55 protein-coding genes (2 of these 55 only partly in view) are annotated in these 56879 nt (G+C 58.1%); 34 read left to right on the top strand and 21 right to left on the bottom strand.

The genetic code is table 11. From position 1 onward, the window contains the following. A protein-coding gene (locus ACP15L_RS12550; protein WP_425083505.1) for an adenylate/guanylate cyclase domain-containing protein crosses the window boundary here: on the top strand, window positions 1-383 show its end. The gene continues 1495 nt to the left of window position 1, outside the view; only the last 383 of its 1878 coding nucleotides appear in the window; its start codon lies beyond the left edge, outside the window; its stop codon occupies window positions 381-383. A 178-nt stretch (window positions 384-561) separates the two neighbouring features. Here the strand turns inward: ACP15L_RS12550 and ACP15L_RS12545 are convergent, their stop codons facing one another. Both ACP15L_RS12545 and glyA read right to left on the bottom strand, forming a co-directional pair. Then, complete coding sequence (locus ACP15L_RS12545; RefSeq protein WP_425084410.1) at window positions 562-1047, bottom strand: RidA family protein; 486 nt, start codon at window positions 1045-1047, stop codon at window positions 562-564. A gap of 423 nt (window positions 1048-1470) precedes the next feature. Beyond that, the gene (glyA, locus tag ACP15L_RS12540) at window positions 1471-2781 is read right to left on the bottom strand and encodes a serine hydroxymethyltransferase (protein WP_425084409.1); all 1311 of its coding nucleotides are present in this window, start codon (window positions 2779-2781) and stop codon (window positions 1471-1473) included. Window positions 2782-2881: 100 nt separating this feature from the next. Between glyA and ACP15L_RS12535 the strand changes: the two genes are divergently transcribed. Further along, window positions 2882-3769: a LysR family transcriptional regulator gene (locus tag ACP15L_RS12535; protein WP_425084408.1), complete on the top strand. Its 888-nt coding sequence runs from the start codon at window positions 2882-2884 to the stop codon at window positions 3767-3769. Between the two features lie 216 nt (window positions 3770-3985). Here the strand turns inward: ACP15L_RS12535 and ACP15L_RS12530 are convergent, their stop codons facing one another. Continuing rightward, window positions 3986-4171 (bottom strand): hypothetical protein, encoded by a 186-nt coding sequence (locus tag ACP15L_RS12530; RefSeq protein ID WP_425084407.1) that lies wholly within the window; start codon window positions 4169-4171, stop codon window positions 3986-3988. Window positions 4172-4415: 244 nt separating this feature from the next. Next, entirely contained in the window at window positions 4416-4997 is a 582-nt protein-coding gene (locus ACP15L_RS12525; protein WP_425084406.1) for a TetR/AcrR family transcriptional regulator, read from the bottom strand. Between the two features lie 86 nt (window positions 4998-5083). Here ACP15L_RS12525 and ACP15L_RS12520 point away from each other — a divergent pair, with 86 nt between their 5' ends. Continuing rightward, the gene (locus tag ACP15L_RS12520; protein ID WP_425084405.1) at window positions 5084-5557 is read left to right on the top strand and encodes a cupin domain-containing protein; all 474 of its coding nucleotides are present in this window, start codon (window positions 5084-5086) and stop codon (window positions 5555-5557) included. Window positions 5558-5816: 259 nt separating this feature from the next. Here the strand turns inward: ACP15L_RS12520 and ACP15L_RS12515 are convergent, their stop codons facing one another. Next, the gene (locus tag ACP15L_RS12515) at window positions 5817-6458 is read right to left on the bottom strand and encodes a TetR/AcrR family transcriptional regulator (protein ID WP_425084404.1); all 642 of its coding nucleotides are present in this window, start codon (window positions 6456-6458) and stop codon (window positions 5817-5819) included. Window positions 6459-6545: 87 nt separating this feature from the next. On the opposite strand from ACP15L_RS12515, the gene ACP15L_RS12510 reads away from it, so the two are divergent. The 5 genes from ACP15L_RS12510 (at window position 6546) to ACP15L_RS12490 (ending at window position 13039) form a co-directional block, all read left to right on the top strand. Continuing rightward, window positions 6546-7706 (top strand): efflux RND transporter periplasmic adaptor subunit, encoded by a 1161-nt coding sequence (locus tag ACP15L_RS12510; RefSeq protein ID WP_425084403.1) that lies wholly within the window; start codon window positions 6546-6548, stop codon window positions 7704-7706. A 12-nt stretch (window positions 7707-7718) separates the two neighbouring features. After that, on the top strand, window positions 7719-10862 hold the full coding sequence (locus ACP15L_RS12505) for an efflux RND transporter permease subunit (RefSeq protein ID WP_425084402.1): 3144 nt from the start codon (window positions 7719-7721) through the stop codon (window positions 10860-10862). 357 nt (window positions 10863-11219) lie between these two features. After that, entirely contained in the window at window positions 11220-12164 is a 945-nt protein-coding gene (locus ACP15L_RS12500) for an aldo/keto reductase (RefSeq protein WP_425084401.1), read from the top strand. A 146-nt stretch (window positions 12165-12310) separates the two neighbouring features. After that, the gene (locus tag ACP15L_RS12495) at window positions 12311-12466 is read left to right on the top strand and encodes a DUF5993 family protein (RefSeq protein ID WP_425084400.1); all 156 of its coding nucleotides are present in this window, start codon (window positions 12311-12313) and stop codon (window positions 12464-12466) included. Window positions 12467-12475: 9 nt separating this feature from the next. Continuing rightward, window positions 12476-13039 carry a disulfide bond formation protein B gene (locus ACP15L_RS12490; protein ID WP_425084399.1) on the top strand — a complete coding sequence of 188 codons (564 nt, stop codon included), beginning with the start codon at window positions 12476-12478 and terminating at the stop codon, window positions 13037-13039. Between the two features lie 426 nt (window positions 13040-13465). Here ACP15L_RS12490 and ACP15L_RS12485 read toward each other — a convergent pair whose 3' ends face one another. The 9 genes from ACP15L_RS12485 to ACP15L_RS12445 form a co-directional block, all read right to left on the bottom strand. Further along, a complete protein-coding gene (locus ACP15L_RS12485; protein WP_425084398.1) occupies window positions 13466-16651 on the bottom strand; it encodes an ATP-binding protein in 3186 nt (1061 codons plus the stop codon). 146 nt (window positions 16652-16797) lie between these two features. Further along, entirely contained in the window at window positions 16798-17601 is an 804-nt protein-coding gene (locus ACP15L_RS12480; protein WP_425084397.1) for a hypothetical protein, read from the bottom strand. 117 nt (window positions 17602-17718) lie between these two features. Continuing rightward, window positions 17719-18612: an RDD family protein gene (locus tag ACP15L_RS12475; protein ID WP_425084396.1), complete on the bottom strand. Its 894-nt coding sequence runs from the start codon at window positions 18610-18612 to the stop codon at window positions 17719-17721. After that, window positions 18609-19604: a stage II sporulation protein M gene (locus ACP15L_RS12470; protein WP_425084395.1), complete on the bottom strand. Its 996-nt coding sequence runs from the start codon at window positions 19602-19604 to the stop codon at window positions 18609-18611. Before ACP15L_RS12470 ends, ACP15L_RS12475 begins: the two co-directional genes overlap by 4 nt. Further along, window positions 19604-20860, bottom strand: coding sequence for a DUF58 domain-containing protein (locus ACP15L_RS12465; RefSeq protein WP_425084394.1), 1257 nt, complete (start codon window positions 20858-20860; stop codon window positions 19604-19606). The genes ACP15L_RS12470 and ACP15L_RS12465 overlap by 1 nt, the downstream gene beginning before the upstream one ends. Window positions 20861-20883: 23 nt before the next feature. Continuing rightward, the gene (locus ACP15L_RS12460; RefSeq protein ID WP_425084393.1) at window positions 20884-21840 is read right to left on the bottom strand and encodes an AAA family ATPase; all 957 of its coding nucleotides are present in this window, start codon (window positions 21838-21840) and stop codon (window positions 20884-20886) included. Next, a complete protein-coding gene (locus ACP15L_RS12455; protein WP_425084392.1) occupies window positions 21830-23140 on the bottom strand; it encodes a hypothetical protein in 1311 nt (436 codons plus the stop codon). Before ACP15L_RS12455 ends, ACP15L_RS12460 begins: the two co-directional genes overlap by 11 nt. Beyond that, window positions 23137-23835, bottom strand: coding sequence for a DUF4129 domain-containing protein (locus ACP15L_RS12450; RefSeq protein WP_425084391.1), 699 nt, complete (start codon window positions 23833-23835; stop codon window positions 23137-23139). Before ACP15L_RS12450 ends, ACP15L_RS12455 begins: the two co-directional genes overlap by 4 nt. A gap of 146 nt (window positions 23836-23981) precedes the next feature. Continuing rightward, window positions 23982-24869: a MurR/RpiR family transcriptional regulator gene (locus tag ACP15L_RS12445; protein ID WP_170379200.1), complete on the bottom strand. Its 888-nt coding sequence runs from the start codon at window positions 24867-24869 to the stop codon at window positions 23982-23984. Between the two features lie 137 nt (window positions 24870-25006). Between ACP15L_RS12445 and ACP15L_RS12440 the strand changes: the two genes are divergently transcribed. Genes ACP15L_RS12440 through ACP15L_RS12415 form a run of 6 tightly spaced genes read left to right on the top strand, consistent with a single transcriptional unit; the run spans window position 25007 to window position 30453 of the window. Beyond that, entirely contained in the window at window positions 25007-26089 is a 1083-nt protein-coding gene (locus tag ACP15L_RS12440) for an alcohol dehydrogenase family protein (RefSeq protein WP_425084390.1), read from the top strand. Beyond that, window positions 26086-26664 carry a dimethylsulfonioproprionate lyase family protein gene (locus ACP15L_RS12435; RefSeq protein WP_425084389.1) on the top strand — a complete coding sequence of 193 codons (579 nt, stop codon included), beginning with the start codon at window positions 26086-26088 and terminating at the stop codon, window positions 26662-26664. Before ACP15L_RS12440 ends, ACP15L_RS12435 begins: the two co-directional genes overlap by 4 nt. Then, the gene (locus ACP15L_RS12430) at window positions 26661-27767 is read left to right on the top strand and encodes a mandelate racemase/muconate lactonizing enzyme family protein (protein WP_425084388.1); all 1107 of its coding nucleotides are present in this window, start codon (window positions 26661-26663) and stop codon (window positions 27765-27767) included. The genes ACP15L_RS12435 and ACP15L_RS12430 overlap by 4 nt, the downstream gene beginning before the upstream one ends. Before the next feature lie 23 nt (window positions 27768-27790). Then, on the top strand, window positions 27791-28048 hold the full coding sequence (locus ACP15L_RS12425) for a cupin domain-containing protein (RefSeq protein ID WP_425084417.1): 258 nt from the start codon (window positions 27791-27793) through the stop codon (window positions 28046-28048). Further along, a complete protein-coding gene (locus ACP15L_RS12420) occupies window positions 28045-29154 on the top strand; it encodes a mandelate racemase/muconate lactonizing enzyme family protein (protein WP_425084387.1) in 1110 nt (369 codons plus the stop codon). The genes ACP15L_RS12425 and ACP15L_RS12420 overlap by 4 nt, the downstream gene beginning before the upstream one ends. Before the next feature lie 27 nt (window positions 29155-29181). Next, window positions 29182-30453: an aspartate aminotransferase family protein gene (locus ACP15L_RS12415; RefSeq protein WP_425084386.1), complete on the top strand. Its 1272-nt coding sequence runs from the start codon at window positions 29182-29184 to the stop codon at window positions 30451-30453. Window positions 30454-30682: 229 nt separating this feature from the next. On the opposite strand, the gene hemC is transcribed toward ACP15L_RS12415, so the two are convergent. Next, window positions 30683-31645: a hydroxymethylbilane synthase gene (hemC, locus tag ACP15L_RS12410; RefSeq protein ID WP_425084385.1), complete on the bottom strand. Its 963-nt coding sequence runs from the start codon at window positions 31643-31645 to the stop codon at window positions 30683-30685. A gap of 106 nt (window positions 31646-31751) precedes the next feature. Between hemC and hemE the strand changes: the two genes are divergently transcribed. Further along, window positions 31752-32786, top strand: a complete 1035-nt coding sequence (gene hemE / locus ACP15L_RS12405; RefSeq protein WP_425084384.1) for a uroporphyrinogen decarboxylase — start codon at window positions 31752-31754, stop codon at window positions 32784-32786. A gap of 56 nt (window positions 32787-32842) precedes the next feature. Here hemE and ACP15L_RS12400 read toward each other — a convergent pair whose 3' ends face one another. Continuing rightward, window positions 32843-33952: a CaiB/BaiF CoA transferase family protein gene (locus tag ACP15L_RS12400; RefSeq protein ID WP_425084383.1), complete on the bottom strand. Its 1110-nt coding sequence runs from the start codon at window positions 33950-33952 to the stop codon at window positions 32843-32845. 126 nt (window positions 33953-34078) lie between these two features. Between ACP15L_RS12400 and ACP15L_RS12395 the strand changes: the two genes are divergently transcribed. From ACP15L_RS12395 to uvrC, 7 genes are all read left to right on the top strand, one after another. Beyond that, a complete protein-coding gene (locus tag ACP15L_RS12395) occupies window positions 34079-35008 on the top strand; it encodes an ABC transporter ATP-binding protein (RefSeq protein ID WP_425084382.1) in 930 nt (309 codons plus the stop codon). Further along, window positions 35005-35766 (top strand): ABC transporter permease, encoded by a 762-nt coding sequence (locus ACP15L_RS12390; protein WP_170379180.1) that lies wholly within the window; start codon window positions 35005-35007, stop codon window positions 35764-35766. Before ACP15L_RS12395 ends, ACP15L_RS12390 begins: the two co-directional genes overlap by 4 nt. 104 nt (window positions 35767-35870) lie before the next feature. Continuing rightward, entirely contained in the window at window positions 35871-36668 is a 798-nt protein-coding gene (locus ACP15L_RS12385; protein WP_425084381.1) for a S49 family peptidase, read from the top strand. A gap of 1 nt (window position 36669) precedes the next feature. After that, window positions 36670-36840: a hypothetical protein gene (locus tag ACP15L_RS12380; RefSeq protein ID WP_209252128.1), complete on the top strand. Its 171-nt coding sequence runs from the start codon at window positions 36670-36672 to the stop codon at window positions 36838-36840. Beyond that, window positions 36837-37808: a calcium/sodium antiporter gene (locus ACP15L_RS12375; protein WP_170462564.1), complete on the top strand. Its 972-nt coding sequence runs from the start codon at window positions 36837-36839 to the stop codon at window positions 37806-37808. The genes ACP15L_RS12380 and ACP15L_RS12375 overlap by 4 nt, the downstream gene beginning before the upstream one ends. A 20-nt stretch (window positions 37809-37828) precedes the next feature. Beyond that, complete coding sequence (locus tag ACP15L_RS12370; RefSeq protein WP_425084380.1) at window positions 37829-38608, top strand: SDR family oxidoreductase; 780 nt, start codon at window positions 37829-37831, stop codon at window positions 38606-38608. Window positions 38609-38898: 290 nt separating this feature from the next. Further along, window positions 38899-40773: an excinuclease ABC subunit UvrC gene (uvrC, locus tag ACP15L_RS12365; protein ID WP_425084379.1), complete on the top strand. Its 1875-nt coding sequence runs from the start codon at window positions 38899-38901 to the stop codon at window positions 40771-40773. Here uvrC and ACP15L_RS12360 read toward each other — a convergent pair. Beyond that, window positions 40770-41654: a DMT family transporter gene (locus ACP15L_RS12360; protein WP_170553835.1), complete on the bottom strand. Its 885-nt coding sequence runs from the start codon at window positions 41652-41654 to the stop codon at window positions 40770-40772. The genes uvrC and ACP15L_RS12360 overlap by 4 nt on opposite strands. A 183-nt stretch (window positions 41655-41837) precedes the next feature. Here ACP15L_RS12360 and pgsA point away from each other — a divergent pair, with 183 nt between their 5' ends. Genes pgsA through ACP15L_RS12345 form a run of 3 tightly spaced genes read left to right on the top strand, consistent with a single transcriptional unit; the run spans window position 41838 to window position 43200 of the window. Beyond that, on the top strand, window positions 41838-42506 hold the full coding sequence (gene pgsA, locus ACP15L_RS12355; protein WP_170553832.1) for a CDP-diacylglycerol--glycerol-3-phosphate 3-phosphatidyltransferase: 669 nt from the start codon (window positions 41838-41840) through the stop codon (window positions 42504-42506). Window positions 42507-42509: 3 nt separating this feature from the next. After that, on the top strand, window positions 42510-42755 hold the full coding sequence (gene moaD, locus ACP15L_RS12350; RefSeq protein ID WP_170553829.1) for a molybdopterin converting factor subunit 1: 246 nt from the start codon (window positions 42510-42512) through the stop codon (window positions 42753-42755). Between the two features lies 1 nt (window position 42756). Then, window positions 42757-43200, top strand: coding sequence for a molybdopterin synthase catalytic subunit (locus tag ACP15L_RS12345; RefSeq protein ID WP_170553826.1), 444 nt, complete (start codon window positions 42757-42759; stop codon window positions 43198-43200). 48 nt (window positions 43201-43248) lie between these two features. Here the strand turns inward: ACP15L_RS12345 and ACP15L_RS12340 are convergent, their stop codons facing one another. The 4 genes from ACP15L_RS12340 to ubiA all read right to left on the bottom strand — a co-directional run bounded on the left by ACP15L_RS12340 (window position 43249) and on the right by ubiA (window position 47376). Next, a complete protein-coding gene (locus ACP15L_RS12340) occupies window positions 43249-43779 on the bottom strand; it encodes a hypothetical protein (RefSeq protein WP_425084378.1) in 531 nt (176 codons plus the stop codon). Window positions 43780-44092: 313 nt separating this feature from the next. Further along, window positions 44093-44413: a hypothetical protein gene (locus ACP15L_RS12335; protein ID WP_170379160.1), complete on the bottom strand. Its 321-nt coding sequence runs from the start codon at window positions 44411-44413 to the stop codon at window positions 44093-44095. A 1-nt stretch (window position 44414) separates the two neighbouring features. Continuing rightward, window positions 44415-46349, bottom strand: a complete 1935-nt coding sequence (locus tag ACP15L_RS12330) for an OmpA family protein (RefSeq protein WP_425084377.1) — start codon at window positions 46347-46349, stop codon at window positions 44415-44417. 64 nt (window positions 46350-46413) lie between these two features. Beyond that, complete coding sequence (gene ubiA, locus ACP15L_RS12325; protein ID WP_425084376.1) at window positions 46414-47376, bottom strand: 4-hydroxybenzoate octaprenyltransferase; 963 nt, start codon at window positions 47374-47376, stop codon at window positions 46414-46416. 12 nt (window positions 47377-47388) lie between these two features. Here ubiA and ACP15L_RS12320 point away from each other — a divergent pair, with 12 nt between their 5' ends. The 9 genes from ACP15L_RS12320 to pheT all read left to right on the top strand — a co-directional run. Then, window positions 47389-48114 (top strand): 16S rRNA (uracil(1498)-N(3))-methyltransferase, encoded by a 726-nt coding sequence (locus ACP15L_RS12320; protein ID WP_425084375.1) that lies wholly within the window; start codon window positions 47389-47391, stop codon window positions 48112-48114. Window positions 48115-48580: 466 nt separating this feature from the next. Next, a complete protein-coding gene (locus ACP15L_RS12315) occupies window positions 48581-49897 on the top strand; it encodes a TolC family protein (RefSeq protein WP_425084374.1) in 1317 nt (438 codons plus the stop codon). 7 nt (window positions 49898-49904) lie between these two features. Further along, window positions 49905-50102 carry a hypothetical protein gene (locus ACP15L_RS12310; RefSeq protein WP_425084373.1) on the top strand — a complete coding sequence of 66 codons (198 nt, stop codon included), beginning with the start codon at window positions 49905-49907 and terminating at the stop codon, window positions 50100-50102. Between the two features lie 104 nt (window positions 50103-50206). Beyond that, window positions 50207-50734 carry a hypothetical protein gene (locus ACP15L_RS12305; protein ID WP_170481003.1) on the top strand — a complete coding sequence of 176 codons (528 nt, stop codon included), beginning with the start codon at window positions 50207-50209 and terminating at the stop codon, window positions 50732-50734. A gap of 65 nt (window positions 50735-50799) precedes the next feature. Then, window positions 50800-52170, top strand: coding sequence for a glutamate--cysteine ligase (locus ACP15L_RS12300; protein ID WP_425084372.1), 1371 nt, complete (start codon window positions 50800-50802; stop codon window positions 52168-52170). Window positions 52171-52240: 70 nt separating this feature from the next. Then, the gene (gene pheS, locus ACP15L_RS12295) at window positions 52241-53314 is read left to right on the top strand and encodes a phenylalanine--tRNA ligase subunit alpha (protein WP_425084371.1); all 1074 of its coding nucleotides are present in this window, start codon (window positions 52241-52243) and stop codon (window positions 53312-53314) included. A gap of 82 nt (window positions 53315-53396) precedes the next feature. After that, a complete protein-coding gene (locus tag ACP15L_RS12290) occupies window positions 53397-53825 on the top strand; it encodes a hypothetical protein (protein ID WP_425084370.1) in 429 nt (142 codons plus the stop codon). 290 nt (window positions 53826-54115) lie between these two features. Then, window positions 54116-54919 carry an alpha/beta hydrolase family esterase gene (locus ACP15L_RS12285; RefSeq protein ID WP_425084369.1) on the top strand — a complete coding sequence of 268 codons (804 nt, stop codon included), beginning with the start codon at window positions 54116-54118 and terminating at the stop codon, window positions 54917-54919. Between the two features lie 78 nt (window positions 54920-54997). Next, window positions 54998-56879: the 5' portion of a phenylalanine--tRNA ligase subunit beta gene (pheT, locus tag ACP15L_RS12280; RefSeq protein ID WP_425084368.1), read on the top strand. The gene runs 515 nt beyond the window's last position; only the first 1882 of its 2397 coding nucleotides appear in the window; the start codon lies at window positions 54998-55000; its stop codon lies off the right edge, out of view.

Here is a 56879-nt window from a genome sequence, read left to right as displayed (position 1 = left end):
CCATCGACCCTCTCGTCTATGGCGGCAAGGCGCCTGAAGCCGTTGAGCGCATGAAACTGGCGATCCGGCTGAACCCACATCACCAAGACTGGTATCTTTGGAATCTGGGTTGGGCTCAGTACTTCACCGAGGAGTATGAAGATGCAAAGGCTTCCGTTGAACAAATGAACGAAATACCCGACGGCTTGAAACGCACCTACGCGCCAATTCTTTTACGCCTTGGTCTTCCCAGTGATGCGCAGACTATTATCGATGAGTTTCTAGCGGCCAATCCCGAATTCACTATCCAAGAGGCGATGAATGCGCCATTCGAGAGTGAGGCGTATCTCAATCGGTGGGTAGAGGATCTGCAAAAATTGGGTGTGCCTGATACCAAAGAATGAACGATTTTTCGAGTTTGCTTTGCGGATGTCGCTACCAGACTCAGACACCCACAACTATCGCGACAAACTTTAATCCTGCGATTTGCGGCTGTGGCTTTGTAGTGTTTTCAGCCCAAAACGGGCCTTGCTCGTCGGGCTTTGCGAATCCCATTTTGCGGACAAAACCGTCGCAGGCCTGTCAGGTAGTGATCATGACTTCGCCCTCAATTTCCATTGCGAAACCGAGCGGTAGTCCAGACACGCCGATAGCAGAACGCGCATGGCGACCGATGTCTGGGCCGAACACCTCAATGATCAAATCGCTGAAGCCATTTACCACAACATGTTGATCCGAGTATCCGGGCGCAGATGTCACCATACCAAAGACGCGGGCCCATCCAACAATTCTTGATAGCTCGCCTATTTCTGCTTTCAGGTTAGCCAGTACCGTTAGTGCCACTTCGCGGGCCTCAACATACGCTTGATCCGTAGTAATTTCGGCTCCGACAACTCCAAAGGGCCCGGCCAGACTACCATCCATTGCGTTTTTTGGGTGACCTGAGAAAAGTGCTCGGTCGCCTCTGATATTAACAAATTCGAAGGGTATGTGCAGGCCATCCGGTAACTTGGTAGGCGCAGGTAATTTCAAGCCCAATTCTTCAAGCCTGCTTTCTGGCGTCGACATAGTAATCCCTCCAACTAATGCATGGGCTGCAAGCTAGGCGGAAAGAAAACCAATGTCATCTTCGGGCTCAAAGCAGTCGTTTGCTGCAATCTGTGTGAGTGTCTGCTAAACTATTTTTCCAACATTCTGTCATATGACACCTTGCGCTGCGCCTCGATTGAAATCGATCGTTGTGTGGTATCTATCGTGGTATACTTTTGATATATTTCAATTTATTTTATATTTAACATAGACCTGAAGGATTTGTTATACTGACTTCGTCTCCGCCACTTCACAAACTGAGATATTTGTACCTCCTAACGCATAAAAGGGTATGGATTAGTGACCACTTCGTCCGCACAGTGGAAGCTAGAGAAAGTTGTCGCGAACAACCGCAATGCGGATGAAGCAGTTTTTTATTCCCCTGCGGCGATTTTTACAGACTTAGCTATGAACGAAGTGCACGCTCGCGAAGTGACGGCGCCAGTCAGCCACTTCGGCGGCGATATCGTCGCCCTTCAATCCGCGCGCAATTAGAGAAGCCAGTCTGTCGGCGTGATCAGACGTCATGCCCCATCTCACCAACTCGGGCGTACCCATGCGCAGACCATTCATGTCACCTTCGATTTCCACCACAGGTAGACCAATACCGCACGCCAAGAACCCAGCTTTGCGCAGGGTCTTGGATGCAGCCTGTCCACCGCCAAAGCTTTCTGCCAGAACAGCGAACTGGTGAGAGGCGGTAAAGCCCTCGCGCCCGGCAAAAACTGGAACACCTTGCGCATCAAGGCATTGGGCCATTGCGCGGGACATTGCGATCATCTCGGCAGCGTAGTCCTGTCCATAGTCGCGCCAATCAAGCATCGTCACAGCGAGAGCAGCTGACTTCGCAGCGTCAAAGTTTGCCGTCATGCCTGGGAATGCAATAGCATCCAGAGCCTTTGCGATCTCCGCATCGTTTGTGACAATCAGCCCCCCAGCGGGACCGCCGAGGCTTTTGTACGTACTCATTGTCATGAAGTGTGCGCCCTCAGCCAAGGGGTTACGCCAGGCACTTCCCGCGATAATCCCGCATTGGTGCGCGGCGTCGAACATCACCTTGGCACCGACTTCATCTGCAATGGCCCGTACTTCTTTGACCGGGTGCTCAAAAAGGTTGAGGCTTCCGCCGATCGTGATCAATTTGGGACGCTCCCTTCGCGCAAGCGCGCGCAGTTGGTCGAGATCGACAGAGTAGCCATCGGCATCGGTTGGTGCATCTATTGTTTGCAAACCAAACAAACCGGCGCATCCTGCGATGTGATGTGTTACGTGCCCACCGATCGATGCCGGCGGTGCAATGATCGTATCGCCTGCTTGGCAGGTGGCCATGAAGCCATAGAGGTTCGCAATCGCGCCAGAAGGCACGCGGATTTCTGCGAACTTTGCGTCGAAAACTTCCGCGCAAAGCTCGGCTGAGATGACCTCGATCTCTTCGATGGCTTCAAGTCCCATCTCATATTTTTCGCCCGGATATCCAAGCGACGGGCGCGAGCCGATTCCTGAAGACAGCAGTGCCTCAGCTCTCGGGTTCATTACATTGGTTGCAGGATTCAGGTTGAAGCATTCGTGCTCGTGGATCTCCCGGTTTCGGGTGGCTAAATGCTCAATCCGATCCAGCAGAGCCTTGGATGAGGTGCGAGACGTTTCGGTTGCGATCTTCTGGACTAGTGCTTCGCTGTCGGCCGGCACCCAGTTTCTCATGTCTATGGTCATCGCAATTTCCTCCTTGGCTGCACACAGATTGGACAGATCGGAATGACAACGCAAACCAGTTTTGCTATTTCTGGGCTTAGAAAAACTAAGGCTGAGATCTATGGCTGTCGCTCCACGTCGCCCTAAAGGGCCGCCCCTCAATGCTCTGCGTGCCTTCGAAGCTGCGGCGAGGCTAGAAAGTTTCGTTTCCGCGGCCGAGGAGTTGGGCGTCACGGCCGGCGCGGTCTCACAACATATAAAAGCTTTGGAAGGCTGGGCCGGAACTACCTTGTTTGAAAGAGGTGCTCACGGTGTTTCGCTATCCTCCTCTGGTCGCAAGCTAGCAGGAGAGTTCACGCATGCCTTTGATCTTCTCGCGGCGGCGACGCAGAGTTTACGAAAACTAGCACCCAACCCCGAGATTCATATTGCCGCTTTGCCCTCAATTGCGCAGCTATGGTTGCCAGCGCGATTGGGCAAGCTGCGCGAGAAGCGTCCCGACCTGAATGTCTCGGTGACAGCGATGGAGAGGCCTCCCAGCCTGTCGAGAGAACTATTTGATCTGTCGGTTTTCTTTTCCGTCCCGGCTGAAACACCGGATCAGATCGTGCTTGCGGAAGACGAAATCCTCCCAGTTTGTTCACCAAAGATAGCAGATGGTCTTGATCTAGAGACCGCGCAGTTGCTGCATGACCAGACGTGGCAAGAAGACTGGTCCATTTGGTCAGAGGCGACGGGTGTTTCAGTTGGTGATCCCCAAAGGGGGCCGAGATATTCGCTATACGCCCTTGCCGTAGAAGAAGCGAAGTCCGGTGCGGGTGTGCTTATGGGACATAGCTGCCTGGTTGAGCAGGCGCTTCAGTCTGGGCAACTCAAGAAAGTTTCATCGGAAAGTATCGGAACGGGTCGGGTGTTGGCCCTCGAGCTTCCACATAGATCGAGACGCCATCCTGCGATTGATAAGGTCGTTAGTCTACTTCGAGAGGAAGGACCGCACTTCAACGGATAAGAACTGCTGAGATGGCGAGTCTTTCTGCTTTAGGCGCGGCGCAGTCAATCGCTCTACTTGGCGTGAACGGCCGCAACGCAGACAGTGAAGTTTTGAATGCGGCAGGGCGAAAGGCCTTTGCTGTGGGCTTTCAGTTTGCTCGGGTTTACGTTTCTGAGGTTTCGCTAGCTTCGCATGGATTGGCGTTAGTCTCTGTTTACCGACTTTACCGATCACCTATTGGGGTAACCCTGCCTTTAACCACCCTTCACGCCAGTTGTTTGCGGAGGCTGGAACAGTGAAGATTGGTATCTGGGTTTCCTTTGAAGCGGCAGTCAAGCCCGGGCGCAAAATCTGCAGGTCTTTAACCGCGTTGCGAGCGGCTTCTTCATCAGTCAGGTGCCCCAGAGAAGCGATCAGCATGAGATGACTCATGACGAAGCTGGATCGGACCGACAAAGCATCCCGACAAGCACCGGCCGCTTCCTCATATCGCTCAAGCTGAAAGAGTGCGCTTGCCTGAGCAAGGTAGGCGGCGTGGCTGCTCAGGGCTCAGTATTGCGGTTCCCATCAGAAAGCATGGCTGGCTGGTAGCAGCCCAAAGCGGACGTAAACTAGTGTCTATTTATCAGCAGTTTTAAGATAAAGAGGGCATCTGAATTCTGCTTTAGTTTGTTGGCAAGTACCGATCCAACAGAGCGTCGACCAACCCCTCTTGCAGTTTGTTGCCGGTAGCTTCATCTACACGCAAGATGTCTTCGAGATTAACAAGTTGTTCTATCCCCGTCGTCATGGACAATCGCTTGGCCAGATCGTCAATTTCCTTAGGCTCCATCAATGTGTGAACTGGTGCAAGAGCTTCGGCAAAAGCCGCCACTCTTCTGGCACCACGCATTTTTACGGTTCCATCCTCAAGGGATGCCTTGAGTGATTCAGCCAGAAACTGCCGGAAATGCGCCTCATGAATCCGAGAAAAATCCAGATAGTATCGCGCGACGACATGTATACGGCTCCTAACGTCATCAAGTCCCTTCAAGAGTTCTGACGTCGGAATGACGTCAAGATCGAGCGTCGCATCCAAAGCCAAGACACTCGGTTCTGAGAAGTAACGATACACCGTCGCACGGCTGGTTTTGGCGCGTTCAGCGACTTTAGCCAGCGTAACTTCTTTGCCTTCCGACATCAGGTCACGTGCAGCCGAAAGAAGTGCTGTTCGCGTTCGGTTGATTTGATTTGTACGAGGCGCCAATTACAAACCTTTTGTGGTACACTTGTCTCATAAATAGATATATGTATCATAAGCGCAGTTTGTTTCAAGTAAAGGGAGTCGCAGCTATGACTGAACCTCGCCCGCGTATTTATCATCTTCTTGGGAACCTTTTGACCTTTCACGCCTTTCCCAGTGAGACCGGAGATCGTTGCACAATCGTCGAAATAAAGACGGCGCCGGGTGCCGGTGCGCCGCCCAACCATCATGCTGGCGAAGATGAGAGCTTTTACGTGCTCGATGGTGAATTCGAGTTTTTTGTGAACGGTGAGACAGTCGACGCAAAAGGTGGTGATTTCGTCAAAGTTCCAGACGGCGCAGTGCACGCCTTTACATGTACCGGGGAACGGCCGGGTCGGTTACTGTGTATTAACGCCCCCGGCGCCATGCATGACTCGTTCTTTACTGAAGCCGGTGACGCAATGCCCGACGGAACGACAGACATTCCGGCGCCTGATGGACCGCTAGACATTCCGGCGATCATGGCAGTGGCAGATCGAGTGGGAATGACGATCCTGGCGCCTGCGGACGTTCCCAGCTAACAACGTGCGTGCACAACTCTGGGCCACGGAACGGCTGTTTTGCGTTCAAGATTCTGCTGCAAACCCTACCTGGTGGGACTAGCTCAATCCGAAGCCAACACTCACGAAGAGGTCTTGCAATTCTGAATCGAGGAGAGTCGTTGAGCTTTTTACAAGTGTCCTTTGCTTGAACCGAAGCAGTCGAATAAGCTTTGGCGGCTAACTGCTTTAGTTTTCCCGCCATCAAAGTTCAGTCGCGTTTGATTTGGCTTGAGATCGCTCAACTCAACATTCTTTCCGAAACGTCCTCAAGAAGGTTATGAAGATCGAAATCTTCGCCTTTCTCGGCAAGCCCTTTGTCATGCAGAATGAAGGATAGCCCGTGCACGAAACTCCACAACAAAAAACCACGGCGGCGAACTTCGTCTGTGATTCCCGGTTCACCGAGACATTTTGCTACCTCAGTCAAAAGAATCCCGAAACTTTGCTGGCCTCCTTCCTCCAGCCGCGGATCCGCGATGCGGTCTGTGAAGCCGCCAAATTTTAATCTGAAGATACCGGGCTCATTTAACGCGAAGGCAATGTACTCCATCCCTATGGCAGTAATGCGCTCGGGAGATCCTTCAGGAACGCCTTCCAGCGCAGCAAGCATTTTATCTCGATGCCGATCCATTCCCTCGAGGACAGTGGCAACCAGCATTTCTGTCTTGTCTTTGAAGTGCTTGTAAGGTGCGGCGGTTGAAACGCCCGCGCGTCTGCAGGCCTCGGATACGGAAAAACTGTCCGGACCTTTTTCTTCGACCAACTGTCGGGTTGCTTCAATCAGTGCAGCGCGGAGATCACCGTGATGATAGGCTTTCTTGCTGACGGAACGGCCAGCCGATTGTCTGCTTGTCGGAAGATTTTTTTCTATGCTGCTCATGATCCAACATGTGCCAGATCACGTATCTCTTGTCAAAGTGAGAACTTCTAACATATGTTAGAGACACTAACTTGATGAGGTCCCCAAATGCCGAATCCTGCAAATTCATCTACTGAAGCGACCAAACCGAGCCTATTTGAACGTGTGTTACGCGGCACTGTGCGTCTGGGAGTAACCGTCAGTTTTATAGCCGTTGCAGCGGCCGCTGTTCACTTCGGCGCATCCGAGCTCACCCGTAGAGCGGAGGCGGTGCCCGCACCGGATGCCGCCGCTGTGACGCCTGTATCCGTGACGCCGATAACGTCCGAGAGCGCGTACACAGTCGACCGTGTGTTCATCGGGCAGGTCGAACCTCAGCGTTCGGCAGATATCTCTTTCGAACTGAACGGGACGCTGGATCAAATTCTGGTGGATGAGGGTGACGAGGTTGCCAAGGGTCAACTTCTTGCGACACTGGACATCGCACTGCTGGAGGTCGAACGCGACCGTCTGACAGCATCACGCGATGCTATTGCAGCCCAGCTTGCATTTGCAAGAAAGACGGTTGAGCGAAACGCGAAACTCATCGAACAAGGCTTTACCAGTCAAGCCCGTTTGGACGAAGCCGTTTCTCAGCAAGATGAATTGTTATCCAGAATTGGTGAGCTGGATGCGGCCTTGCGCGATGTGACCGTTCGGATTGAGAAATCCAGCATCGAGGCCCCATTTGCCGGTCAAATAACCGCGCGACACGTGGACGGCGGCGAAACTCTGCGCTCGGGCGAGCTGGTTCTGGGAATGGTCGAGGTCGTGTCGCCGCAGGTTCGGATCGGCATTCCTCTCGATGTTGATCCGGCGCTGCTAACTGATGTTGAGATCGAAATAGCAGGTCAAAGTTACCGGGCTGAGCTTGCAACCTTGCGGCCCGATATTGACCCGGTGACCAGAACCCGCACCGCGCTGTTCGATCTGAAGAACGCTCCCGATGTTGCTTTCGGACAAACCGCACGTGTGCATGTACTCGATCCTGTCCAAAGTGCCGGAACGTGGGTGCCCACAACATCACTGAAGGAAGGAACGCGCGGGCAATGGACACTGCTCGTAGCCGACGCGCAAAAGACTGTGCGCCTGGCGACGGTCGAAGTACTGCATGCCGAAGATGACCGCGTATTTGTGCGTGGCGCGTTTCCGGAAGGCACCGTCCTGATCGATCAGGGGCCGCAGCGGGTCAGCGTTGGTCAGCGCGTCGCCTTCAACACTGGCGAGTAACGGAGCGATCTGATGGAAACCCTTACCTTTCGCCATCCCCGGCTGGTTGCCCTGATCATTTTGGTGCTTGTATCTGCAGGCCTGTCTTCGTTCCTATCGCTTGGGCGACAGGAAGACCCCACGATCACCAATCTCTTCGCAACTGTAACCACGCAGTTTCCGGGCGCAGACCCAGAACGGGTTGAAGCACTAGTGACCGCAGAAATCGAAGAAGAGCTGCGAAAGATCGCCGAGGTGGATGAGATCAGTTCAGTCTCCCGATCGGGCGTGTCTGTCGTTTCGGTGGAATTGCTGGAAACGCTAGACGAAGCCACCATTGAGCAGGTTTGGGCCGAGGCTCGGGATGCCGTCGAAGATGCGCGCCAGAACTTCCCGGCAGGAGTTTTGCCGCCAGAGTTTGATGCCGAGGGTATTGCTGCCTATTCCGCGGTCATCGCAGTTGCGGCCGAGGACCCCGACTTTCCGTTAACCTTGCTGTCTCGTCATGCCGAAGCACTGGGTGACAGATTGCGCGCGATACCTGCGACACGAGCCGTCGACTATTTCGGTCAGCCGGAAGAAGAGGTGCTCGTAAGTGTCGATATGGACAAAGCCGCTGCGCTTGGGCTTGGCGCCGCTGAGATTTCCCAGCGGATCGCCGAAGCAGACGGAAAGGTTCAGTCTGGGCGGCTGCAATCCGATGTCGACCTGACCATAGGCGTCAGCGGAGAAATTGAGAGTTTGGATCGCATTCGGAGCATCGTCCTGCGTGAAAACGCAGACGGTGCAGTGGTGCAACTCGGAGATATTGCCAGCGTAGACCGGGGCGCACGCGAACCGCAGTCCTCAATCGCATTTGCAAACGGAAAGCCCTCCGTTTTGGTGGGGATTCTGGCGCAGGACGGCGTGCAGATCGACCGCTGGACAGGCTTTCTACGGGATGAGCTTGAGGCCGGCGCCGCATCAGTGCCTTTGGGCATGCAGGAAATACTGCTGTTTGATCAAAGCCAGTACACGACGGATCGTTTGTCAGAGGTTGGGATCAACATGGCCATTGGTGTGGCTTTAGTCGTGGCAGTCTTGTTTGTTACGTTGGGCGTTCGTGCAGCTGCGATTGTGGCCTTGGTATTGCCGGTTGTCTCATTGGCAACTCTTGCGACTATGAACATGATTGGATTGCCAATTCACCAGATGTCCGTGACTGGCCTGATTGTTGCCATCGGTCTGCTCGTTGACGCAGCCATCGTGATGACGGATGAAATTCGTCGTCGTTTGCAGGATGGGATGGAGAGACTTTCAGCCGTGCGAGATGCTGTTCGCCGGTTGGCTGCGCCTCTGCTGGCGTCGACTGTAACAACGGCGCTCGCCTTCACGCCGATGATCTTGCTGCCTGGCCCCGCCGGCGACTTTGTTGGTGCTATCGCTATCGCCGTGGTGCTTATGCTTGTCTGGTCACTAGTTGTCGCTTTGACGGTGACCCCCGCGATTGCGGGCTGGGTACTGTCCGACCGCCCCGACGCAGGAATGCTGAGCCGCGGTATCAGCATCCCGCCGCTTGCCCGAATGTTCGAGGCCTCAATTCGATTGTCAGTCACTAATCCGGTGCGATCCATCGCGTTGGCACTGGTCTTGCCCGTGCTTGGCTTTGCGGCCTTTCCAACGCTGACCGCGCAATTCTTCCCGGGCGTCGACCGCAACCAATTCTATATCGAGGTCGACATGCCGGGTGGAACATCAATTGCCACCACCGAAGCAACCGCCCGCCAGATCGATGAGATGCTGCTGGCAGATGATGGGGTCAAAAGTGTCTACTGGACAGTCGGAGAATCCGGCCCTGCATTCTACTACAACATCGTTGGCAACCGTTCACGCGAGCCCGGGTTTGCACAGGCCATGATCACGACCGACACGGCCGACGACGCAGCCCGCCTTGTCGGAGCCCTGCAGGGTCGTTTGGATACCGACTTTCCTGACGCGCAGATCATCATTCGTAGTCTCGTGCAGGGCCCTCCGGTCGACGCACCAGTTGAAGTAAAAATTCAGGGGCAGGACATCACGGTTTTGCGCGATCTGGGCGACGAGGTGCGTTCAGTTATGGCCAATCTCGACCTGGTGACGCAGGCGCGCGCCAGCGTGAACGGCGGCAATCCTCAAATCCGGTTCGAGATTGATGAGGTCAAAGCCCGTCTGCTGGGACTGGACGTGGCCGATATAGCTGGTCAGTTGGACACGGCACTTGTTGGCGTCACCGGTGGATCACTGATCGAAGGGACTGAACAGTTGCCGGTGCGAGTTCGTCTTGGTGACGAGGTGCGATCAGACCTAAGCGCCATTGTCAGTATGCCCATCCTGCTGCCCAATGCTGCCACCATATCCGCCGCTAGTGTTTTCCCTGCTGTGCCGTTATCGGAACTCGCCAATCCGGTGATCGAACCTGCGGAGAGCGTTATAACCCGAACGGATGGCGTGCGCGAAAACACTATTCAAGCGTTTATCGTCCCCGGTGTTTTACCCGAAGAGGCGTTGCAGGACGTACTAGAGGCGCTTGATGCGTCCGGATTTGTGTTACCACAAGGCTATTCGATGTCCTTGGGCGGTGACAGTGATGCCCGATCCAACACCGTGGGCAATCTACTTGCCTCTGTCGGTTTGATTGTCACACTCTCCATCGCGACCATCGTTCTGACCTTTAACTCTTTCCGACTGACGCTCGTGACCTTGGTCGTGTGCGTATTGTCTGCAGGCCTTTCCATGCTGTCGCTGGCCGTTATGCAATTCCCGTTCGGAATAACGGCGATAATCGGGGTCATCGGCTCAATCGGGGTTTCGATCAACGCGGCGATCATAATTCTGACTGGGTTGCAACAAGACGTTGACGCAAGCCAAGGCGACCGAGCAGCTATGGCGCGTGTTGTGACCGGTTCAAGTCGGCATATCATCTCGACAACGGTCACGACCTTTGGTGGGTTCCTACCCCTGATCATAGGCGGAGGAGCGTTTTGGCCACCATTCGCCGTAGCCATCGCCGGAGGGGTACTGTTGTCGACTGTCGTATCCTTCTATTTTACACCGCCCGTTTTCGCGTTGGTGTATCGTGGCAAGCTCGACAAACCGCTTGAGGCAAAGAACCAACCTTCCCAGCCTCGAGAAGGAATTGTCGCGCTTGTGGCAGAATGACGATTGAGACTACTTATCGTTGAGAGCCGGTGTGTTTCATGGCCATCGTTTTTCGAAGCAAGGTTCAAGTTCTGTCATGGGTCGCGCGCCGGACTTTGCATAGTCCGGTTTCTGCGTATCGCTACAATTGGGGCATCGCGCAGCATCGGTCAGAGTGGGCTCGGGGCGGTCATTCAGTGAAATCTGCTCAACGTCTACTTTGAGGAGATTTCTGCTATTCGCGACGAAGCCTCCCGGATGTGAGGCTAGAACGATTGCGTAGAGGTCAGTGAGTAGCTTCAGCGACAAGTCTGACTTGTTTTCAAGAAGCTACTCGCGCAACATCTATGAACGTCCGGAACCAATTGGGAGGTTGGCATGGCGGAGCTACGCGAAATTGGTAAGACAGGGATACGGGTTCCTCGCGTCGGGTTTGGATCGACAGGGTTGGGAAGTATTCCGGAAATCTATGGGTATGAAGTTGAGGAAGACCGCGCGATTGATACAATTCGGGCAATTCTGTCGCAGCCAAATGCATTCCTGGACACATCCCGTTGCTATGCCATGGGGCGAAGTGAAGAGCGCATAGGTAAAGTCATTCGTGAGCTTGGCGGTTGGCCGGAAGGGCGGGTGCTTTCCACCAAAGTCGACCGGGATATGGAAACCGGTGCCTTTGATGCTTCTCAGGCACGTAGGTCATTCGAGGAAAGCCTTTCGGCCCTAAGCGTCGACAGCGTCGATATACTCCACGTCCATGATGTCGAATATGCAAATGACCTATCTGAGGTCAAAGGACAAGGTGGCGCGATTGAAGAGTTGTTCCGTATCAAAGAGGAAGGTCTGGCAAAGGCGGTCGGAATCGCAGCGGGACGTATCGAATTGATGATGCCAATTTTGGAGGGTTGGGATTTTGACGTAGTCCTGACACACAACCGGCATACGCTGGTAAACGACAACGCGGCACCTCTGATAGAACTCGCGAAATCACGAGGCGTTTCGATATTGAACGCAGCACCTTATTCCGGAGGTGCACTTGCCCGAGGAAGCGCGATCCATCGCTTTTATGTCTATTGTCCTGCAGATGATGAAGTACTTGCGCCAATACGTGCTGTAGAAGAGGTATGCGGGCACTACGATGTCCCAGTCGGGGCGGTCGCGTTGCAACACTCTTTGAAAAATGACGACATCACTTCGACGATTTGCGGAGTGACATGGCCTCAGCATGTTCAACAGGCGATGGAATGGGCAGAGTGGTCCATCCCTGATGGTGTTTGGGAGGCCCTCGCTGATCTAGGGATATCTTCGGAGGATCCAGAGGCTTAGGGTTAAATCTCAGAGGGCGCAGTATCGCAAACAAGATGGAAGACCATTTGAGACTTGATAAGGTGCTTAGAACCGAGTTTCGAAAAGGAAACGGTGCCCTCAATACCTGCTAGTCTAGGCAAGACCAAAAAGTCAAAGGGATCAATATGATTGCACTACTATTTGCGTTGTTCACATGCGCTTTGGGGCTCGCTTATTATAAACTCGTCCGACTTTCATACGCTCTCTTCGTAGTCACGCTTTTGGCCAGCGTTTATTGGCTAAAATTTCATGCAACAACGCCGCTTTCAATCCAACTGTGAGATCGTTCCATGTCACCTGAATTTGCCCGAAATATGAACGCGCTTGGTGCCCTGGCTGTCTGCCTCGTGTTGGTTCTTGCATTCTATTTTCAGCTTGTGCTCTACGAACTACCCTGTCCGTTATGTCTATTGCAGCGTGTCGGTTTCGTGGCCGTGGGGTTTGGGCTCGGGCTAAATCTCTTGTGGGGCACGCGTGCAAGGAACTACGGAATCGTCCTTGTGGCAGCAATATTTGGTATCAGCGTTTCGATCCGCCAAATCCTACTGCACATAGTGCCCGGCACCGGGCACTATGGGTCTCCGGTTCTTGGTCTGCATTTTTACACTTGGGCCGGCATAGCCTTTGGATTGATCATACTCGGGACTGCGGTGATGCTTGTCTTTGAAAAGCAATATGATCTAGCCGCGGACGTTAGGGCATCGGAACGGTTCGGTGGAAGCAAGTTGGCCAAAACCGCGTTCATTTTGATCTTAGTTTTGGCAACTGCCAACGCAAGCTCAGCCCTACTGGAGTGTGGACCGGGTATTTGCGACGATCCGCCAACAGATTACAAGTTTTTAGACAAGCTTTAGAAAGCAGGTGAAACTTAGGTCGAGGAGAGAGCTTATGCGTAGTTTTCTGGTATTTCGCCGCCCAAAATCAAAGAAGAAATTCAGAGGCGATCTCTCGCTTTATTCTGATCGCAAGCAATTACAAAGAACGAATTGAAGACTAGTAGCCAACTAAATGGTCACGGTTAAGGCAGGTGACCGCTTTGGCCTCAAAGTAGTCATTTGCTGCAATCCACGTGCGTCTCTGCTATAGTGTTTAACCAAGGTTCAGTAACATGACACCCTGTGCTACGCCTTGGTCGATATCGAACTTAGTGTGGCATGTATGATGGTGCCTTTTCTCAATAAATAGAAATTTATTAAATACTTAACTGGAATTTGCAGGCTTGGTGATACTGCCTTCGTCTCCGCCATTACCTCAAATTCTGGCGCCTTTCGAATAGATTGCTACGCCAACTCGGCCAGAGCGGTGTCGATACGGGACAGCATCGGAGATTGGCCCGCAGTCTCAACGATGACGCGGGCTTTGCTCAGGTGTTGCACGGCCAATTGCTTTTTCTTGCGGGCTTTGTAGAGCAACCCAAGGATCATGTCGCAGCGGGCGATGTAGTGTCCTTTGTCGTCGAATTGAGGGTTGCTGCGGACCTCGTCCAGCATAGCAACCAGTTTCTTTTCGCCAAAGAACAGCACCCAAAGGATTGAGCGGAAGTTCCGGAGAAAGACGCCAGCCGACGCTCCGCCCTCACCGGTCAGGATGGCAAGATACATTTCGCATAGGAACAGACGCGCCCAATCGGCCGACACTTTAGTGCCTTCGTCCGTGCGCTTTTGAACAGCTCGTTCGATCTGCCGTAGCCCGTCTGCAATGCGTCCCTTCAGGGCATAGGCAACCCCAAGCATCGTTGCCGGGCCCATGGTGAACAGGGTCCAGCCGTGTTCATTGCAATTGGCGATATGGGCCTCAATGATCTCGATCGCGCCGGGTGTTTCCGTAGGCACCATGGCGGATACGCGGGCGGCCTCGGCGATGGCGCGTTCGAACTCGACTTTTGAAGCCTTGTGCGCCTCTTCCGCGATGGCCAGCGCCTTTTCGTGGTCATCGGCGACCATGGCGATCAGGGCTTTCATCGCCGTGCCATAGCCCAAAGCCCTTGGGTCGTTGGTCTTTTTGCCCAGTGCTATCATCTTGTCTGCGGTGGCGTGTGCGCGGGCGACCCGTCCGCGCGTCAGTTCGTTCCAACCGATGGTGGCGAGGTAGAAGTTCTGGATATAGGCGTCGTCGATCTTTTCCAGTTCGGCCTCGATCATGCGCGCCTTTGCTTCGAACTCGGCGTTAGAAATCGGGGAGAAATAGATCGACACCGAAAGCTCATTCACCATTGCATAGGCCCGTGAGGCCGGATCGCCAAGGCGTTCGGCCATGGCGGTCAGATCCTGTTGAACCCAGTGGGCTTCGCGGTATTTGCCGTTGCAGACAAGGCAGGACACATAATGGTGCAGGAACAGCGCGTGATGAGAGCTGTCGCCCACCTGTTCAAGGATGGGGCGCACGGACCCGGCAAGGTCAATGATCGTTTTGACCCTGAGAGAGATGTTCGAACACAGCGCAAAGCTGGCCAGAAACTCAGCGAATTCGGACTTTGAGGCGCAGTCTGGATCGCTTTCATAGAGGGCGTAGGCTGCCGTGTAGTAATTATTGGCCTCGTCCAGCGAATAGACGCCCAGAGACTTGTCCCCGGCCATCGCCGTATACCGAAACGCCTTGTCGGTTTGGTCTGTCTGGCTGTAATGGTAGGCCAGCATTTCGGCCACTTCCTGCAGGCGGTTTGCGTTGCGCAGAACCAGACACTCGGCCACTTCAAGATGCAGGCCCGCGCGGCGGGTGGCCACAAGGCTTTGATACACGGCATCGCGCAGTAGGACATGCTTGAACACGTAGTCTGAGGAGTTTTCGTCGCGATACAAGACGTCCTGAGCCTGAAGCCGCTGCAGGGCGTCACCGGTTTCAGCAGGGTCTTTGGCCAGTTGTGAGAGCAGACCCGGATCAAACCGTCGCCCAATGACGGCGGCGGCTTGCAGCAGGTCTCGATCTTCGGTCGACAGACGATCAACGCGGGCGGTCAGCAGGTTCAACATGCTGGCCGGCAGATCGGCCTGCGCCATGTCGATATCCAGATGCGCTTCGGCAGCGTCGACCCGCAGACTGCCTTGTTCCAGCAGATAGGTTAGGATTTCTTCGCCAAACAGCGGATTGCCACCGGCACGTTCGGCCAGTTGCCTGTCCAGCCCCACAGGCAAAGTGGTTACGCCCAGCCGGTTGCGCGCCAGGTTGGCGAAATCCTCGGTCACCAGCGGTTTCAGTGCGATGGTCCGAACCCTGTCGTCGTCGCGCCACGCAGGTGTGTATTCCGGGCGGTGCGTCTGGATCAGCAACAGGTTAGTCAGGTCCGACCGGTTGACAATGCCCTGCAGCAACTCTTCCGAGGCGCTGTCGATCCAGTGGCTGTCTTCGATGAACAGGATCACGGGTTGTTTGGCGCATCGCGCCTTTAGCAGTTCAGGCAGTAATTCACGGGTGCGCAGGCCAATGAGAACGCCGTCAAGCCCGTCCAATGCGTCCGGCGGTGGTGTCAGGCCAAGCAGGTTCATTAGAAGGCCCAGGTTCTGTTGAGAAAAGCACTCCCAAGCCTTCAGGCCGGTTTCGATCTTGTAGGCGATGCGGGTTGGGTTGTCCTGATCCTTGATGCGGAAACCGGTTCGGACAATCTCGATGATTGGTAGGAAGGGAACCTGCTGCCGATCCGCAAAACAATAGCCAGTCAGGACGTCAATCTGACCGCGGGGCAGGCGGTTTAGGAATTCGAACACAAGCCGGGTTTTGCCCAAGCCTGGTTCCGCCACCAGATCCACCACCGAAACGCCGTTGCGCGCCTGAGCCAGCGCATCGGCCAATTGAGTCAGTTCGCTGTCGCGCCCCACATAGGTACTGAGACCACGCGCGACTGAGGCATCAAATCGCGAGGCATCGGCCCGTACGGATTGTAGTTGCCACAATTTCTGAGGGGCAGCGAGACCTTTGAGCTGATGTTCCCCATCAAAGCGCAGCTCAGTCACCCATTCGACAAGGCTGCGGGTCTTGTCGCAGATCAGCGTACCACCCGAGGGTGCCAGGTTTTCGATGCGCGAGGCCATGTTGACCGTGCTTCCCACCGCTGTTGCAGGCCCGTCCGCACCCTGTACGGCGGCCATCAGAACCGTGCCGGAACTGATGCCGACCCGCATCTGAGGGCGCACACCAAAGCGGGCCTCGATCTTTTGGGCGGAAGCATGGAAAGCGTGATGAATGGCGTCGGCGGCGCGGCAGGCCCGTTCGGCCGGGTCCTCTAGCGCGTCAGGGATGCCGAACAGCGCCATGATGCTGTCCCCGGCAAAGTCGCGGACCGTGCCGCCATGCTGAGATACCGCACCCGAGAGGGTGTCGTAGACCAGACGCACAAACTCCAACGCTTGTTCTTCGTCCAGTTTCGAGACGATCGACGTATAGCCAACCATATCCGCAAACAGGACCGAGACCTGGCGCCGCTGCCCCAGATCGCCCTGTTGTTGTGAAGATATGACCCCGCCGTCCTGCATTACCACCGGAGTGATACAGCAGCAAAGCACGCGCCGCCAGCCGTTGCGGACATGTTGGTGTGATTGGCCTGTGAAATGTACGCGAAAATGTCACGCAGAGACGCGCGGATGCCCGCAGCCTTGTGACCAGACTGCGGGGCGTGGACTTACTTGAACACGTCTACCAGATCCGAGACGCTGACGCCTTCTTTGATCTCTTTTAGGCGGGCAAAGATCAGAGCAATGGTGATGCTGAGCCAACCATAGGCAATCGCGTTGAGTGCGGCCTCGAAGAAGGCCCAAGGACCCAAAGATGCCGTTGGATCAGCAATTCCGGAGAACCCGAACGCAGCTGCGAAAATGAATGTGATTACCATGACGACCAGCACAATACATAGACCCATCAGGATCAGCGCGCCGATGATGGGCCAACGGTAGTTCTTGGTCAGAGTCGCGCTGCGTCCCATCGCGCCGAACCCGGCCCTGTCGATCACAATGGCCGGTACGATTACGGAAAACACGGCGTAGATCCAGATACCCGGCACGACCAGAAAAACAAGGCCGATAAAATACAAAATCGTCGTTGCGATCGACAGAACTGCAATGGCGGGCAGGTTGACGACAGCCGCCGAGAAATAGCTGCCAATACGCGCCGCACGCCCCAATTTTGCGTCATAGGCGAACTGTATGATCACAGCCGTGGTGACGGCATATGCGAGCAATGTGATCAGAGCCGACACGATCACGCCAGAATAGAAGGCGGTATTGTCGAAACTCGCGGTGCCAATATCGTCGAAAGACTGCGCCACCGTGTAATTGTTCACAATGACTTCGATCAGCGCAGGAATGAATCCCAGCAGAAGCACAAGGTGGAGCTTTTTGAAAAAGATAGAAAACGTCTCGCCGACAATGGCTCCGACGCCTAGGGGCATGTGAGCCTCGGGGTATTCGGGATTGGCTGTATCTGTCATTTTTTGTTCCAAACCATTCTAATGTTCTGTCTCTGATAGAGCCTTGAGAACGGGTTCATCCTCAAGACGAGTTTCGTTTTTCTGCTTCTCGCTTTGGTAAATCTGCAACAGGCGTGGTTAGCCTTGTTTGTCTGCCTCGGCGTGGAATTTGTCGGCGCGTTTGTCGCCAAACAACTGGCGCTGTTCCAGAAAGGCGCGTTGTGCTTTGTAGAAGGCCTCGAGAAAGGCAAGCTGGTCTTCTGGTCGTACCGCATCGGCATAGCCGATCTTGCGCCGGACCTGCTCGACAATAGCGGCCATGGTTTCCTTTTTCCGTTTGTGTGCCTCGGGCCCGGTCGAGCGTGCTGCGCCGCGTAGAAACCCTTCGAGGGTCTGCAACTCGAACGCGCCGTAATGTTCAAGCTGATGGGTCAGAAACTGGAACCGGGGCTGGGTGGCGGTGGCGGGTTTGATCGCCTTGGACATATCCGGCAGCAGGATCGGCTTAGGAAGGTGGATCACATAGGTGCCTGCGATAATGTCCCCCAGCCGTTGGCTACGTTTGTTGAACACCGGTACCGCTACTACGCCCAGCACCCAGGCGAGCGAGATCAGCGACGGGATCAGAGCCTCGGCATTCAAGGTCAGAACCAGAGTGCCGGGCAGAAAAATCTCGGCCTCTTTCATCAGGTTACGAACGACGAGGGATTGCGTTGTCAGCGCTTGACCATCGGCCGAGACAACCTTGATCTTCATCATGCGCTTACCGATGGTCTGGCCGTTCCACACCAGCTCGGACGCAGCGTAGTAGGGGATGCGGATGACGAAGAACAGCATCGCAGCAACGGCCACCAGCGCCTCGGGCGGGACAACGTCGATGGCCAGCAAAAGCAAGAAGAGGGCTATTGCACCCACCCCGGTGATCAAGATATCAGCGAATTGGGCGGCCATACGCACGCCCACACCCGCAACCCGGAAATAGAGCGGCACACCTTCGGGGGGCAGCAGGCGGTCGAGCTTGGGTTGGGTCATGACCGCTTCCTTCCGCCCATGCAGAACCACAGCAGCCACAGCGCGCCGATCCCCCAGCCGATGGCGATGCGCGTGGTGCGGTCCTGTACCAACTGCCGGCCGAAGCCTTCCAGCAGCGCGGCAACCACCAGCATCATCGCGGCGATCAGTGCAAGTTTGACGGCATCATGCCCGGCGGCCCGCAATGCCGCGCGGCGTGTGAGCTGGCCGGGGAACAGCGCGGCGAGGCCCAGTTTCAACCCGCCCGCGCCTGCGATGCAGATCGCCGACAGCTCGGTCACGCCGTGGATCGACAGCCAGCCAAACAGGTCCCAGCCCAAGCCCCGATCAATGTGTAGTGCGTAAAAAACGCCCAAAATCAAGCCGTTATAGAACAGCAAAAGAACCGTCGGCGCGCAGAGGAATGCCCCTAGCCCAAACACAAAGATCGCGATGCGTGTGTTGTGCGAGAACAGATAGGTGGCAAAAGCCCCCAGCCCGGACCCGTCTTCCTCTCCGTAGATGGCCGAGCGCAGATAGTCCGTACTGGCATCTGGTCCGCGCCCTCCGGCCAGTTCGGTGGGCATGAAGACAAAGAACCATTCGGGATTGTCGAAGTAGAAGAAATACCCGGCGATGGCACCCACCGCCATGCACAGAAACCCCAGAAGGGTGACGCGCCAGGAGGACCGCATCGCTTGTGGCCCACCGCTGGTCAGGAACTTGCGGATGATCCCGCCCAGCCGTTGTTGCGGGGCGTAGACACTCAGATAGGCGCGGCTTGTCAGCGCCTCGAGATATTCCAGCAGCCCACGGTCCAATGAGATTTCGCGCGCGATGGACAGCGATGTTGTTGCCTGCCGATAGAGGTCTGCCAGATCGCGCGCCTCTTGAAAGCTCATGCGGTGCAGGCCCTGACCTTCGGCCTTGTCGACGAGATCGGACAAACGGCGCCAGTCGCCTTCGCGTTCCTGCCGGAACCGGGCCGAGCGGATCAGATCAGCATTAGACATCAGATCATCTCTCGCGCTTTGATTTCCAGATAGGTCGAGATCAGCCGCGCCGTGATCTCGCCCGGTTCGGCGTCAATCACGGTCACCCCGATCTGTTGCAGTCGTTCCAGTACAAGGCGACGTTCACGCAGAAGCTGCCCGGTCGAAACGGTCTCGGCCACGTCGTTCATGTCCTGCGGGGCCGTGTTGACCTGCGCTTCGAGGATCGGATCACGCAGGGTGACGAAAACGATCAGGTGCCGCTTGGCCAGCGCGTTGATGTTCTCGACCATCAACTCTGCCGAGGTGGTGTCGACGAAATCCGAAAACACGATGATCAGGCTGCGTTTCGGGGTGCGCCCGTTCAGCTCGGTCACGGCGAGGGTGTGGTTGGTCTCGACGCTTTCATATTGCAGTTCGGCCGTGCGGCTGCGCAATCGGGTGAACGCTGCGCGGCCCGGTTCGGGGGGCAGAAACATGCGCGGCTTGGCGTCATAGGCATAGAGCCCGACCAGATCCCCTCCGATGGCTGCGGCCCAGGCGGTGGCAAGTGCGGCGGTGATGGCATGGTCGATCTTGGGCAGGCCCGCGATCTCCTCGCGCATCTGATAGCCGTTGTCCAAGGCGATGATGACATGGTGGTTGCGCTCGGCCCGGACCTCTTTGGCGACCAAAGACCGATGCCGCGCCGACCGCTTCCAGTCGATTGAGTTCGCATCCATGCCGGGCACGAAATCCCGTAACTGGTGAAACTCGGTGCCCTCACCGATGGCGCGGTTTTCCTTTACGCCGAACAGGCGTGATTGGACCGTCGTCGAAATTTCACCCGATTGCACCCGACGGATGTTGGGTACGACCGCTATCTCAAGGCCAAAGGCGATTTTCGGGACGAATTCGAACAGTTTGAACCGGGAAGTCCAACTGAGCCATAGGTGCGTGGGCTGCCATGTTCCCCGGCGAATGGCGCGAAACGGAATGCGTACCTGACCGCTGGACAGATCGAACTGGGCCGGTCCTTCGATGCCTTCCGGCCAGTGTACCTGCCCGGTCATGCCCGAGGTTGCTGGGGTGACGGTCAACGCGATCTCATGCTGTTCGCCCACGAAGATATCGCCTGGCGGCTCGACCGAGACCGAACGGCGGCGTGGCCAGGACAGCAGCAGGTCACCTATGGCCAGCGCGCACAGAACCACCCACGGCACCCCGGCCACGGCGCGGGTTGCATCGCCCATCACAACGGCGACCAGCGACAGGCCAAGCGCCACGCAGGCGGCCACCAGCAATATGCGCGAGGGACGGATCAGCGGGGGGCCTCGATCTGGTTGACGATGTTCTCCAACACCTGCTGTGGCCCGCGCCCTTCGATTTCGGCGGCGGGGGACAGAACGATGCGGTGTTGCAGCGCGTGGATGATCAGGGTTTTGACGTCATCAGGAATGGCAAAATCGCGCCCGTTCAAGGCTGCCGTTGCACGGGTCGCCCCAGCGATGGCATCCGCAGCACGGGTCGAGGCGCCAAAGGCGATATCCGTGCTTTCACGTGTCGCACGCACCAGACGCAGGATATAGGCCAGAATGTCGTCATCCAGCACGATCTCATCAATCAACTGCCGGGCCGCTGCCATCGTCGGGGCATCCAGCAGAGGGCGCACTGTTTGCGTTGCGCCTATGGGATCCAGCGGTGCATTGGCGTGCTGACGAAGGATCGACAGTTCCACGTCTTCGGGCGGGAAGCTGAGGTTTGCCTTGAATAGGAAACGGTCCAACTGCGCCTCGGGCAGCGGGTAGGTGCCTTGTTGTTCAATCGGGTTTTGGGTGGCGACAACGATGAACTCGGACCCTAGCGAATGGTCGGTGCCGTCGATGGTCACCATGCGTTCGTTCATCGCCTGCAGCAAGGCGGCCTGGGTCTTGGGCGGTGCGCGGTTGATCTCATCCGCCAGCAGAATCTGGCTGAAGACGGGGCCCTTGGTCAGAACAAACTCGCTGGTCTGGAAATTGTAGATCGAGGTGCCCAGAACATCGCCGGGCATCAGGTCTGGTGTGAACTGAATGCGCCCGAACTCAAGGTTCAGTGCCCCTGCAAAGCTGCGCGCCAGAAGCGTCTTGGCCGTGCCCGGAGGCCCCTCAAGCAGCACGTGACCTCGCGCAAACAGTGCTGTCAGCAGCAGGTCAACCGACTCTTCCTGGCCTTGCACAACTTTGCCGATTTCCGCCCTGAGGCTTTCGGCATGGGAAAACAATTCATCAAGCGTCATCGGCAAGTTGCTCCAGTATCAACTCAAATTGGTCCACATAGGGAATGGCATGTTCCGGGCCCAGATGCGGGGGCAGGGCGCGGATAGATGCGATCAGATCTTCCAGTTTTGCAGTCAGGTCCGGTTTTCGGGTACGAATATAGTTGAGGTACGCGTCCTCAGGCGTGCCGCGCAGGGCGTGCGAGGTACCGAACACCGATGCCGCGCGGGCGCGCAGGCGGGTGTCGATGAAATCCGACAGCAGTGCCCCGTCCTGATCGGTCATCCGCATCAGCCGCGCACGGACCCGATTGGCAGTTCGTTTGCCTGACCCGAGACCCAGCGACAGATCCGCAACCGGCCCGCTGCGCACGCCACCGCGCCAGACCGCGAGGGCCAGTAGAAGACCTGCGCCGATCCACAGGGTCAGGAAGGGCGGTTCGAACAGGCGTTTCAAGTCGTCCCAGGTGCGTTCGCGCGCGACATGCTGTTGCGGGTCGGTCAGCCAGTTGCGGTCGCTATAGTCGATGATGATTCGCTTCTCGCCCGCGATCTCGGGCAGCACCCTTGCCGCTATCCGGGCATTGTCGCCCAGAACCAGCCCATGGTTGTTCATCAAATCCGGGTCGGACAGAACATGGACGTTCTGCTGTTCACCGTCGCCGGGCAGCGGGCAAAGGCCCAGAACCATAGCGCCCCGACGGCCAACTCGCGGCTCGCAGCCTTGCCCGTCAAAGACCTGCGCCGCGTAGAGGCGGGCGGTCAGCGCATCGTCAGAGGCCACGTCAAAATCAGTGAACGGAACTCGGGCCGAGCGGATTGTGCCGACATTCGAACCAACGATCCCATGCAGAACCGCCTCGATCCCTTCTTCGGGGGACAACAGAATAGGGTGCCCCAACCCCGTCAGCCTCAGGCCCGAGCGCCATTTAGGCAAGATCACAAGGCTGGGGGTGGACTGCGCCTTGTCGCGGATCACGTCCAGAGTCTGATCGAACTCATCCGGTTGCAGTAGCAGTTCGTCTTTGGTCTGCGCGCGCGCCCGATCTTTGCCCGGCTGAGTGTCATAGATGGGCTGGATCAAAAGGCCGATGGTGCTGCGGTCCAGCGGCCAGCCTCCGGTAAAGGTTTGCGCGGTGTGGCCTTGATCGCGCAGCCACAGCTCTAGCCCGTCGAACCCAGTCGAGGAGTCGCGCAGCGCATATTGTCGACCGGCCATCACATAAAGGAATATGCCGATGCACAGCGCGCCGATGATGCCAAAGATGATCCAGTCGACCCGGACCCGCTCGGTTGCTGCAATATTGGCCGTATCGCTCATGAACGGACCTCGCGCAGGATGGGGTGGATGCGTGCCAGCAGCGCGTTGAAGTCGGGGTCGCTGATGGAGCGGTGGCCGAAATGCACCCGTTCACTTTCCAGCACCAGCGCGCGCAAGTCGGGGATGTACCAGAGGCTCTGCGGCAGGCTGCGCAGCGCCTCGCGATGGGTCCAGCTGCGCTTGAAAAGAACCTCATTGGCGCTGAGGCAACGGGTCAGGACCAGTTGCGCCAGCCCGACGACGGCCTGGTTGCGATCCTCCTGCCTCAGAATGGCGTCCAGATCTGGCAATTCCTCATCCGGCTCAGGCGCGTCCACTGACGGCTTTCCGTCGCGCTTTGCGTTGCCTGCCCCAGACCGGAAAGAGACCGATGTTCGGCCCACGCTGAGATACAGGATCCACGCCAATAGGGCCAGAACCAACGCCGAGACGATCCCCATCGTCCAGTTGGTATCAAGCGAGACGGTCTGAGACTCTTCGTGAGGTGTGGGTGAGAATTTGGTGTCCAGCGGGGGCGCCGGTTGGGTTGGGTCAAAATACTCCACATCCGTGTCGATCCCGCGATACTGAACGGCATTTAGATAGTCCTCCCCCGAGGGGCTAAGCTCGGCCGGGGAAAGAGCTTTCTCTTGCGCTGTCGCCAATGTGGGAGCGCAGAAAAGAAACGATGTAAACAAGGCCGTCAATAAACGCATTGGGCTATCGTTAGTTCACTCTCGTCATGCATGCAATCGGCAGAATGCGCTTCGCGCATCGATTGACCGAGGCGGGCACGCGACCCGTGTTTGTCGCGCCCATGTGGCGATTTCATGACAGGTTTGTAGAGCGAGGTCGGGTGTGACTATTCGGGCTCTTCCGCATAGAGACCAAGCTCATGCCTGCGCTGGTGGAACCGCGCGACCCGATCGACGATCTCATCACTGGAAACGGCGATCACGAAGGACAAAAGCGTCTCAAGCAAAGCAATGGTTGAGACTGACGAGGGGAAGAATTGCGGCGTGTCCGCAGACAGAACAAACCCGTGCTGCGCGTTCAGGATCACCGGGCTGGCCGGGCTATCCGAGATGCCAACGACCGTCATACCTTGCTGGCGCGCCAGCTTGATCGCCTCGATCACTTCGGTCCGATAGGGGTGGCAGGTAATCGCAATGAGCACGTCCTGTTCATCCGCCCAAGCCAGATCGTCCACCGGGGTCGAGCCGGAACGGGGAATGGCGTGAAACTGCTTCATGCCGGTCGAGGCGAGATAGGTGAAGTTGCGGGCATTTGAGTTGTTCACCCCGACGCCCAGCGTAAAGATCTGGCGGCAGTTCCAGATATCCTCGGCAGCGGCCTGCAGTTGTTTGGCGTCGATCCTGGCAAAGGTCTCTTCGATATTGCGGATCGCTGCGCCGATCATGTCAGCATAGAGCCCTCCCAGCTCACCGGACTTACCGATGTCCTGAAGCCAACGGGCGCGGTCAGGAAATGAGACCGATCCTTGTCGGATCGCCTGCCGGAACGGGGCACGAAAATCCTCATAGCCTTCAAAGCCGACTTGCCGCGCCATGCGGACAAAGGTGTTTGGTTTGACGTTGGCGGCTTCGGCAATTTCGCGCACGGTCGAGACACCGACATCGGTGGGGTTCTCCAACACATAGCGCGCGGCCTTTTGGGCCTCAGGTGTCAGGGCCTCCCATTCCTCGGCCAGACGGTCGAGAACGATTGATGATACATTTGTGTCATTCATTATTGACCGTGGTACACATGTGAAATTAGCCTGTCGAGCAGATTCGCACACTGGGCGCACCAAGATGATCGAAAACGCCGGTATGTGACCCCCGAAACACCTCTGCCGACCTGCGGCGCATTTGAGGAGACTACTGGATGAGTTTGCCTGAAACAATGAAGGCGATGGTGACCATGGGTCACGGCGGGTTGGAGCAGATGGTGCTGCATGAAAACTGGCCCCGCCCGGAGCCCGCTGCTGGTGAGGTGTTGATCAAGGTTGCCGCTTGCGGGCTGAACAACACGGATGTGAACACACGCTCGGGCTGGTACTCCAAGACCGTCACAGATGCGACCACGGGCGGTGCGTTTGAAGAGGTGGGCGAGGATGACCCGACCTGGGGCGGCGCGCCGATTACCTTTCCTCGCATTCAGGGTGCCGATATCTGCGGTGAAATCGTTGCCGTCGGTGCGGGTGTGGATGCTGCGCGGATTGGCCAAAGGGTGATCACCGATGGCTGGCTGCGCGATCCGGATGATCCCAGCAACATGGACAAAACGGGCTACTATGGGTCCGAACGGGATGGCGGTTTTGCTGAATACGCAACGACGCTGGCCGTCAACGCGGTACCGATCACATCGAACCTGTCGGATGCCGAACTGGCGACCTTCTCGTGTTCCTATTCCACCGCCGAGGGCATGTTGACCCGAGCAAATGTCACGGACAAGGACACGGTTCTGGTGCCGGGGGCCTCGGGTGGCGTTGGTGGCGCGCTTGTGCAACTGGCCAAGCGGCGTGGCGCGCGGGTGATCGCGTTGGCGTCCGAGGCGAAACACGCCGATGTTGCCGCTCTGGGTCCAGACATGATCCTTCCGCGCGCGCCGGACAACCTGCGTGCTGCGCTGGGCGATGAGAAGATCACCGTTGTGGCCGACGTGGTCGGCGGTCCCTATTGGGCGAAGCTGATCGACATTCTGGAACGAGGCGGGCGCTATACCTGTTCGGGTGCCATTGCTGGCCCGATGGTCGAGTTTGACCTGCGCACGTTCTACCTGCGCGATCTGACCTTCACAGGTTCTACTGTGATTGACCCGCAGGTCATGCAGAACCTTGTGAAATACATTGAAGCGGGTGAGATCAAACCGGCCCTGGCGGCCACCTATCCGCTTGAGGAGCTTCGGGACGCGCAAGCTGCGTTCATCGCAAAGCAACACACCGGCAATATCGTGGTGATCCCATGACCTTGGATGATGTGCTGCGGGCCGCGCAGTTGGTGCATCAAACGCACCCCGATCTGTCCGCCTTTGGAGAATGGCCATCGGACCTTTCGGCGGTAGAACTTGAACCGAACCATATCCCTGCTGCGGATCAGGTGCGCGAACTGACCCTCTCAGGAAGTGCCGGGACGCAGGCTTTGGTCGAGGCGATCAAGGCGACCGCCTATTTGGCCCAGTGGAAACACACCTACACGGAAGAGGAGGTCGGTGCCGAGTTTCTAAGTCGCTATGGCTACTACGAATTGTTCGGCCCGACCGGCCATTTTCATTCAACCCAGCTGCGCGGTTATGTCGGCTATTGGGGGCCGGGTCTTGCTTATGACTGGCACAGCCATCAGGCGGAGGAGCTTTACCTGACGCTGGCTGGGGGTGCTATGTTCAAGGTCGATGGGGAGGAGGCGTTTGTTGCCGAGGGTCAGACGCGCAGCCATGAAAGCTGGCAAAGTCATGCGATGACCACGACGGATCAGCCGATCCTGACCTTCGTGCTTTGGCGTGGCGAAGGGATGGGCGATCTGCCCAGAATGGACGCAGCATGAAGATTACCCGGATCCGCGTGTTTCAGACCGGGTTGCCCTATGTCGGCGGCACCTATGTCTGGGGCGCGGGGAATGCCATCGAGACGGCCACGGCCTCGGTCGTGGTCATCGACACGGATGCAGGCTTGCAAGGCTGTGGTGAGTTCACACCCTGCGGCGAGAACTACATGGTCGCGCATTCTGAAGGCGTTGTGGCGCTGGCGCGGCTGGTCGCGCCGCACTTGCTGGGAGAAGACCCGCGTCAGGTTGGCCGGATCGAGCAGTTGATGGACCATCTGGTGCAGGGGCATGGCTACGCGAAGGCTCCGTTCGATGCGGCGTGCTGGGATATCCTCGGGCAGGCCTGTGATCAGCCAGTCTGGATGCTACTGGGTGGAAAGCTGACGGATGGCGCGCCTATGTACCGGGTCGCGCCGCAAAAGGCGGTAGATGAGACGGTGGCCGAGATGAATGCCTATCGCGATCAAGGCTACCGGCAATTCCAGATCAAGGTCGGGGGTGACTGGGCCGCCGATATTGACCGTATCCGGAGCACGGTTCCTTTGTTGCAACCGGGTGAAAAGGCGATGGCGGATGCCAATCAGGGCTGGCGGGTCGACAATGCCATCCGGGTGGCGCGCGCGACGCGGGATCTGGATTTCATCCTCGAACAGCCCTGCCGCACCTATGAAGAATGTCAGCAGGTCCGCCGTGTCGCCGAACAGCCGATGAAGCTGGACGAATGCGTGAATGGTATCCAAATGGCGCAACGCATTGTCGCGGATCGTGGGGCCGAGATCTGCTGTCTGAAAATCTCGAACCTCGGCGGGCTCAGCAAGGCGCGGCGGGTGCGGGACTATTTGGTCGAGAACCGCATTCCCGTGGTCAGCGAAGACACATGGGGCGGTGAGATCACAAGCGCGGTCGTGGCGCATTTTGCGGCATCGACTCCGCCCGAGTATCTTCAGAACACGACTGACCTGATGAACTACAACACCCGGTCGACCGGAATTGGCGGCCCGGAGTCGCGGAATGGCAAGCTTTATGCCTCGGATACGCCTGGGTTGGGGGTCGCGCCGGATTTCGAAAGCCTCGGTGCACCGGTAGAGGAGTTCCGCCTGTGAGAGACCAAGCCAAAGCAACTCAGATGATTGACGACGCGCGCGTACGGGTGACTCGGTTTGACTTTGCCCCCGGTGCCGAAACCGGCTGGCACCGCCATGCGATGGACTATGTGATCACCGCCGTCACCGATTGCCACATGCGTTTGGAATTGCCTGATGGAACGGTCAATGAGGTGACAGTGCCTGCCGGAACATCCTACCGCCGGGACCAAGGGCTCGAGCACAATGTGATCAACGCGGGGGACCAACCCATGTCCTTTGTCGAAGTGGAACTGAAATGAAGATCACTCGACTAACGGTCTTTCAGGTCGATCTGCCGCTGGAGCATCCCTACTGGCTGTCTGGTGGGCGGCTGAAGTTTGAAAATCTCGACGCAACGATTGTGAAGGTTGAAACGGATGCGGGTCTGACGGGGTGGGGTGAAGGCACGCCCTGGGGCCACACCTATGTGCCGGCACATGGGCCGGGTATCCGGGCCGGGATCGAAACCATGGCTCCGTTCATTCTGGGTCTTGATCCCCGCAAGGTGCTGGAGGTCGAGCGCGCGATGGACCTCGCATTGCCCGGTCACCTATATGCCAAAAGCCCGATTGATATGGCGTGTTGGGATATCGCCGGGCAGGCGGCGGGGCTGCCGATTGCTGATCTGATGGGCGGAGGTTCCCGCACGCCGCGCCCGATTGCTTCATCCGTCGGGGCAAAAACTCTTGAAGAAACCCGCGAAGTCATCGAACGCTATCGTAGCCGGGGTTACATCGCGCATTCGGTCAAGATCGGTGGCGATGTGGAGAGAGACATCGCCCGCATTCGGGATGTGGAAAGCCTCCGCCGACCGGGTGAGATTGTCCTCTATGACGTTAATCGAGGCTGGACCCGACAACAGGCCCTGAGGGTCATGGGCGCCTGTGAGGACCTAAACGTGATGTTCGAGCAGCCGGGCGAGACGCTGGACGACATCGCGGCGATATCGGCGAAACATGCGTCACCCGTCTCGGTGGACGAGTCGCTTGTCACCTTGCAGGACGCCGCCCGGATTGCGCGGGATGGTCTGGCCGAGATATTCGGGATCAAGCTGAACCGGGTCGGTGGGCTGACCAAGGCCGCGCGGATGCGGGACATCGCGCTGGCCCATGAGATCGACATGTTCGTCATGGCGACCGGAGGGTCCGTGCTGGCCGATACCGAGGCGCTGCATCTGGCCGCCACCATCCCAGATGACAATTGCCACGCCGTCTGGGCCTGTCAGGACATGATCACCGTCGACATCGCAGGCGGGCGCGGCCCGCGCAACGTGGACGGCCATCTGCATCTGCCCGACACGCCCGGCCTTGGTGTGCATCCCGACGAAGACGCTCTGGGCGCCCCAGCGGCCGTTTACAGACTCTGATTTTCTTGACGATGGAGATCGCGTGATATGCTCAAGATCAACACTCAATCCGAATGGATCGACCGCGCCAAGGCGGCTCTGCCGGCGGGTGGCTTCGGCAATTTCGACCCCGGCATCATGATCTCACGCGGCGAAGGCAGCCGCGTCTGGGATGAGGATGGGAACGAATATATCGACTACCTGATCGGCTCCGGCCCGATGCTTTTGGGTCATGGTCACCCCGAAGTGCTTGAGGCCGTTCTGGAGCAACTGCCCAAGGGCATGACATTCTTTGCCAATAACAGCAAAGGTGTCGAACTAGCCGAGGCGATCATCGACGCTGTGCCCTGCTGTGAACAGGTGCGCTTTGTCGCCTCGGGCGGTGAGGCGGATATGTACGCGATCCGTCTAGCGCGCGCTTATACCGGGCGGGACAAGATTCTGAAATTCGAAGGCGGCTATCACGGCATGAGCGCCGAGGCGCAGATGAGCCTCGCCCCCAGTCGCGAGGTGAATTTCCCGCAAGCCGTGCCTGACAGTGCTGGTATTCCTTCAGGCGTCGCCGAACAGATGCTGATCGCGCCTTTCAATGACCTTGAGGCCGTCGAGACCCTACTGAACGAACATGACGATATCGCCGCGATCATGGCCGAGCCTTTGCAGCGTATCATTCCTCCGATGCCGGGATATCTGCAGGGTCTGCGCGCGCTTTGCGACAAATACAATGTGCTGCTGATCTTTGATGAGATCGTCACCGGATTCCGTCTGGCCTATGGCGGGGCGCAGGAACGGTATGCTGTGACGCCCGATATCTGCACGCTGGGTAAAATCACCGGCGGCGGTTTTCCTCTGGCTGCGCTGGGCGCAAGCGCTGAGATCATGAAGCATTTCGACAAATCGCAGGTGGGTGAGGCCGGATGGCTGATGCAGCTGGGCACTCTGTCAGGTAACCCTGTGGCCTCGGTCGCCGGGTTGAAAACGATGGAGATTCTGCGGCGCGAGGGGACATATGAGCAGCTGCGCGCAACAGGCGCGGCCTTGCAGCAGATGCAGGTGGATGAGCTGACCAAAGCGGGCATTCCCCATCAGATCTGCGGCGATGAAACGCTGTTTGACGTCTATTTCACCGAAACACCCTGCCGCGACTACCGCAGCGCGCGGCATGACGACCCCAAACGGAACACGCTCTACAACGATGTCCTTCGGGAGAATGGGATTTTCAAATCTCCGGGCAAACTCTACCCGTCTCTGGCGGTGACCGAGGACGATCTGGAGCAAACGCGCGAAGCGGTGAAACGGGCCGTTGCGGCGCTGGGCTGATCAAAAGGGTGCTGCACAATAGAAAACGGGCCGCTGTCGAAATTGACAGCGGCCCGTTCACCTATTGCAGTCTGGGCGTAGCCTCGCCCCCTCGAATACTTGTCAAAACACCAACAATCTGAAAACTTTCGATACTTTCGAGGCTATCCAGTCTTGCAACCGGTATGGCCTATTAATGCCTGTCTTTTCGGAATGCCACAGTGAACAAGTTCACTTTGGCTAAAATTATTTAGGATTTTTTCCAATCGAAGAAACCGGGGCCTGCCTGACGCAGCAGAGTGTCGGCCATTTCCCGGCCCATCTCGGTGGCGTCTTCAATTGCACCCATAGTGTTTTCCGCAATAGCCTTGGATCCGTCGGGGCGCAGAACTTCGCCCCGCAGCCGCATTTGGCCGTTCTCGATTTCGCAAAGCCCGGCGATCGGGGTCTCGCAAGACCCGTCCAACCCGGCCAGTAGCGCACGCTCCGCTGTCAGACGTCGACCGGTTTCAGCGTGATGAATCGCTTCAAGCAGTTCGGCGGCCCGGCTGTCTGTTTCGCGGCGTTCAATGCCAATCGCGCCTTGTGCGATGGCGGGCAGCATATCGTCGGTCGAAATCGCGGTGGCAGGGACGTCCTCCATCCCCAGTCTACGGATGCCGGCCATGGCCAGAAAGGTGCAATCGGCCACGCCGTCCGCCAGTTTCTTCAGGCGGGTCTGAACGTTGCCGCGAAATTCGACCACATTCAGGTCTGGGCGGCGGTTCAGCAACTGCGCCCGACGCCGAAGGGACGAGGTGCCGACAACGGCGCCTTCAGGCAGGTCGTGGATCGAGGTGAATTGCGGGGAAATGAACGCATCGCGGACATCCTCGCGCGGCAGAAACGTATCCAGCACCAGCCCAGCGGGCTGTTCAACCGGCATATCCTTGGTCGAATGGACGGCTATGTCGATATCGCCGCGCAGCATCGCCTCTTCGATCTCTTTGGTGAAGAGGCCTTTGTTGCCGATCTCTTTCAATGGGCGATCCGCATCGATCATGGCACGATTGTCGCCGGTGGTTTTGATCACCACGATCTCAAAAGCTTCATCGCTTAGCCCAAATGCATTGCGTAGCCTCTGGCGGGTCTCATAAGCTTGCGCTAATGCCAGCGGAGAGCCTCGGGTGCCAATTTTCAGCGGCGATGCGGGGGTGGGCAGAGTCAGTGTCATGGACACCAGCTTTAGTCGCGTCACATTGCCCTGACAATGGGGGCAGTGCTTGACAAATTGCCACTGAGCGCCGACCCGTGGACGAAACGCAAGATTGAGGGCGATGATGGCTGAGACGAAGAAATTGCTGCGGGCACTGGCCGGAGAGGTTCAGGACATTCCGCCGATCTGGATGATGCGTCAGGCCGGGCGGTATCTGCCGGAATATCGCGCAACACGCGCGCAAGCCGGGGATTTCCTGTCGCTGTGCTACAATCCTGAACTGGCGGCCGAGGTCACGTTGCAGCCCATTCGCCGCTATGGGTTTGACGCCGCGATCCTGTTTGCTGACATCCTTCTGGTTCCTCAAGCGCTGGGTGCGGACTTGTGGTTTGTGACAGGCGAAGGCCCGCGCCTTTCGACGATCACGCAGCAATCCGACTTTGACGTGTTGAAGCCGGTTGAGGACATTCATGAGACCCTGTCCCCGGTCTATGAAACTGTGCGTATCCTGTCGAAGGAACTGCCGTCCGAGACCACCTTGATCGGATTCGCAGGTGCGCCGTGGACTGTCGCGACCTATATGATCGCAGGGCGTGGTACGCCTGATCAGGGTCCTGCGCATGCGCTGCGCGAGGAGAATAACGCCCTGTTTGAGGCTCTGTTGGAGCGGATTACACTGGCGACGATCGAGTATCTGTCGGCTCAGATCGACGCCGGGGCCGAGGTGGTCAAGATCTTTGACAGCTGGGCCGGGTCGTTGAAAGGCGACGCCTTCCAGAAATACGCGGTTGAGCCGTGCCGTGTGATCACGCAGGCCATCAAGGTGCGTCATCCCGGTATTCCGGTCATCGGTTTTCCGCGCGAGGCGGGCAAAGGCTATATCGGGTTCGCCAAGGCAACCGGCGTGGATTGTGTGGCGCTGGACAACTCGGTCGCGCCTGACTGGGCGGCGGCGTATGTGCAGGTGGACGGTTGTGTGCAGGGGAACTTGGCCTCGTCCCATATGGTCACGGGCGGTCAGGCGCTGGTGGATGAGACGCGGCGGATTGTTGAGGCGTTCGCCAAAGGACCGCATATCTTCAACCTCGGCCATGGGATTACGCCGGATGCAGATCCTGAGAACGTGCAGTTGATGATCGACACGGTGCGTGGGCGGTAAAAGAAGGGGGCCAGCCCTCTTCTTGGCTTTTGGTCAATTCATCCACCGGGATATTTTTAGCCAGATGAAGGGGCGGATCGGTTCTGGTCGGAGAGTTCGTCCAGAATGTCTTGGGTGTGTTCGCCTCGGGCCGGGCTGTGTTTGGCGCTCCAGTGCATGGTCGAGAAACGGGGCGCTGCGGCGGCTTGCATGGTGCCATCCACGGTTTGCCAAGTTTGGCGGGCGGTGTTCATGGGGTGGTTTTGTGCCTCGACCGGATCAAGGACTGGGGCGACGCAGGCATTGGTTTCGTGAAACAGCGCGGCCCAGTGGTCTCGGGGTTTGCTCAGGAACAGGTCTGTCAGTTTCTTCGTTTGGTCCGGCCAGAGTTTGGAGTTGAATTGCTCCTGCAAGTCGGGGTTTTGTGACAGGCCCAGAATGTTCAGGAATTCGGCATAGAATTTTGGCTCAAGGCACTGGACCGTCACAAAGCCATCATCGGCGCAGCGGTAGGTGCGGCTCCAATGTGGACCGTCAAGCAGGCTTTGGCCGCGCGTTTCTGACAGGTTGCCGGTTTGGCGCATGCTCATCAACAGGTTCATCATATGCGCCGAACCATCGTAGATAGCCGCATCGACGACGGTGCCCTGACCGGTGCGCTGGGCGTTGAGCAAACCGGCAAGGAGGCCTGTGACCAGATACATCGCCCCGCCGCCAATGTCGCCGACGAGGGTTGCAGGGGTTTGTGGGTGTGTTTCAGGTTGCGCCGCGTACCAGAGAGCGCCTGAAAGGGCGATGTAGTTCAGGTCATGCCCGGCGGTTTTGGACAAAGGGCTGTCCTGTCCCCAGCCGGTCATGCGGCCGTAGACCAGTTTGGGGTTCAGCGCATGGCAGATGTCGGGACCCAGTCCCAGTTTCTCCATCACGCCGGGGCGGAAGCCTTCGATCAGCGCGTCGGCGGTGGTGATGAGTTCCTTGGCGGTGCTCAGGTCGGTTGCATCCTTGAGATCAAGCGCAATGGACCGTTTGCCCCGGTCAAGCACCGAGCGTTCCGGCATGCCGGGTGTCACGCCGCCGCCCTTGCGGTGGATGGTGATCACATCCGCGCCGAGATCAGCCAGCAACATGGCGGCGAAAGGGCCGGGGCCCAGGCCTTCGAGCTCGATAATGCGTATTCCGTTCAGCATGGATCTCTCCGGTATGTGCAGCGTTCCCCGGACCCTACAGCAATTCTGCGCAGAGCTCTGTGCGAAATTGGCCTGTTCCACCGGGAGGCGAAACGATAGGGTCTCTGCCAGAACGGGGAAACAGGCATGACCACCATTTTGTCGATTAAGGATTTGCGCAAATCCTATGCGGACGAGTTTGAGGCGCTGAAAGGCGTGTCGCTGGACATTGAGGAAGGTGAAATCCTTGCTCTGCTCGGGCCGAACGGGGCGGGGAAGACGACGCTGATCTCGACCATTTGCGGGATTACCACGCCGACCTCGGGCAGTGTCTCGGTCGGTGGGCACGATATCCAGGCCGAGTTTCGCGCCGCCCGCAAAATGATCGGGCTGGTGCCGCAAGAGATTGCGCTGGAGCCGTTCGAGAAGGTCTATAACACAGTCCGTTTTTCCCGCGGGTTGTTTGGCTATGGCAATGACAGCGCGCGGATCGAAGAGATCCTGCGCAAACTGTCGCTTTGGGACAAACGCAAGAACGCGATCAAGGAACTTTCCGGGGGCATGAAGCGCCGGGTTCTGATCGCCAAGGCCTTAGCCCATGAACCGCGCATTCTGTTTCTGGATGAGCCAACCGCCGGTGTCGATGTCGAGCTGCGCAAGGACATGTGGGAGATTGTCGCCGAGCTGAAGCAGGCGGGCGTCACCATCATTTTGACAACGCATTACATCGAAGAAGCCGAAGCCATCGCTGACCGTGTGGGTGTCATCGACAAAGGTGAGCTGCTGCTGGTGCAGGACAAGAAAACCTTGATGGCGCAGATGGGTAAGAAACAGATTGAGGTCATGCTGACCGAGCCCATCTCGACAATCCCGGACGGTTTGGCCGCGCATAATCTGGTTTTGAACGGAAATGGCGATGCGCTGATCTATACCTATGACACCAATGCGGATCGGACCGGGATCACAACGCTGCTGAATGACGTGGCCCAATCGGGGCTAGTCCTGCGGGATGTGCAGACCCGACAATCCAGTCTGGAAGAGATCTTCGTGAATCTGGTATCGGGAGAGGCCGCATGAACTGGACCGCCATTGCCGCCATCTACCGGTTTGAGATGGCCCGCTTTTTCCGCACTCTGGCTCAGAGCTTTCTGTCGCCGGTCTTGTCGACCTCGCTGTATTTCGTGGTCTTTGGCACGGCCATCGGCAGCCGGATTCAAGAGGTTGAGGGCGTCTCATATGGGGCATTCATCGTGCCCGGGCTGATCATGTTGTCGGTGGTCATGCTGGCGATCTCGAACGCGTCGTTCGGGATCTATTTTCCAAAGTTTCTGGGCACGATCTATGAGTTACTCTCAGCCCCGGTCAATTTCATCGAGATTGTCATAGGTTATGTAGGCGCGGCCGCCACCAAGGCGCTGTTCGTGGGTCTGGTGATCCTTGCGACCGCGACATTCTTCGTCGACATCCGGATCGAGCATCCGCTGGCGATGGCCGCGTTTCTGGTGCTGTCCTGCCTCAGCTTTTCGCTTTTGGGGTTCATAATCGGGATATGGGCCAGCAATTTTGAGCAGATGTCGCTGGTGCCGCAGCTTGTTGTCACGCCGCTGATCTTTCTGGGGGGCACGTTCTATTCGATCTCGATGCTGCCACCGCTGTGGCAGACGATCACTTTGTTCAACCCTGTGGTCTATCTGATTTCAGGCTTCCGCTGGTCGTTTTATGGGCTGGCAGATGTACCGATCGTGTTCAGCCTTTTGGCCATCGTGGCCTTCACCGGACTGTGTCTTGCGATCATCTGGTGGATCTTCAAAACAGGCTGGCGCATCCGCAGCTAGTGCGTTGCATTTTTGCCCATCGGTGTGAGGAAATTGTCTAACGCCGCGTTTTGCATTCGGCGAGTCCCTTGTTTAGCCGATGGGGGCACTCTACATCGGCACCCATGAAACTCAGCCTGCCTTTTATCAAAAAACCGCCCGTTGTGGCCGTCGTTCGCCTGTCCGGTGCCATCGGTATGGCCGGGCGTGGCGCGTTGAATGATACCTCGCTGGCACCTGTGCTGGAAAAGGCCTTTCGCAAAGGCAAGCCTGCGGCCGTCGCGCTCGAGGTCAACTCGCCCGGCGGGTCGCCTGTGCAAAGCTCTCTGATCGGCGCGCGTATCCGGCGGCTGTCGGAAGAGCTTAAGATACCAGTCGTGGCCTTTGTCGAAGACGTTGCGGCCTCGGGCGGGTATTGGCTGGCGGCGGCAGCGGATGAGATCTGGGCCGATGACAGCTCGGTTCTTGGGTCGATCGGTGTGATCTCGGCCGGGTTTGGCGCACATGAGTTTCTGGTGAAACAGGGTTTTGAGCGGCGCGTTCATACGGCCGGGAAATCGAAATCCATGCTCGACCCGTTCCGCCCGGAAAAGGAAGAGGATGTCGCGCGGCTGGAACGCCTTTTGGAAGACATCCACGAGAATTTCATCACCCATGTCAAAACCCGTCGTGGGGACAAGCTGGACGCGGATGCTGATCTGTTCACAGGCGAAATCTGGCTGGCGCGCCGCGCGCAGGAGCTGGGCCTGATCGAAGGCATCGCCCATCTGAAACCCAAGATGCAGGAGCGTTTCGGCGACAAGGTGAAGTTCCGCCGTTACGGCGTGCGTAAACCAATATGGTCACGTTTCGGTACCGCGCTGGCGCAGGACGCCGTAGCGGGGCTAGAGGAGCGGGCGGCCTTCGCGCGTTTCGGTCTGTAACGTGATCATCAAGATCGTCACTCTGTTTCTGGTCGCCATGGGTGTTTTGGCGATGTTCGGCAAGCTGCGCTTTCCGGGGCAAAATCGGTTGAGTTCTGCCAAATGTCCGCGTTGCGGTCGGTTCAGGATCGGCAAAGGCCCCTGCGCCTGTGAAAAAGGAGGCCGGACATGACGGCATGGCTGCTCTCCGGCCTCGGATTGGTGATCTTGCTGCTGGCAGGTGATGCGCTGGTGCGCGGTGCGGTCAACCTAAGCCTGCGGCTGGGCGTGCCCGCCCTGATCGTCAGCCTGACGATCGTTGCCTTTGGCACTTCGGCACCAGAGTTGCTGATTGCGATCAGCGCGGTGAAGGAGAACGCACCGGGCATCGCATTGGGTAACGTCGTCGGCTCCAACACCGCGAATATCCTTTTGGTTCTGGGCTTGCCTGCCTTGTTGGCAACGCTGCACACCAGCGAATGCGATAGCCGCAAGAACTACGTCTTCATGCTGTTGGCGAGCGTTCTTTTCATCGGCCTGGCCTTCTGCGGCGTGTTCAATCTGATCAGCGGTGCCATTCTGCTGGCCGCCCTTGGGCTGGTGTTGTGGAACGCGTTTCGCGAAGCCAAGGCGCATCGCAAAGCCTGCGCTGATGCAGCCGGGGCATGCGCCGACGACGAAGAACTGGACGGTCTGGAAGAGGCCGATCCGAACATGCCTTATTGGAAGATCTCAATCTACGTGGTCCTTGGCCTGATCGGTCTACCCATGGGCGCGCATCTATTGGTCGAAAACGCCACCGAAATCGCCCTGATGTACGGGATCACCGAAACGGTGATCGGTTTGACACTTGTGGCTGTCGGAACGTCTCTGCCCGAATTGGCGACGACCGTTATGGCGGCGCTTCGGCGTCAGGCGGATGTGGCGCTTGGCAACGTGATCGGCTCGAACATGTTCAACCTGCTGGCCATCGTCGGCATTGCCACGTGGTTCGGCAACATCCCGGTCGACCCGGAATTTCTTGAATTCGACCTGTGGGTCATGCTGGGCGCATCGCTTCTGCTGATCCCGTTTGTGTTCTTCAAACAGGATATTTCCCGGATTTGGGGTCTGGTGTTGACTTTCCTTTATGCGCTTTATGTCACCACATTGCTGATGTGATCTGACGGAAAGAGGTATCCATGTCCCGAGCGCTAGTAACCGGAGCCGGCATCCGCTTGGGCCGAGCCATGGCACTTTATATGGCAGGGCGCGGGTATGATGTCGCCGTACACTATGCGACCTCGGAACAGCCCGCGGCTGAGACGGTTGCAGAAGTTCAGGCGCTGGGCCGCAAAGCTGTGGCGCTACAGGCCGATCTTCTAGATGAGGCGCAGGTGGCCGCCCTGCTGCCTCGCGCGGCTGAGGCTCTGGGCGGGCCGATCACTTGTCTGGTCAATAACGCGTCGGTCTTTGAGTATGACAATATCCACACGGCCACGCGCAAAAGCTGGGACCGGCACCTCGACAGCAACCTGCGCGCGCCCTTTGTTCTGACTCAGGCCATGGCCGAACAGGGCTTGCAACCTGAGACGGATGCGCAGGGAGAGCCGCAGGCCTCCGGCTTGATCGTCAACATGGTTGATATGCGGGTGCGGAAACTGACGCCTGAATTCATGAGCTACACCATCGCCAAGATGGGCCTATGGGCGCTGACGCGCACGGCTGCCCAAGCGCTGACACCCGCAATCCGCGTCAACGCCATTGGTCCCGGACCGACCATGCAGGGACATCGTCAGAGCGAACAGCACTTCAAAACCCAGCGCGCCAACACAGTGCTGGAGCGGGGCTCGAACCCGTCAGATATCACCGCAGCATTGGGCTATTTTCTGGACGCGCATGCTGTCACTGGGCAGCTTTTGTGCGTGGATGGTGGGCAGCATTTGGGATGGCAAACGCCGGATGTGCTGGGCGTAGAATAAGTAAATCCGCTGCAAGTTTTGCACCGCTCTCATTGGCGTTACTTAGCCGTTACAAAAACGTCTTATTTTTCATACACTTGCTAAGCGTGTAAAAAAATATCGATAAAAAACAATCACTTAAGTATATGCCTGTTTTTTGTGCAAATTGACGAATAAGCAAGGAAACAAGGAAGATTCTACGCTCACGGAAACTTATCTTCATACTTATCCACAGAAACCGTGGATTTGTTTTCTCTTGAACTGAAGCGCCCAAGATTGCAGCCATAGACAGAGAATCATATCTCAGGCCCATGACAACCCAGGACGAATCGACACCCGAGCTTCAGCCCACCGGTTATGCCTGCATCCAGCGCTATGTGAAAACGCTGGACAGCTCGCCCGGTGTGTATCGGATGTTGGATGCGGACAGTCGGGTTTTGTATGTGGGCAAGGCGCGGAACCTTAAAGCGCGGGTGTCGAACTACACGCGCCCGGGGCATTCGGGACGGATCGAGAAAATGATCGCCTCGACCGCCTCGATGATGTTCCTGACCACAAGGACCGAGACCGAGGCGCTGCTGCTGGAGCAGAACCTGATCAAGCAGCTCAAGCCCAAGTACAACGTGCTGCTGCGCGACGATAAGAGTTTCCCGAACATTCTGGTCGCCAAGGATCATGCTTATCCTCAGATCAAAAAGCATCGCGGTGCCAAGAAAGAGAAGGGCGCGTATTTCGGCCCATTTGCCAGCGCAGGTGCAGTGAACCGGACGCTGAACCAGCTGCAAAAAGCATTCCTTCTGCGCAATTGCTCGGATTCCATGTTCGACAGCCGCACGCGCCCCTGTCTTCTCTATCAGATCAAGCGGTGTTCGGGACCATGTGTCGGTTTGATTTCCGAGGGTGACTACCGCGAAAGCGTCAAGGATGCCGAACGCTTCCTCTCGGGCCGGTCCACCAAGGTGCAGGAGGAGTTGGCCGAACAGATGATGGCCGCCTCGGAGGCGATGGAGTTCGAACGTGCCGCCGGCCTGCGGGATCGTATTCGTGCGCTGACGCAGGTTCAAACCAGTCAAGGCATTAACCCGCGCGGCGTGACCGAGGCGGATGTGATTGGCCTTTATATGGATAGCGGGCAGGCCTGTGTGCAGGTGTTCTTCATCCGCGCGAACCAGAACTGGGGGAACAAGGATTTCTACCCTCGCGTCGGTGCGGATGTGTCCCCGGCTGAGGTGATGGAGGCGTTCCTCGGCCAGTTCTACGACAACAAGGAACCACCGCGTCAACTGATCCTGTCGGACGGGATCGAAAACGCTGACCTGATGGAACAAGCGCTGACTGAGAAAGCCGGACGCAAGGTGGAAATCCTCGTGCCCCAGCGCGGTGAGAAACAGGAACTGGTCGCCGGGGCCCTGCGCAACGCGCGTGAATCTCTGGCCCGTCGCATGTCTGAAAGTGCGACGCAGGCCAAGCTGCTGCGTGGTGTGGCTGAGGCATTTGATCTCGACAATCCGCCGGGTCGGATCGAGGTCTACGACAACTCTCACATTCAGGGCGCCAATGCAGTCGGCGGCATGATCGTCGCTGGCCCCGAGGGCTTCATGAAAAACGCCTATCGCAAGTTCAACATTCGCGGTGATGATCTGACGCCCGGCGATGACTTCGGGATGATGAAAGAGGTGCTGACCCGCCGCTTCACCCGCCTGCAAAAGGAAGACCCGGATCGTGAAAAGGGCATGTGGCCCGATCTCCTGCTGATCGACGGCGGGGCCGGGCAGGTGAGTGCCGTGCATGAGATCATGGTCGAGCATGGCGTCGAAGACATCCCAATGGTCGGCGTCGCCAAGGGCGTTGATCGGGATCACGGCAAAGAGGAATTCCACCGGATCGGTCAGCGTGCTTTTGCCCTGAAGCGTAACGACCCCGTGCTGTATTTCATCCAGCGCTTGAGGGATGAGGCGCACCGATTTGCCATCGGTACCCACCGCGCGAAACGGACCAAGGCCGTGGGCGCGACGCCACTGGATGAAATCCCCGGTGTAGGGGCCGCTCGCAAACGTGCTCTGCTCACTCATTTCGGAAGTGCCAAGGCGGTCAGCCGGGCCAATCTTGCGGATCTGAAAGCGGTCGAGGGGATCTCGGCCGGGTTGGCGCAGAAGGTCTATGATTTCTTCCACGACAAGGGCTAGGCCTTTCGGCCGCGCCACAGGATATACAGCCCCGAGGCCACGATCAGTGCGCTGCCGATCCACATAGTCTGATCCAGTGTTTCGCCAAACATCACCACGCCCAGCCCGACGCCAAACAGCAGGCGGGAATAGCGGAACGGCGTAACGGCCGAGACCTCACCCGTTCGCATGGCTTTCATGAGCGAGGCATAGGCGGCCGTGCCCATCAGGATCGCTCCGCCAACGTGCAGGCTGGCGTTCAGGTCCAGCGGAGCCATCGGCACCCCTTCCCAGAACTGATAGGCCAGACCGGCGACGATGATGCAGAGGAAGCCGTAGAAGCCCAAGACCTCGGTCCCCAGTGTCGCGGGGGCGGCGCGGCTGGCCAGATCACGCCCGGCGAAGCCAAGCATACCCAGAACAGCCAGGATCGACAGGGCCGAGAAGCTGTCTCCGGTCGGTTGAATGATGACCACGACGCCAATCAGACCAACCAGAATCGCGCTCCACCGTCGCCAGCCGACAGTTTCGCCGAAAAACAACGCGGCACCTGCCACCACGACCAGAGGGGTCGCCTGCAGGATCACGGTCGCCGCAGACAGAGGTGTAAGCGTGATCGCCAGCACGTAGAACATCCGTCCTAGAATCTCGAACAGAACGCGCACTTTCATGGGCCGTGACAGCACATCCCGATGCAACAAGCTGGCGCCACGCAGCAGGGCGACAGCGGCAAAGATGATCGCGCCACCGGCACCGAACAGGATCAGGATCTGCCAGATCGGCAAATGCGCCGAGGCGCCTTTCAACAGCGCATCCTCGAGCGCGAAAAGTGCCATGCCCGCGATCATCCATGCGCTTCCGATGAGGTTTGATCGGGGGTCGGTTCGAATATGTGCGGTCATGGTCTTCCGTCGCTGCTGGGCCGTGCGCCAATCTGACCGCAAAGCCGCCGCGGGCCAAGCTGTATCTGGCCGAGAGTTCCTGGTTGCGACCCTTTGACTTTTTCCCCCACAACCCTCTGTGAACGGGTCAGTTTTTCATTTGTCTGTCTTTTCTGTCCTTGGGCGGCGATGTAGTGTCGGTTCATGAAGTGGAACTTGCCCAATATCCTGACCTTGCTCCGCCTGCTGGCCGCGCCCGGTCTGGCTGTGATGTTTTTGTATTTCACCCGTCCCTATGCGGACTGGTTTGCCCTGATCCTGTTCATGTCCGCCGCGATCACCGACTGGTTCGATGGCTATCTGGCGCGGGCTTGGAAGCAGGAAACCAAGATGGGCGCGATGCTGGATCCGATTGCCGACAAAGCCATGGTGGTGATCGCGCTGATGATCCTTGTTGGCTATTCGACCGAGCATTGGACCCCGTGGCTAGTGCTGCCGGCCACCGTGATCCTGTTTCGCGAAGTATTCGTCTCAGGCCTGCGTGAATATCTGGGTGATGTTGCCGGAACGCTCAAGGTGACGAAGCTGGCCAAGTGGAAGACCACGGCCCAGATGTTTGCCATCGCCATACTGTTCTCGCAGGGGATTTTTGAGCACAACTTCGTCATGGCGACCTTCGGCATGGATCCCACGATTATAGATCAGGTCTTGACCGGAGAGGCTGAGGATATCAACAACATCCGCTGGCACCTTGAGGGGACGTTCTGGTCAGGACGCATTGGCCTGTGGCTGCTGTGGATTGCCGCCACGCTGACATTGATCAGCGGCTATGACTACCTACGTAAAGCCATGCCGCATCTGAAGGAGAGCTAACCGATGGACGTGCTGTATTTCGCCTGGGTTCGCGAACGCATCGGCCTGCCGAAAGAAAAGGTCGAAACACAAGCTGCGACCGTGTCCGATCTGGTAGCCGAACTCAGCGCACGCGAGGATCGCTATGCCGCGGCCTTTGCTGATCTTTCAGCGCTTCGGGTGGCCTTGGATCAGGAGCTGTCCGATTTTGACGCCCCTCTGGACGGTGTGCGTGAGGTTGCGTTCTTCCCGCCGATGACGGGCGGCTGAGATGCGGATCGCGGTTCAGGAAGAGGCGTTTGATCTGGGGACCGAAGCCAACGCTTTTGCAGCGGGCGACGACGCCAACGGGGCGATCGTGACCTTTACGGGTGTCGTGCGCGATCTGGCCTCGGGCGATCTGGATGTGATGGAGATCGAACATTACCCCGGCATGACCGAACGCGCGCTGACCAAGATCGCGGAAGAGGCCAAGCAGCGTTGGTCTTTGGGCAATGTTCTGGTAATCCACCGCCACGGCAGGCTGGCTCCGGGCGACCGGATCATGATGGTCGCGACAGCCGCACCGCATCGCAAGGATGCGTTCGAAGCGGCAGAATTTCTGATGGACTACCTGAAATCCCGTGCACCGTTCTGGAAGAAAGAGATCACCAAGTCAGGTGCCGAATGGGTGGCCGCCAAGGACGAAGACGAAGACGCGCTGACGCGGTGGTAGAGGTCGGCTCCGGCACCCGTTTCCAAGTGCCGGGCCAAACGGGATAGCTTAGCTATTCTGTTCCGTATTGCAGGTCCGCGCCGCCTCGATCGCTTTCAAGGTACCATCAAGACTTACGGTAAACCCGCTCTCTTTTTCCGGGAAGACTGTCATGTCGTACTTTTTCATGACGTCCTCAACGAATTGCGGGTTGTTGGCCAGAATGTAGCCTCCTGTATACCCTTCCGCGAGATGCTTGGTCTTCTTGTAGGCTTTGGCTTCGTAGACATTGCCGTCCAGTGACAGGATGATGTTTTCCTTCTTGCCTTTCAGGCCAATGTCATTCTGAGTGAAGACACCCAGGTATCCCATTTCCTGATCCTTGGTCAGGCCCATTTGTACGACGTTGTTATTTTCGTCGACACGCTCAATGAGGCATGAGCCGCGGGTATCATCCACATAGATGGTCCAACCGGATTCCTCGCCCCATTTCGAAAACGTGTCATTCTCGGAAGGGATCACATCGCTCGAGGCGAAGGCGGCAGTTGTGCCAAATGCGGCAAGGGTAGCGGCGGTTTTCAAAGTAACTTGGAAATTCATGATAGACTCCAGTTTTACAGAAAAAGGACAATTCTGTGTGCAGGCAAAAACACACTCATTCATTATGTTGAATTTGTTGAAAAACTAAAGAAACCGGAGTCAGATCGGCTAAAACCCGCCGACCCAAGCCGCGCAGGCGCATTGGGTTTAGCCCGGGATGCGAAGACTCTGCCGCGCTTTCAGCAGTCTTGGGACGTTCGTGTTGCCGGATGACTCAGGAAAAATCCGAAACGCCATCACTAACTCCCACGGCGGCGAATGCTCCCGTTTGGTCGTCTGAACGGAGCGCGAGAAAAAGACTCAGGGGGTCGTATTAGTCCGCGTTGTTGATGCGTCCGCGCATTTCTTCGGCCTCTTGCCGGGCGGCGCGGAGGCCGTCCATGGCAGCGGCCAGTTCTGCCTCGGTTTGGGTCAGCTGGTTGGTCAGCTCGGCCTCGCGCTGTTGCAGATAGGTGATGGCCTGATCGCGGGTTTCCTCGGCCTCGTGCAGTTCCTGGCTCATACGGTCCAGATCGGCGACGTCACTTTGGCGCACGCGGGACAGGCGATGGGCCAGCCAATTAGCAAACCATCCCATGCAGAAAGCCGCGAACAGGATGACGGCGGTGGCTATGATGAATTCTACTCTGTTCAAATTACTGGTCCTCTGCTTCCGCATCCGGCGCGGTCGTCTCGGTCTGGTCTTCTGATGCGGACGTCTCGGTCTCGTCTTCCGCCCCGGTCTCAAGCGCCTCGAGGCCGGTTTCCGAGGCCTCGGTGGGTTCCGGCCGGATCAGGCGGAACTCAATCCGGCGGTTTTCTTCGCGGCCCTCTTCGGTGTCATTGTCGGCGATTGGCTGTGTTTCGCCATAGCCGACGGCTGTATAGCTTGAAGTCGGAATGCGCCGTCCTCGCAGCTCGTTCAGGATTGACTGCGCCCGCGCCTGGCTGAGCTGCTGGTTCATCTCTTCACGGCCCTGACTGTCGGTATGGCCCTGAATTTCCATCCGGATCGGGCCGCAATCACGCAAGATATCGGCGATCTGATTGACCGTATCGCGCGACTCCGCAGCGATGGTGGCCGAGCCCGGCTCGAACGCGATTTTGCTGGCCGCCTGAATTTCAGCGATACCTTCTTCACAGAGTTCAGGATCGGGCAGGGCGTCTTCGGGTTCGGGCGGGGCGACATAGGTGATCGACAGGGTGAAGTTCTGCGCATCACCCAGCTTGTCCGACAGCAGACCCGCGATCCGGGCCTTGGCCTCTTCATCGTGGCTGATGCCGTTCAGGTCAACCAGCTCAGGCGTTACGGTCAGTGCGCCGTTATGCAGTTGTGACAGGGCCTCAAGCCCGGCCAGAACGCGCACGGGCCAATCCATAGGAAGGTCCGAGGTGATGCGGGTCGCGGTATAGACATTGTCGGACCCAAACGCCGCGCGGGCGTAGCTGTCGACCATGTCGCGCAGAACGTCGTCACCGACGCGGCCGCGCAATTGGATCAGGCCCTCAGGGCTGCGGGTTGCAGAGAACTCGATGGGTCCGGTCTCATCCGCTACTTCGGGTTCGGGCAGAACGGCATGCAGGGCGAACACCTCGGGTAGGGCGTTTTCCAGCTCACCCACGACGCGGTCGAACAGCGCCGGGTTCGTGCCTTGAGCTGCGACCAGAGTGATATCCGCATCCGACATTGTCACCGATCCTTGCCCGATTTCAGCAAGCGCGTTGATGCTCTTTTCTGCGGCTTCTGCCCAGCGGGGGGAGGGTACACCCAGACCAATGGTACAGAACGAGGGTCCGGCAAGACCGGCTTCCTCTGCCGCTGCGATGATCTGATCGCGGGCGTCTTCATCCTGGGCAGAACAGGCGTCAAACTGCCCTCCGGCCTCGTCAATCAGGTAGCGCAGAGTGAAGGGCGTGATCACCGGGCGCGGGGCTGATATGGACAGACCGATCCGAACACTTGGCGGCGCGGCGCGGGTCAGGTCCTGCTCCAACCGCTCTTTTTCCTGCTGGCTGTTGGCAATCGCAGTGATCCGGACAAGGCCGGGACTGGCCGATATCTTGGCGCGCGGCAGATCGGACAGGGCCAGCACGGCATAGGCCAGCGCATCATCCCAGCCATCGGGTTTCGGGTAGTCGGCGGTTTCGACCAGATCTGAGACGGAATGGTCGCTGTCCAGCGCCTGTAACCCGTCCATAAGGGACTCGCGGTCCTCGCTGGCCGGGATCAGGCCGATTACCGAGACACCGCTGTCATTGCGCAGGATTTCTACGGAAAACCTGGGGGCGGCCAGTGCTGATGTGGCGGCTACGTCCATCTCATCAATGACGCGAGAAGTGTCGACCTCGGTCCCAGCAGCGGTCAGGGCATTGAAGCGGATCGCCTCATCCGGCGCGGTGCCCGTGAGTATGACGCGCAGGCCGTCGGATTCGACCTCGGCCCAGTTGTGACCTTTCAGGTCCAGTGCACGTCGGACGGCGAATTCCGAGGCGTCTTCGACCTTTGTCACGGCAAAGCCCGCAGCCAAAAGGGACAGACCTGCAGAGACAAGGAAGATCAGACAAACAGCTACAAAATAGGGCAGACGCATATGCGGGCTTCAGACTCCTCGGGCGTTTGGGCGGGGTTTTACAGGCCCCGGCGCGCAGGTGCAATCAGAGCAGCAGCGCGACGCAGAGGAAGATCAGCGGAATTAGGCCGGTATCCCGGTTCGACCGGAACAGCATCAGCAATTTGGTATTGTCATCGATGTTCAAATTGCGCAGCTGCCACAACATGTGCCAGCCCATGGCCCATGGCCCGCCCAATGCAATCGTGACAATCCAGAACGGCGACTCCGGCACGCCCGCATCGATGATCGCCAACCCCATCAGCGAGACTGTGGCGATCAGAAAATACTTCAGCCATCTGGCCGTATCCGCCCCGAACAACCGCGCGGTGGATTTGACGCCGATCAACGCGTCGTCCTCGGTATCCTGATGCGCATAGATCGTGTCGTAGAACAGCGTCCACGCGATACCCGCCAGATACAGCATCACCGCTGGCCAGCCCAGCGAACCAGTATGGGCAACCCAGGCCAGCAGCGCACCCCAGTTGAAGGCTAGCCCCAGAAACACCTGCGGCCACCACGTAAAGCGTTTGGCAAAGGGATAGAGGGCAACCGGCACCAGCGACAGGACTCCCATGAGGATAGCTCCAGTATTAAAGCTGAGCAGAATCCCCAGCGATATCAGCGCCTGCAGACCCATCCAGATCACGGCTTGTCGCACGCTGACCTGACCCGAGGGGATCGGGCGGGATTTTGTGCGTTCGACCTGCGCGTCGAAATGGCGGTCGGTGATGTCATTCCACGTACATCCCGCGCCGCGCATCAAAAAGGCTCCAATAGCACAGCCGATCGCGATCCATGCATCCTCCAGCCGCGCTGTGCCATCGCTGAGGATCGCCAGCGCCAGCCCCCACCAGCAAGGGATCAGCAACAGCCACGTTCCGATGGGCCGATCCGCCCGGCTCAACCTCAGGTAGGGGCGGGTGAAGGCGGGCGCGCGAGTGTCCACCCAATTGCCGGTGACAGCATCAGCGACCTGACCGTCTGGTGTTGGAGCATTGCCTTGCATATGTAGGGTCTCATGAGTGCGAAGATCAGACTGTATGTAGAGCAGCCCTTGGGTCAGGGGCAATCGGTTCCTTTGACGCGTGAGCAGGCGCATTACCTGTTCGGTGTGATGCGGCAATCCGTCGGCGAGCAGATTGCGCTGTTCAATGGCCGGGATGGGGAATGGCTGGCCGAAGTCTCTGAGGCGGGCAAGCGCGGCGGCGTTCTGTCCTGCTTGCAGCAGACCAAGCCTTTGCAATTGCCGCCGGATTTGTGGTTCCTGTTCGCGCCGATCAAGAAGGCGCGCACTGATTTCATTGTCGAGAAGGCCGCAGAAATGGGGGCCGCGCGCATTCTACCTGTGCAGACAGAGTACACAAACTCCGAGCGTATCCGGCAGGACCGGCTTCAGGCACATGTGGTCGAGGCCGCCGAACAATGCGGCGGTACTTTTGTGCCCGAGGTCGCGGATCTGCAAAAACTGGACCGCGTGCTGGAGGATTGGCCTCAGGATCGGCAGTTGATGTTCTGCAATGAGGCCGAGGTTGGTTCAGCCCTGCGGCTGGCCGCGCAGGAAAAAGGCCAACCCTGGGCCATTCTGATCGGCCCCGAAGGCGGGTTTTCGGACCAAGAGCGCGCGCGTTTGACTGCACTGCCCTTTTCGCACGTGGTCAGCCTCGGCCCGCGCATTCTGCGTGCTGATACAGCGGCGGTAGCCGCGCTGACCATGTGGCAGCAGGCCTTGGGGGATTGGTTCTGAAGCGCTCCTGCAAGGAGTGACAAATTTCTGTCTTAGCTACACCACTCAAAAATAGGTTCTTTCCATACGAAAGGTTCGAATGCTTTCAACCAAGCCGCAGTCTTTCGCTTAGGACAGCGTTTGTTCGCGCTGGTGGCGTCTTTTCGACAATGGCTTAGCGGACTATGTGCCCTTGGGTCAATTAGATAGTTTTGGCCGCCGAAGAGACACTGGATTATCGCAGTCTTGTTTTGCTGCAGGGCGACGTAGCAGTCCTAAGCCTCTGTCAGTTTCTGCTGAGGTTTTCCGTTTTCAGTTCGTCGTATCGTGAATTGTCACATCTTTCGCAACTGGAAGGACCCAGCTTGTGTTGGCGAGATAGGTGAACCGGTCAGCCGGGACACTGAGCTGTTCCAACAGTTCTTAAGAATCCTTTAACCGATTTTTTGCTATTCAAAGTTGAATTGAAACCAGGAGCATTGGCACCATGAAAACTTGGTTGTCGGTTGTGATGACCTTAGTCGTTTTGGCGGGGTGCAGTAAGGATTTGCAGGGCACGCAGTCGTTTGACCCTGCGGCCGAACCCGCCGCGCAGCCTGTGGCGGCGCGAAGCAACCTGAATAGTAGTGTCGCGCGCACGGAATTTGCCGAGCTGGTGCGCAGATCCGTTGCCACCTCTCCGACGACTGCAGCGGGAACCGCCAATGTTCTGGCCTCGCAATCCCGGATCGAGGCTGAAAGGGGCGCGTTCCGGCCCCAGCTGAACGCCGAAACCTCTCTGACGTCCGACGGGGATACGGTTCCGATCTTACGCCTAAGCCAGATCATCTATGACGGCGGCAAGGTCTCGAGCCGTGTCGGGCTTCGCCAGATCGAGGCGCGCCAGACCTGGTTGAGCGAACTGTCCGAGCTAAGCGCCCAAAGCTTTGAGGCGATCGAGGCCATCATTGACCTTGACCGCAACCGTCGTCTTGAAGTTCAGGCTCGGCAGAACCTGGAACGCACAGAGGCACTGGTCAGCGATCTGCAATCCCGGTTCGATGCCGGTGCCGGATCGGTGGCAGATTTGCTGGCGGGTCAAGGCCGCCAATCTAATGCCGAGACGGAGCTGGCTCAGGCCGAAACGAATGTCGAACTGGCAACCGCCACTTGGATCGAAGTGTTCGGCAGCCGCCCTAGCGCCATTCCAACCATCCCTCCGGCCCCGGTTCTGGCGGGCACGACCTCGCAGGCCATGGTCGAACGCAGCCCACGTCTGCGCACACAGGTTGCCGTCAGTGAGGTGCGCCAGCAAGAGGTTGTCGTGGCCGAGCGCGCGACGCGCCCAACCTTGTCCGCGATCCTAGAGACCGACTTTAACGAAGGCAGTATCGACAATGGGGCGCAGGCCCGTCTGGGCGTGAATGTCCCGATCTATCAGGGTGGCTCGGCCCGCGCCAATGTGGAAACGGCAAGGGCCAACCTCCAGCAAAGTGAGGCCGATGCGGAAGAGCTGCGCCGCGAATTGCAGCGCAATCTGTCTCAGGCTCTGGAAGAGACGAACTCGATCCAGCGGCGTCTTGCGACGGCCCGCCGAGCGGTTGAGATCAACGAACAGGCACTTGATGCGGCGCGGGGGCAGTTCAACATCGGGCGTTCGACCATCGTGCAGATTCTGGATGCTCTGCGCGAGCTGAACCTGGCTCAGGTCCGGGTGATCCAGCTTGAGGCACAGGCGCGTCGGGCTGAATATGCGGTGCTTGCGGTGACAGGTGATATTCTGGATGCGCTGGGCGTTGCACAACCAACTGACCCAACCTTGTGATATCCCCATGACACTAACCGCCACAGACCCTCTGATCACACATCTTCAGCTTTTTGAAAGAGCGGTTGGGCCACGGGCTGGGCGAAAGCCGGACGTGATCCCGGGCATGGTCGCGCAGGTCGATATGCTGTCTGAGCCGAAGACAGTGCTGGAGTATCTGACGAAACCGCTGATCCGCGTCAAAGACCGCGCTTTCCGTGATTAGGTCGGGAAACGAAGCACCCCCTTGAACTATGCGCCGCTCGGCCCGATTTTGAGAGGGGCTGGGGATTGCCCAACACGTCCAAGCGCCGAAACAGGAACACCGACATGAGTTTCATTCGACCCGAAGCCAAATTGGCCCTGTGGCGCTGGCGCGAGGTTGTCGCTGCCGGTTTTGTTTTGGTTCTGGGCCTCAGCTGGGTCAGTGGACCCGGCGGTCTGCTGGGCGTTCTGGGCTGGGTACTGGTGGCCGTCGCAGTCGCTCTGACCGTGATCGGCGTGCAGCGTGCCCGATTTCGGACCGGGGCAGGCGGGCAGGGCGTCGTCAGCGTCGATGAGGGGCAGATCACCTATCTTGGCCCGCTGGATGGCGGCATGGTGGCAACGCGCGAGATCGAGCGACTCGCGCTTGATCCGACTTCAAGCCCGGCGCACTGGGTGTTGGACCAACCGGGGCAACCTACGCTTCACATTCCTGTGAATGCAGAAGGGGCCGAGGCGCTGTTTGATGTGTTCTCGGCGCTCCCTGGTTTGAAAACGCAACAGATGCTGGCCGAACTCCACGGCGGGTCACGCCATCCGGTGGTGATCTGGGAAAAAACCTCCTCTCGCCCGGCCCACCTTAGGCTGCATTGACACTGGCGCGGTTTGCGCTCAGGACTGACCGATAAGACAGACACATCAGGATCGGAGATCGGTTCATGTCCATCCCTCAGTCCGGCGGCGGTCCGATCGAGCGCCACGAGCAATTGGCCGAATATCTGGAATCGGGCTGCAAGCCCAAGGCCGATTGGCGTATCGGGACCGAGCATGAGAAGTTCGGCTATTGCAAAGACACCCTCAAACCGCTGCCATTCGAGGGCAAACGTTCCATCGTTGCGGTGCTTGAGGGGCTGCGCGACCGCCATGGCTGGGCCGAGGTGCGTGAAGCGGGCCATCTGATCGGGCTAGAAAAAGACGGCGCAAATGTCAGCCTTGAACCCGGCGGCGCGTTGGAATTGTCAGGCGCTCCGCTCGAGACGATCCACGAGACATGCGATGAGGTGAACACCCACCTACGCGAGGTGAAGGATATCGCCGATGAGATCGGCGTGGGGTTCATCGGTCTGGGCGCGGCTCCGATCTGGACCCATGAAGAGATGCCGCTGATGCCCAAGGGGCGCTATCGGCTGATGAACGACTACATGGAAGAAGTTGGCACCATGGGCCGCGCCATGATGCGCCGGACCTGCACGGTTCAGGTCAATATCGACTTCGGATCCGAGGCCGACATGGTGCAGAAACTGCGCGTTGCGCTGGCGCTGCAACCGGTGGCGACGGCGCTGTTCGCGAACTCCCCGTTCTTTGAGGGCAAGGTGAACGGCCAGAAAAGTTGGCGCAGCCACATCTGGCGGCATCTGGACGATGCGCGCACCGGCATGCTGCCTTTCGTGTTCGAAGAGGGCTTCGGGTTCGAGCGCTACGTGCAATACGCGCTCGATGTGCCGATGTATTTCGTCTATCGCGACGGCCAGTATATCAACGCGCTGGGCATGTCCTTCCGCGACTTCCTGAAGGGCGAGCTGCCCGCTCTGCCGGGTGAGACACCGACCCTGTCCGATTGGGCTGACCATCTGACCACGGCCTTCCCCGAAGCGCGGATCAAGAAATTCATGGAAATGCGCGGCGCCGATGGTGGCCCATGGCGTCGTCTGTGTGCGCTGCCTGCCTTCTGGGTCGGCCTGACATATGACCAAACCGCGCTGGATGCGGCGTGGGATCTGGTTAAAGGCTGGGATGCTGAAACCCGCGAGGGACTGCGTGTTCAGGCCGCGGTCAACGGGCTGCAGGCCCAAGTCGGGGACATCAACATGCACGATCTGGCGCGTGAGGTCGTGGCGATCTCTGAGGCTGGTCTGAAAGCCCGTGCTTTCCCCGGTGCTGGCGGTCTGGTCCCGGATGAAACGCATTTCCTGAACGCGTTGAAGGAAAGCATCGACACCGGCAAGGTGCCTGCCGATGAGTTGCTGGAACACTACGATGGCGACTGGAACGGCGACCTGACCCGGATTTTCCCCGAATACAGCTATTGATCCGCCCGGTCCCGCTTGCATTCGCGGGGCTGGCCCGATAGCAGTTTGGCGACCAAATTCAGAGGGCGTCATGGACGATCTTAAGGCAAAATATCTGGGCCAAATCGCCGAGGCCGGCGACGAGAACGCGCTTGAGGCGATCCGCGTCGCAGCCGTGGGCAAAAAAGGCGAGGTCGCGCTGAAGATGCGCGAGCTGGGCAAGATGACCCCCGAGGAACGTCAGATCGTAGGCCCGGCGCTGAACGCCCTGAAGGATGAGATCAACTCGGCGCTCTCCGCGAAGAAGGCCGCTCTGGCCGATGCCGCGCTGGATGAGCGTCTGCGTACCGAATGGCTGGACGTCACCCTGCCGACCCGCGCGCGCCGTGAGGGTTCGATCCACCCGATCAGCCAGGCGACCGAAGAACTGACCGCGATCTTTGCCGAACTGGGCTTTGCCGTGGCTGAAGGCCCTCGGATCGAGGATGACTGGTATAATTTTGACGCGCTGAACATCCCCGGCCACCACCCAGCGCGCGCCGAGATGGACACGTTCTACATGCATCGCGGCGAGGGCGATGATCGCCCGCCGCATGTGCTTCGGACCCATACGTCTCCGGTGCAGATCCGCTCGATGGAGAAACAGGGCGCGCCGATCCGCGTGATCTGTCCGGGCGGCGTCTACCGTGCCGACTACGACCAGACCCACACGCCGATGTTCCATCAGGTCGAGGGGCTGGCGATCGACAAAGACATATCGATGGCGAACCTGAAATGGGTTCTGGAAGAGTTTGTAAAGGCCTTCTTCGAGGTCGATGATGTCGAACTGCGCTTCCGCGCCTCGCACTTCCCCTTCACCGAACCTTCGGCCGAGGTCGATATTCGCTGTTCCTGGGATAACGGCCAGCTGAAGATCGGCGAGGGTGACGACTGGATGGAGATCCTCGGCTCCGGCATGGTCCACCCCAAGGTGATCGCCGCCGGTGGGATTGATCCGGAGGTCTATCAGGGCTTTGCCTTTGGCATCGGCATCGACCGTCTGGCGATGTTGAAATACGGCATTCCTGACCTGCGGGCGTTCTTTGATTCCGACCTGCGCTGGTTGCGGCACTATGGGTTCGCGGCGCTGGATATGCCGAATCTGCATGGTGGTTTGTCAAGATGAGCTTTGGCGCAAAAGCGGTTGAATACATATCAATTGCAGTTGCGGTTGTTGGGACGATCGGGGCGGCAGTCAGCTTTTTTCAGTGATCAATGAAACTGACCCACAGGTTCGTTTGCGTAAAAGCGAAATCACTGAACTCCGATCTCTAGTCTCAGAGTACGACGATAGGCTAACGCAATTTGGGAGTGAGATAGAAACCATTCGGGATATGCTGATTAATGCTTCCGGACAGGATCTATCTTCGGCAGAGCTGGATGCGAAGCTAACTGATGTCGCTGCGAGAACCAGAGCTATTGAACAAACGCTTGAAATTGATCCCGGTGAAGCTATCGGGTTGATCAGACTGCGTGACCAAGTCACTGTTCTGAAAGACGAAGTTGAAGATCAAGCTGCTCGTGTTGAAAGTGAGATTTCTCGACTATACTCAATCTATCTTGCTACCGTGGGTGCGCTTCTAGTCGCTGTGATTGCCATGGTGATTAACAATGTGGCAATGGCAAGGAAAAAGTAATTCTGGACTAGTCTTGTCGCCCCACGATACGGGACAAAAGCGAAAATTCGCAAGGAGTAACGTGCGGAGCAAAGGCCGATAGGCCGCCGCGCTATCGCCAGACCGCCCGCACGGGCTGGCGATTTGTCTCCGGCCGTGCAACGCTCGAACGGTGCTCGGATTTGGCTGGCATAAAGTGCTTTATACAGACCAAGGATCGCCATCCCGCGGTCTGGCGATAGCGCGGCTTGTTACAGGTTCCCACAGGGTTGTGACGTGACAGTTGGCGTCAGGCGGCTAGGCTCCGGCCTATGATCTATCGACTGCTATTTCTTCTGTTGACCGCAACCCCGGCCCTCGCCATTGGGCCTTGGAAATCCGATTGCCATGGCGATACGGCCTGTGAGGTCGGCGACCGCTCCTACCATGTGCTGGAGCCTAAGGGGTGGGATGGCGAAACGCCTCTGCCTGTGTTGCTGCATTTCCACGGCTGGGCGCGGCAGGGCACTGTGGTGGTGAACCATGAACGCATTGCCGGGGCGACCAAGCTGCGGGGCGTATTGCTGGTGGCCCCGAACGGGCTGGGCAAAAGCTGGGATTTCTGGACCTCGGGCACGGGCGATGTGCCCTTTGCTGACCGCGTGTTGGAGGATGTCGCCAAGCGCTATCCGGTTGATCCGGCGCGTATCTTTGTTTCGGGCTATTCCTTCGGTGGCGCGATGGCGTGGCGCTATGTGTGCCAGTCGGGCAACGACGTTGCCGCCTTGCTGGCCGTTGCCGGCAGCATTCGCCAGACCGAGGATTGCCCCGAAGCCCCGCGCGAGGCGCGCCATGTCCACGGCCTCAGCGATACGGTGATGGATTTTCCCTATGGCGCGAATGGCGACACGACCTATCCGGTGGCCCTGTGGCGCGCGAAATATGACTGCCACCATGCCACCCCGCGCGAGGATTGGAGCGTGGTGCCGATCCTGACCCTCAGCCGCGTGGAATGGACCGATTGCGCGCAGGGGCAGGTGGTGCTGGATACCCATCCGGGTGGGCATTTCATCCCCCATGGCTGGATCGGGCGGCAATTGGACGAGCTTTTGGGCCGCACCCCCACCTATCCGTGACCCGCAGCGCTTGCACCTTGACGCAATCTTTGCCATTGCCTGTGCCGACTGGATGTTTGCCAAAAAAGGCCCCGAGCAATGAAATTCACTCTGTCCTGGCTGAAAGACCACCTCGACACCGATGCGTCGGTTGATGAGATCACTGAGGCGCTGACCGATCTTGGCCTTGAGGTCGAAGAGGTCGTGAACCCGGCGGACCGTCTGGCGGGCTTTACCTTAGGCCATGTGAAACATGCCGAGAAACACCCCGACGCCGACAAGCTACGCGTCTGCACGGTGGCGACGGATGAGGGCGATCTGCAGATCATCTGCGGCGCGCCCAACGCGCGTGAAGGCATTACGGTCGTGGTCTGCAAGCCGGGCATGTATATCCCCGGTCTGGATATCACCATCAGCGTCGGTAAGATCCGAGGCGTTGAGAGCTTTGGCATGATGGCCTCGGAACGTGAGCTGGAGCTGTCGGATGAGCATGACGGCATCATCGAGTTGCCTTCGGGCGAGGTCGGCGACACATTCGTCGATTGGCTGGCCGAGAATGACCCGTCCAAGATCGACCCGATGATCGAGATTGCGATCACCCCCAACCGGCCGGATGCGTTGGGCGTTGCAGGTATTGCGCGGGATCTGGCTGCGCGCGGCGTTGGCACTCTGAAAGAACGCGCCTACGCGCCGGTGCCGGGCGATTTCGACTGCCCGATCAAGGTGACGATTGATGAGGATACGCTGGACGGCGCGCCGCATTTCACTGGCCGTCTGATCCGTGGTGTCAAGAATGGCCCCAGCCCGCAGTGGTTGCAGGATCAGCTGAAGGCAATCGGTCTGCGTCCGATCTCGGCCCTGGTCGATATCACCAACTACATGACCTATGACCAGAACCGTCCACTGCACGTGTTTGATGCGGACAAAGTGCAGGGCAACCTGCGCGTTCACCGTGCCAAGGGCGGCGAGAAACTGGTGGCGCTGGATGAGAAGGAATACACGCTGCAGCCGGGCATGATGGTGATCTCAGACGACAACGGGCCTGAGTCCATCGCCGGCATCATGGGCGGTGAGGAAACTGGCTGCACCGAAGAGACCGTGAATGTCTTCCTCGAAAGCGCGTTCTGGGATCACGTGCAAATCGCGCTGACCGGTCGTGCACTCAAGATCAACTCGGACGCGCGCTATCGGTTCGAGCGTGGGATCGATCCGAAATATACTCTGGAAGGTTTGGAGCAGGCGACGCAGATGATCCTGGATATCTGCGGTGGTGAGGTGTCCAAAGTGGTTGAGGCTGGCAAGGCTCCGAACCGTGCGCGGGCCTACAAGTTGGATGCGGCGCGTGTGCAGTCTCTGGTCGGGATGGATATTCCCGAAAGTGAGCAGCGCCAGACTCTGACCCGTCTGGGTTTCCGCTTGGAAGGTGAGATGGCGCATGTGCCCAGCTGGCGTCCCGATGTGATGGGTGAGGCCGATCTGGTGGAAGAGGTCGCGCGGATTGCGTCTCTGACCAAGCTGCAGGGCAAGCCCTTGCCGCGCGTGACCGATGGCATTCCAAAACCCGTAATGACCCCGACACAGCGTCGTCAGTCGATGGCGCGGCGTACCTGTGCGGCGTTGGGCTACAACGAATGCGTCTCATATACCTTCATTGATCAGGCCTCGGCCGTGCTGTTTGGCGGCGGAGATGACGCGACGCGTCTGGAAAACCCGATCTCGTCCGAGATGAGTCATATGCGCCCCGATCTGCTACCCAGCCTGCTGCAAGCGGCGGCGCGCAATCAGGCGCGCGGCTATGCCGACGTGGCCTTGTTCGAGGTCGGCCCGGTCTTCCATGACGGCGAGCCGGGTGATCAGAAGACACAGATTTCCGGCTTGCTGGTTGGCCGCAACGGTCCCAAAGACGTCCACGGCGCGTCCCGCCCGGTTGATCTTTTTGATGCCAAAGCGGATGCCGAGGCGGTTCTGGCCGCGATCGGCG

Origin of the sequence: Ruegeria profundi, from assembly GCF_049800715.1 — a bacterium.
GTDB lineage: Bacteria > Pseudomonadota > Alphaproteobacteria > Rhodobacterales > Rhodobacteraceae > Ruegeria > Ruegeria profundi_A.
Note: the sequence above shows the minus strand (reverse complement) of the source record. Positions and strands in the feature narration are given on the sequence as shown.

Excerpts from the sequence above, each read along its gene's own strand:
- ACP15L_RS12425 (WP_425084417.1), top strand. The coding sequence starts at position 27,791 with ATGATTGACGACGCGCGCGTACGGGTGACTCGGTTTGACTTTGCCCCC.
- pgsA (WP_170553832.1), top strand. The coding sequence starts at position 41,838 with ATGAAGTGGAACTTGCCCAATATCCTGACCTTGCTCCGCCTGCTGGCC.
- ACP15L_RS12455 (WP_425084392.1), bottom strand. The coding sequence starts at position 23,140 with ATGAGCGATACGGCCAATATTGCAGCAACCGAGCGGGTCCGGGTCGAC.
- ACP15L_RS12305 (WP_170481003.1), top strand. The coding sequence starts at position 50,207 with ATGAGTTTCATTCGACCCGAAGCCAAATTGGCCCTGTGGCGCTGGCGC.
- ACP15L_RS12395 (WP_425084382.1), top strand. The coding sequence starts at position 34,079 with ATGACCACCATTTTGTCGATTAAGGATTTGCGCAAATCCTATGCGGAC.
- ACP15L_RS12515 (WP_425084404.1), bottom strand. The coding sequence starts at position 6,458 with ATGAGCAGCATAGAAAAAAATCTTCCGACAAGCAGACAATCGGCTGGC.
- pheS (WP_425084371.1), top strand. The coding sequence starts at position 52,241 with ATGGACGATCTTAAGGCAAAATATCTGGGCCAAATCGCCGAGGCCGGC.
- ACP15L_RS12285 (WP_425084369.1), top strand. The coding sequence starts at position 54,116 with ATGATCTATCGACTGCTATTTCTTCTGTTGACCGCAACCCCGGCCCTC.
- uvrC (WP_425084379.1), top strand. The coding sequence starts at position 38,899 with ATGACAACCCAGGACGAATCGACACCCGAGCTTCAGCCCACCGGTTAT.
- ACP15L_RS12315 (WP_425084374.1), top strand. The coding sequence starts at position 48,581 with ATGAAAACTTGGTTGTCGGTTGTGATGACCTTAGTCGTTTTGGCGGGG.
- ACP15L_RS12490 (WP_425084399.1), top strand. The coding sequence starts at position 12,476 with ATGTCACCTGAATTTGCCCGAAATATGAACGCGCTTGGTGCCCTGGCT.
- ACP15L_RS12495 (WP_425084400.1), top strand. The coding sequence starts at position 12,311 with ATGATTGCACTACTATTTGCGTTGTTCACATGCGCTTTGGGGCTCGCT.
- ACP15L_RS12530 (WP_425084407.1), bottom strand. The coding sequence starts at position 4,171 with ATGCTGATCGCTTCTCTGGGGCACCTGACTGATGAAGAAGCCGCTCGC.
- ACP15L_RS12400 (WP_425084383.1), bottom strand. The coding sequence starts at position 33,952 with ATGCTGAACGGAATACGCATTATCGAGCTCGAAGGCCTGGGCCCCGGC.
- ACP15L_RS12520 (WP_425084405.1), top strand. The coding sequence starts at position 5,084 with ATGACTGAACCTCGCCCGCGTATTTATCATCTTCTTGGGAACCTTTTG.
- ACP15L_RS12330 (WP_425084377.1), bottom strand. The coding sequence starts at position 46,349 with ATGCGTCTGCCCTATTTTGTAGCTGTTTGTCTGATCTTCCTTGTCTCT.
- hemE (WP_425084384.1), top strand. The coding sequence starts at position 31,752 with ATGGCTGAGACGAAGAAATTGCTGCGGGCACTGGCCGGAGAGGTTCAG.
- ACP15L_RS12440 (WP_425084390.1), top strand. The coding sequence starts at position 25,007 with ATGAGTTTGCCTGAAACAATGAAGGCGATGGTGACCATGGGTCACGGC.
- ACP15L_RS12300 (WP_425084372.1), top strand. The coding sequence starts at position 50,800 with ATGTCCATCCCTCAGTCCGGCGGCGGTCCGATCGAGCGCCACGAGCAA.
- ACP15L_RS12360 (WP_170553835.1), bottom strand. The coding sequence starts at position 41,654 with ATGACCGCACATATTCGAACCGACCCCCGATCAAACCTCATCGGAAGC.
- ACP15L_RS12445 (WP_170379200.1), bottom strand. The coding sequence starts at position 24,869 with ATGAATGACACAAATGTATCATCAATCGTTCTCGACCGTCTGGCCGAG.
- ACP15L_RS12435 (WP_425084389.1), top strand. The coding sequence starts at position 26,086 with ATGACCTTGGATGATGTGCTGCGGGCCGCGCAGTTGGTGCATCAAACG.
- hemC (WP_425084385.1), bottom strand. The coding sequence starts at position 31,645 with ATGACACTGACTCTGCCCACCCCCGCATCGCCGCTGAAAATTGGCACC.
- ACP15L_RS12460 (WP_425084393.1), bottom strand. The coding sequence starts at position 21,840 with ATGACGCTTGATGAATTGTTTTCCCATGCCGAAAGCCTCAGGGCGGAA.
- ACP15L_RS12500 (WP_425084401.1), top strand. The coding sequence starts at position 11,220 with ATGGCGGAGCTACGCGAAATTGGTAAGACAGGGATACGGGTTCCTCGC.
- ACP15L_RS12345 (WP_170553826.1), top strand. The coding sequence starts at position 42,757 with ATGCGGATCGCGGTTCAGGAAGAGGCGTTTGATCTGGGGACCGAAGCC.
- ACP15L_RS12320 (WP_425084375.1), top strand. The coding sequence starts at position 47,389 with ATGAGTGCGAAGATCAGACTGTATGTAGAGCAGCCCTTGGGTCAGGGG.
- ACP15L_RS12480 (WP_425084397.1), bottom strand. The coding sequence starts at position 17,601 with ATGACAGATACAGCCAATCCCGAATACCCCGAGGCTCACATGCCCCTA.
- ACP15L_RS12390 (WP_170379180.1), top strand. The coding sequence starts at position 35,005 with ATGAACTGGACCGCCATTGCCGCCATCTACCGGTTTGAGATGGCCCGC.
- ACP15L_RS12385 (WP_425084381.1), top strand. The coding sequence starts at position 35,871 with ATGAAACTCAGCCTGCCTTTTATCAAAAAACCGCCCGTTGTGGCCGTC.
- glyA (WP_425084409.1), bottom strand. The coding sequence starts at position 2,781 with ATGACCATAGACATGAGAAACTGGGTGCCGGCCGACAGCGAAGCACTA.
- ACP15L_RS12510 (WP_425084403.1), top strand. The coding sequence starts at position 6,546 with ATGCCGAATCCTGCAAATTCATCTACTGAAGCGACCAAACCGAGCCTA.
- ACP15L_RS12430 (WP_425084388.1), top strand. The coding sequence starts at position 26,661 with ATGAAGATTACCCGGATCCGCGTGTTTCAGACCGGGTTGCCCTATGTC.
- ACP15L_RS12505 (WP_425084402.1), top strand. The coding sequence starts at position 7,719 with ATGGAAACCCTTACCTTTCGCCATCCCCGGCTGGTTGCCCTGATCATT.
- ACP15L_RS12470 (WP_425084395.1), bottom strand. The coding sequence starts at position 19,604 with ATGTCTAATGCTGATCTGATCCGCTCGGCCCGGTTCCGGCAGGAACGC.
- ACP15L_RS12375 (WP_170462564.1), top strand. The coding sequence starts at position 36,837 with ATGACGGCATGGCTGCTCTCCGGCCTCGGATTGGTGATCTTGCTGCTG.
- moaD (WP_170553829.1), top strand. The coding sequence starts at position 42,510 with ATGGACGTGCTGTATTTCGCCTGGGTTCGCGAACGCATCGGCCTGCCG.
- ACP15L_RS12340 (WP_425084378.1), bottom strand. The coding sequence starts at position 43,779 with ATGAATTTCCAAGTTACTTTGAAAACCGCCGCTACCCTTGCCGCATTT.
- ACP15L_RS12415 (WP_425084386.1), top strand. The coding sequence starts at position 29,182 with ATGCTCAAGATCAACACTCAATCCGAATGGATCGACCGCGCCAAGGCG.
- ACP15L_RS12485 (WP_425084398.1), bottom strand. The coding sequence starts at position 16,651 with ATGCAGGACGGCGGGGTCATATCTTCACAACAACAGGGCGATCTGGGG.
- ACP15L_RS12450 (WP_425084391.1), bottom strand. The coding sequence starts at position 23,835 with ATGCGTTTATTGACGGCCTTGTTTACATCGTTTCTTTTCTGCGCTCCC.
- ACP15L_RS12475 (WP_425084396.1), bottom strand. The coding sequence starts at position 18,612 with ATGACCCAACCCAAGCTCGACCGCCTGCTGCCCCCCGAAGGTGTGCCG.
- ACP15L_RS12370 (WP_425084380.1), top strand. The coding sequence starts at position 37,829 with ATGTCCCGAGCGCTAGTAACCGGAGCCGGCATCCGCTTGGGCCGAGCC.
- ACP15L_RS12545 (WP_425084410.1), bottom strand. The coding sequence starts at position 1,047 with ATGTCGACGCCAGAAAGCAGGCTTGAAGAATTGGGCTTGAAATTACCT.
- ubiA (WP_425084376.1), bottom strand. The coding sequence starts at position 47,376 with ATGCAAGGCAATGCTCCAACACCAGACGGTCAGGTCGCTGATGCTGTC.
- ACP15L_RS12420 (WP_425084387.1), top strand. The coding sequence starts at position 28,045 with ATGAAGATCACTCGACTAACGGTCTTTCAGGTCGATCTGCCGCTGGAG.
- ACP15L_RS12310 (WP_425084373.1), top strand. The coding sequence starts at position 49,905 with ATGACACTAACCGCCACAGACCCTCTGATCACACATCTTCAGCTTTTT.
- ACP15L_RS12535 (WP_425084408.1), top strand. The coding sequence starts at position 2,882 with ATGGCTGTCGCTCCACGTCGCCCTAAAGGGCCGCCCCTCAATGCTCTG.